32 protein-coding genes and 2 pseudogenes (1 of these 34 only partly in view) are annotated in these 42,783 nt (G+C 64.6%); 13 read left to right on the top strand and 21 right to left on the bottom strand.

What is annotated here, in order from left to right:
- Positions 1–115: 115 nt before the first annotated feature.
- The 3 genes and pseudogenes from IVB27_RS38520 to IVB27_RS38510 all read right to left on the bottom strand — a co-directional run bounded on the left by IVB27_RS38520 (position 116) and on the right by IVB27_RS38510 (position 4,518).
- A pseudogene (locus IVB27_RS38520) lies at positions 116–1,744 on the bottom strand (inorganic phosphate transporter).
- 96 nt (positions 1,745–1,840) lie between these two features.
- Positions 1,841–3,283, bottom strand: a complete 1,443-nt coding sequence (locus IVB27_RS38515) for a UdgX family uracil-DNA binding protein (protein WP_247447802.1) — start codon at positions 3,281–3,283, stop codon at positions 1,841–1,843.
- Positions 3,283–4,518 carry a putative DNA modification/repair radical SAM protein gene (locus tag IVB27_RS38510; protein ID WP_247447801.1) on the bottom strand — a complete coding sequence of 412 codons (1,236 nt, stop codon included), beginning with the start codon at positions 4,516–4,518 and terminating at the stop codon, positions 3,283–3,285. Before IVB27_RS38510 ends, IVB27_RS38515 begins: the two co-directional genes overlap by 1 nt.
- A 232-nt stretch (positions 4,519–4,750) precedes the next feature.
- Between IVB27_RS38510 and IVB27_RS38505 the strand changes: the two genes are divergently transcribed.
- Genes IVB27_RS38505 through IVB27_RS38495 form a run of 3 tightly spaced genes read left to right on the top strand, consistent with a single transcriptional unit; the run spans position 4,751 to position 10,435 of the window.
- The gene (locus IVB27_RS38505; RefSeq protein ID WP_247447800.1) at positions 4,751–5,578 is read left to right on the top strand and encodes an ImuA family protein; all 828 of its coding nucleotides are present in this window, start codon (positions 4,751–4,753) and stop codon (positions 5,576–5,578) included.
- The gene (locus tag IVB27_RS38500) at positions 5,475–7,067 is read left to right on the top strand and encodes a Y-family DNA polymerase (protein WP_247447799.1); all 1,593 of its coding nucleotides are present in this window, start codon (positions 5,475–5,477) and stop codon (positions 7,065–7,067) included. The genes IVB27_RS38505 and IVB27_RS38500 overlap by 104 nt, the downstream gene beginning before the upstream one ends.
- Complete coding sequence (locus IVB27_RS38495) at positions 7,064–10,435, top strand: error-prone DNA polymerase (RefSeq protein ID WP_247447798.1); 3,372 nt, start codon at positions 7,064–7,066, stop codon at positions 10,433–10,435. The genes IVB27_RS38500 and IVB27_RS38495 overlap by 4 nt, the downstream gene beginning before the upstream one ends.
- A gap of 265 nt (positions 10,436–10,700) precedes the next feature.
- Here IVB27_RS38495 and IVB27_RS38490 read toward each other — a convergent pair.
- Both IVB27_RS38490 and IVB27_RS38485 read right to left on the bottom strand, forming a co-directional pair.
- Positions 10,701–11,471: pseudogene (locus IVB27_RS38490) on the bottom strand (SDR family NAD(P)-dependent oxidoreductase).
- 176 nt (positions 11,472–11,647) lie between these two features.
- Positions 11,648–11,935, bottom strand: a complete 288-nt coding sequence (locus tag IVB27_RS38485; RefSeq protein WP_247349873.1) for a hypothetical protein — start codon at positions 11,933–11,935, stop codon at positions 11,648–11,650.
- A 56-nt stretch (positions 11,936–11,991) separates the two neighbouring features.
- Here IVB27_RS38485 and IVB27_RS38480 point away from each other — a divergent pair, with 56 nt between their 5' ends.
- The 3 genes from IVB27_RS38480 (at position 11,992) to IVB27_RS38470 (ending at position 17,951) form a co-directional block, all read left to right on the top strand.
- On the top strand, positions 11,992–13,404 hold the full coding sequence (locus IVB27_RS38480; protein ID WP_247349874.1) for a CoA transferase: 1,413 nt from the start codon (positions 11,992–11,994) through the stop codon (positions 13,402–13,404).
- A 156-nt stretch (positions 13,405–13,560) separates the two neighbouring features.
- Positions 13,561–14,805, top strand: a complete 1,245-nt coding sequence (locus tag IVB27_RS38475; protein WP_247447797.1) for an efflux RND transporter periplasmic adaptor subunit — start codon at positions 13,561–13,563, stop codon at positions 14,803–14,805.
- Positions 14,806–14,834: 29 nt separating this feature from the next.
- Positions 14,835–17,951, top strand: a complete 3,117-nt coding sequence (locus IVB27_RS38470) for an efflux RND transporter permease subunit (protein ID WP_247447796.1) — start codon at positions 14,835–14,837, stop codon at positions 17,949–17,951.
- 72 nt (positions 17,952–18,023) lie between these two features.
- On the opposite strand, the gene IVB27_RS38465 is transcribed toward IVB27_RS38470, so the two are convergent.
- The 4 genes from IVB27_RS38465 to IVB27_RS38450 all read right to left on the bottom strand — a co-directional run bounded on the left by IVB27_RS38465 (position 18,024) and on the right by IVB27_RS38450 (position 21,234).
- Positions 18,024–18,986, bottom strand: coding sequence for an amidohydrolase family protein (locus tag IVB27_RS38465; protein WP_247349878.1), 963 nt, complete (start codon positions 18,984–18,986; stop codon positions 18,024–18,026).
- Between the two features lie 64 nt (positions 18,987–19,050).
- Positions 19,051–19,404: an addiction module antidote protein gene (locus tag IVB27_RS38460; protein ID WP_247447795.1), complete on the bottom strand. Its 354-nt coding sequence runs from the start codon at positions 19,402–19,404 to the stop codon at positions 19,051–19,053.
- Positions 19,404–19,694, bottom strand: a complete 291-nt coding sequence (locus IVB27_RS38455) for a type II toxin-antitoxin system RelE/ParE family toxin (RefSeq protein ID WP_247447808.1) — start codon at positions 19,692–19,694, stop codon at positions 19,404–19,406. The genes IVB27_RS38460 and IVB27_RS38455 overlap by 1 nt, the downstream gene beginning before the upstream one ends.
- A gap of 109 nt (positions 19,695–19,803) precedes the next feature.
- Positions 19,804–21,234, bottom strand: a complete 1,431-nt coding sequence (locus IVB27_RS38450; RefSeq protein WP_247447794.1) for a TolC family outer membrane protein — start codon at positions 21,232–21,234, stop codon at positions 19,804–19,806.
- A gap of 221 nt (positions 21,235–21,455) precedes the next feature.
- Here IVB27_RS38450 and IVB27_RS38445 point away from each other — a divergent pair, with 221 nt between their 5' ends.
- Positions 21,456–23,315 (top strand): acetyl-CoA hydrolase/transferase C-terminal domain-containing protein, encoded by a 1,860-nt coding sequence (locus IVB27_RS38445; RefSeq protein ID WP_247447807.1) that lies wholly within the window; start codon positions 21,456–21,458, stop codon positions 23,313–23,315.
- A 5-nt stretch (positions 23,316–23,320) separates the two neighbouring features.
- On the opposite strand, the gene IVB27_RS38440 is transcribed toward IVB27_RS38445, so the two are convergent.
- Together IVB27_RS38440 and IVB27_RS38435 are read right to left on the bottom strand one after the other, a co-directional pair.
- Complete coding sequence (locus tag IVB27_RS38440; protein WP_247447793.1) at positions 23,321–24,100, bottom strand: enoyl-CoA hydratase; 780 nt, start codon at positions 24,098–24,100, stop codon at positions 23,321–23,323.
- A gap of 145 nt (positions 24,101–24,245) precedes the next feature.
- The gene (locus IVB27_RS38435) at positions 24,246–24,911 is read right to left on the bottom strand and encodes a hypothetical protein (protein WP_247447792.1); all 666 of its coding nucleotides are present in this window, start codon (positions 24,909–24,911) and stop codon (positions 24,246–24,248) included.
- Between the two features lie 291 nt (positions 24,912–25,202).
- Here IVB27_RS38435 and IVB27_RS38430 point away from each other — a divergent pair, with 291 nt between their 5' ends.
- The gene (locus IVB27_RS38430) at positions 25,203–25,748 is read left to right on the top strand and encodes a sigma-70 family RNA polymerase sigma factor (protein ID WP_247447791.1); all 546 of its coding nucleotides are present in this window, start codon (positions 25,203–25,205) and stop codon (positions 25,746–25,748) included.
- A 2-nt stretch (positions 25,749–25,750) separates the two neighbouring features.
- The gene (locus IVB27_RS38425) at positions 25,751–26,389 is read left to right on the top strand and encodes an NrsF family protein (RefSeq protein ID WP_247447790.1); all 639 of its coding nucleotides are present in this window, start codon (positions 25,751–25,753) and stop codon (positions 26,387–26,389) included.
- A gap of 10 nt (positions 26,390–26,399) precedes the next feature.
- On the opposite strand, the gene IVB27_RS38420 is transcribed toward IVB27_RS38425, so the two are convergent.
- On the bottom strand, positions 26,400–27,503 hold the full coding sequence (locus tag IVB27_RS38420) for a DUF2336 domain-containing protein (protein ID WP_247447789.1): 1,104 nt from the start codon (positions 27,501–27,503) through the stop codon (positions 26,400–26,402).
- 63 nt (positions 27,504–27,566) lie between these two features.
- Complete coding sequence (locus IVB27_RS38415; RefSeq protein WP_247447788.1) at positions 27,567–28,724, bottom strand: GGDEF domain-containing protein; 1,158 nt, start codon at positions 28,722–28,724, stop codon at positions 27,567–27,569.
- A gap of 436 nt (positions 28,725–29,160) precedes the next feature.
- Between IVB27_RS38415 and IVB27_RS38410 the strand changes: the two genes are divergently transcribed.
- The 4 genes from IVB27_RS38410 (at position 29,161) to IVB27_RS38395 (ending at position 33,301) form a co-directional block, all read left to right on the top strand.
- Positions 29,161–29,730: a sigma-70 family RNA polymerase sigma factor gene (locus IVB27_RS38410; protein WP_247349887.1), complete on the top strand. Its 570-nt coding sequence runs from the start codon at positions 29,161–29,163 to the stop codon at positions 29,728–29,730.
- On the top strand, positions 29,727–30,422 hold the full coding sequence (locus IVB27_RS38405; RefSeq protein WP_247447787.1) for a hypothetical protein: 696 nt from the start codon (positions 29,727–29,729) through the stop codon (positions 30,420–30,422). Before IVB27_RS38410 ends, IVB27_RS38405 begins: the two co-directional genes overlap by 4 nt.
- A 16-nt stretch (positions 30,423–30,438) precedes the next feature.
- Complete coding sequence (locus IVB27_RS38400; protein WP_247447785.1) at positions 30,439–32,151, top strand: S8 family serine peptidase; 1,713 nt, start codon at positions 30,439–30,441, stop codon at positions 32,149–32,151.
- A gap of 499 nt (positions 32,152–32,650) precedes the next feature.
- Complete coding sequence (locus tag IVB27_RS38395; RefSeq protein ID WP_247447806.1) at positions 32,651–33,301, top strand: TIGR03809 family protein; 651 nt, start codon at positions 32,651–32,653, stop codon at positions 33,299–33,301.
- A 119-nt stretch (positions 33,302–33,420) separates the two neighbouring features.
- Here the strand turns inward: IVB27_RS38395 and IVB27_RS38390 are convergent, their stop codons facing one another.
- The 8 genes from IVB27_RS38390 to scpA form a co-directional block, all read right to left on the bottom strand.
- Positions 33,421–34,791, bottom strand: coding sequence for a TIGR03808 family TAT-translocated repetitive protein (locus tag IVB27_RS38390; RefSeq protein ID WP_247447784.1), 1,371 nt, complete (start codon positions 34,789–34,791; stop codon positions 33,421–33,423).
- 92 nt (positions 34,792–34,883) lie between these two features.
- Positions 34,884–35,537, bottom strand: a complete 654-nt coding sequence (locus IVB27_RS38385) for a pyroglutamyl-peptidase I (RefSeq protein ID WP_247447783.1) — start codon at positions 35,535–35,537, stop codon at positions 34,884–34,886.
- Positions 35,534–36,523 carry a methylmalonyl Co-A mutase-associated GTPase MeaB gene (meaB, locus tag IVB27_RS38380; RefSeq protein ID WP_247447782.1) on the bottom strand — a complete coding sequence of 330 codons (990 nt, stop codon included), beginning with the start codon at positions 36,521–36,523 and terminating at the stop codon, positions 35,534–35,536. The genes IVB27_RS38385 and meaB overlap by 4 nt, the downstream gene beginning before the upstream one ends.
- A gap of 51 nt (positions 36,524–36,574) precedes the next feature.
- The gene (locus IVB27_RS38375) at positions 36,575–38,089 is read right to left on the bottom strand and encodes a tripartite tricarboxylate transporter permease (protein ID WP_247447781.1); all 1,515 of its coding nucleotides are present in this window, start codon (positions 38,087–38,089) and stop codon (positions 36,575–36,577) included.
- Positions 38,090–38,093: 4 nt separating this feature from the next.
- A complete protein-coding gene (locus IVB27_RS38370) occupies positions 38,094–38,588 on the bottom strand; it encodes a tripartite tricarboxylate transporter TctB family protein (RefSeq protein ID WP_247349896.1) in 495 nt (164 codons plus the stop codon).
- Positions 38,589–38,686: 98 nt separating this feature from the next.
- The gene (locus IVB27_RS38365) at positions 38,687–39,679 is read right to left on the bottom strand and encodes a tripartite tricarboxylate transporter substrate binding protein (protein ID WP_247447780.1); all 993 of its coding nucleotides are present in this window, start codon (positions 39,677–39,679) and stop codon (positions 38,687–38,689) included.
- A 133-nt stretch (positions 39,680–39,812) separates the two neighbouring features.
- Positions 39,813–40,607, bottom strand: coding sequence for an RsiV family protein (locus tag IVB27_RS38360; RefSeq protein ID WP_247447779.1), 795 nt, complete (start codon positions 40,605–40,607; stop codon positions 39,813–39,815).
- A 34-nt stretch (positions 40,608–40,641) separates the two neighbouring features.
- On the bottom strand, positions 40,642–42,783 hold the 3' portion of the coding sequence (scpA, locus tag IVB27_RS38355; RefSeq protein ID WP_247447804.1) for a methylmalonyl-CoA mutase. It continues 15 nt past the right edge of the window; the window shows 2,142 of its 2,157 coding nt (coding positions 16–2,157); its start codon lies off the right edge, out of view; it ends in the stop codon at positions 40,642–40,644.

Genomic DNA, 42,783 nt, shown 5'->3' with positions numbered 1-42,783 from the left:
CTCCGAGACCCGCATAATCCACCGAACCGCCGTATACGGACCCGTACGTACGGTGGTGTGGGAGGGGCGACGCCGCGAGGCGTCCCCCTATCCCGATTGAGTGACGTGATCAGCTTCAGAAGATCCGCGAGAAGATCACGTACAGCGTGCCCGACAACAGGATCGCGACGGGCAGGGTCAGCACCCATGCCATCAGCATGTTCCTGATGGTGGCGACCTGGAGACCCGACCCGTTCGCGGCCATGCTGCCGGCGACGCCGGACGACAGCACGTGGGTCGTCGATACCGGCAGGCCGAACATGTCGGCGGCGCCGATCGTGGCGGCGGCGACCAGCTCGGCAGAGGCGCCCTGCGCGTAGGTCAGGTGGGTCTTGCCGATCTTCTCGCCGACGGTGACGACGATGCGCTTCCAGCCGATCATGGTGCCGAGGCCGAGCGCGATCGCAACTGCAACCTTCACCCAGGTCGGGATGAACTTGGTCGCGCTGTCGAGGCCGCCCTTGTAGGCGTTCAAGGTCGCGACCTCGTCCTTGTTGAGGTCGTTTTCCTTGTCCTTCATCAGGAAGCGGATCGCTTCCGAAGTCAGGTACATGTCGTTGCGGGTGTTGCCGACGACTTCCGCCGGCACCTTGTTCAGCGAGCCATATTTCGCAACCTGATCGCCGACATCCTTCACCAGCACTGACAGCGAAGGGTAGGTGCCTTCGCTGATGTGATGCGAGGTGACGTACTGCGTCACCACAGGATGGGGGTCGCCGATGATGGCATGACCGGCGCCCTTGGCCGCAACCACCTTGGAGGCGGCATCCGAGACCTTCGCGAACTGGGCGACCTGCGACTCCGGCAATGCGCGGTTGAGCGCATAGGCGGTCGGCACGGTGCCGATCAGGATCAGCATGATCAGGCCCATGCCCTTCTGTCCGTCGTTCGAACCATGGGCGAAGCTGACGCCGGTGCAGGTCAGGATCAGCAGGCCGCGAATCCAGATCGGCGGGGCTTTGTTGCCCTCAGGGGCGGCATAGAGCGCCGGGTTCTTGATGATCATCTTGAGCAGTAGCAGCAGGCTTGCGGCGCAGACGAAGCCGACCAGCGGCGACAGCAGGAGCGCATAGCCGATCTACGTGGCCTTGCCCCAGTCCACGCCCGAGGTGCCGTCGCGGCCGCGCATCAGCGCGTTCGCCACGCCGACGCCGATGATCGACCCGATCAGCGTGTGCGAGGAGGAGGCCGGCAGGCCGAAATACCAGGTGCCGAGGTTCCAAAGGATCGCGGCGATCAGCAGCGCGAACACCATCGCGAAACCGGCGCTCGAGCCGACCTGCAGGATCAGCTCCACCGGCAGCAACGAGACGATGCCGAACGCGACAGCTCCGGTCGACGTCAGCACGCCGAGGAAGTTGAACAGGCCGGACCACATCACTGCGAATTCCGCCGGCAGCGAGTGGGTGTAGATCACGGTCGCAACCGCGTTGGCGGTGTCGTGGAAACCGTTGACGAATTCGAAGCCGAGCGCGATCAGGAGCGCAACGATAAGGAGGATATAGGGCAGATAGCTCGTGACCCGGGTACCGGTCGCATCGACATCGGAATAAATGCTGTAGGCCACATAGAGCAGGCCCACGGCAAGAATGCCGAAGAACAGGATCATCGTCAGCGGATTGAAGCCCTTGTCGAGATTTGGCCGCGAGGCCGGCTGGATCGGCGCGGGATCGGCTACCGCGTGGTCGAATGCAACATCGGTCATGTCTGGACGCCCCTTAGCTCTGTAAGGGCTATTGTCCCCGATGGATTTGAAGGCTGGATGACAACCAGGGCTTGAAAGCCGTTTTCCCGCCTGTATTTAGGCGGCGCGCGCCGCTTTCTTCTGCAGACTGGCGGCGATTTTGAGATCTTCGACAAAGCGCTGATATTCCAGCACCTTGGCTTCCGGATCGGGCAACCGCAGCAGATAGGACGGGTGCACTGTCACCAGCGCCTTGTGACCGTCGGGAAGGTCGATCAGCCGGCCGCGGGTCTTGCCGATCGGGGTGATCTTGCCGAACACGCTCTGCGCGGCAGTGGCGCCCATCGCGACGATGAGATCGGGCTGGATTACGGAGACTTCCCGCTCATACCACTGCCGGCAGGCCTTTATCTCCGGCGTATTCGGCTTCTGATGCAGGCGGATTTTGCCGCGCGGCACGAATTTGAAGTGTTTCACCGCGTTGGTGACATAGACCTTCTTGCGGTCGACGCCGGCTTCCGCCAGTGCCCGGTCCAGCATCTGGCCGGCCGGACCAACGAAGGGATGGCCGGCGAGATCTTCCTTGTCGCCGGGTTGCTCGCCGACCAGCACGATATTGGCGGACTTCGGGCCTTCGCCGAATACGGTCTGCGTCGCGTCCTTGTAGAGCGGGCAGGCGCGGCAATGCGCAGCCTCCTCGCGGAGCGCTTCGAGATCGTCGGTGGCGGACTTACGTTTCATCGGAGCCTCCGGTCGCTTCTGAGGCTTGTGTGGATCGGTTGCGGCATTGGCGATCATGGCGCCGATCATGCGTTCGGCGTCCTCGATCAGAGGCTTAATGATCGAAGCCTCGGGCAGGTTCCTCCAGTATTTCTTCGGCATCTCGGCCTGCATCGCCTTCACCTTGAGGCGGGCCGGATTGAAGATGCTGGCGTAGTAACGCCGCCAGGTTTCCTCCAGCCGATCTTCGCCCGGCGCCTCGCTCTTGCTGACGCCAGACGTGAACGAGAGCGCGTGGCCGTCCCAATGTGCGCAGAGATCCGGCGTCAGGATCGACCATGGCATGTCGGCAAAACGTTTGGCGAAGAACGGCGCGGCGAGCTCGACGATATGATGCTCCGGCTCGAACCAGGCGACGTAGTGTGCTTCGCGTTCCCGGCCGATCTCACGAAAGCGCACGAAGGCGTGCATCTTGTGCTCGTCGCGATAGACCGCCTTTGCCATGGCCGTGACTTGCGCGACATCTGCATCGGTCGCGACCTCGATGAGGTCGTGATTGCCCTTCACCCGAAACAGCAGGCGATAGAGGATCGAAAAACGCTCGCCGTCGTGATGGAGGATCGCGGCCTTGGCGAGTTCTACGAATTTTGCTGGGACGTTGAAGGTGCCATTGCCGGCCTCCGGCAGCCGAGACGGCGAGGGCGGCGCGAACAGCTCCGCTTCGCCGCCCTGCACGGCCCAGGTGATATCGGCCGGCTTCACCTGATGAAGCACGAGCGCACGTGCGGCTTTGCGCCAGCCGTCGAAATCGGTTTCGGTATTGAGAGTGATGTACTTCATCAGAAGCCAAACCCCAGTTGCGTTGCCTTCGGCTTGAACCGTTCGATCAGCCGTGCCTCGTCGAGGCGATGCGGCGTGGGCCGGTGATCGCTGAGGACGATGAACGGCAGCGCCTTGTTGCGGGGCACATGCAGCCGTGCGAGATCGGAGACGCGGATGGTGGTCGTGCGCCGCGTCGCGATGATGCGCTCGACCGTCTTGGTGCCGAAGCCCGGCACGCGCAACAATTCCTCGCGGCTGGCGCGGTTGACGTCGAGCGGGAAGCGGTCGCGGTGGCGCAGCGCCCAGGCGAGTTTTGGATCGATGTCGAGCGGCAGCATCGCGCTGTCGTCGACGATCTCGCCGACATGGAAGCCGTAGAACCGCATCAGCCAGTCGGCCTGGTAGAGTCGGTGCTCGCGCAGCAAGGGCGGCGCGCGCAGAGGCAGCGCGCGGCTGGCGTCGGGGATCGGGCTGAACGCGGAATAGTAGATGCGCCTCAGCCTGTATGAGCCGTAGAGATTGGCGCTGGTGTGGAGAATGGTGTGGTCGGAGGCCGCGTCGGCGCCGACGATCATCTGCGTGCTTTGGCCTGCCGGCGCGAAGCGCTGCGGCCTGGCTTTCGTTTTCGCGCTACGGTTTTCCTCGGCCTCGTCCAGCTTCAGCCGCAGCCGGCCCATGGTGCGGCGGATCGCGCGCACGTCTTTCTCGGGCGCGAATTGCTGCAGGCTCGCCTCTTCCGGCATCTCGATGTTGATGGAAAGACGATCGGCATATTTGCCGGCCTCGGAGATCAATGCATCGTCGGCCTCCGGGATTGTCTTGAGATGGATGTAGCCGCGGAAGTGATGCTCCTCGCGCAGTTTTCGCGCGACGCTCACCACTTGCTCCATGGTGTAGTCGGGGCTGCGGATGATGCCGGAGGAGAGAAACAGCCCCTCAATGTAATTGCGCCGGTAGAAGTCGAGCGTCAGCTTGACCACCTCGTCGACGGTGAAGCGGGCGCGCGGCACGTTGGAGGAGGCGCGGTTGACGCAATAGAGGCAATCGTAATTGCAAGCGTTGGTCAGCAGCACCTTGAGCAGCGAGATGCAGCGGCCGTCCGGGGCATAGGAATGGCAGATGCCCATGCCGGGCGCGGTCGAGCCCATGCCCTTGCCGTCGCTGGAATCCCGCCTTTCGGTGCCGCTGGAGGCGCAGGACGCGTCGTACTTGGCGGCGTCTGCCAGAATCTCCAGTTTGCGTTGCACGTCCATGTGTGAATCCCTTTGATTCTACTCATGAATCCCGAAGAGTCCCAATTCGATTGACTCCTGGGGCGCCGTTAGCTTTATATTAGAACATACCATGAACAATTGAGCCAGCCGTTGGTTCTCTTTTGAGAGCACCGGCAATCATCCCTGAAGGAGCGGCGAGCATGCAGAGCGCGATCAGCAAAAGTGGTCGCCGGTTTTGCGTCCGATCGCGCTCTTCTTTTTAAGAGGGCGCATGATCTTGTCGCCAAACCGCTCACACTTTGGCGGATCATGCGCCACCGCACGAACAAGCGCGCTTGCGACCTTGCGCGGCCAGATCGAGCGCATCGAGACGGCGGAGGTCGTGCATCAGCGCGATCGCGTCGCGCTTGGTCACGGCGCGGCCGACGGCGCGTTGAAGGGCGGGCTCGCGCGCGCGGCGATCCACGAGGTGTTTTGCGAAGGACGTCAGGGCGCGGCCGCGACGGGCTTTGTCACGGGACTTGCGGGGCGCGTGACGGCGCGCAAACCGCTGCTATGGGTGCGGCAGGATTTTTCAGACATTGAAACCGGCGCGCTGTCGATGAGCGGGCTCGCCGAGATCGGTCTCGATCCGCGCCGCATGGTGATGGTGCGCGCCGCCGATGTGGAGAGCGCGCTGCGCACCTCGGCCGATGCGCTCGCCTGCGATGCGCTGGGTGCGGTCGTGCTCGAGCTCTGGGGCGAAACCAGGCAGTTCGATCTCGTGGCGAGCCGCAAGCTGACGCTGGCCGCGCAATCTTCAGGCGTGACTGGCCTGTTGCTGCGGATGGCCGCGCAACCTTTGCCATCGACCGCGGAGACACGATGGATGCTGCGCGCGGCGCATTCGCCGCCGGGGTCGGTGTGGAGTGCCTGGGGCGCGCCGCGCTTCGATGCCGAGCTCCTGCGCAATCGTCATGGCCCGTGCGGCCGTTGGATCATGGAATGGAAATGTGATGAGTGCCAGTTCTCTGAACCGCCGGCGTATCCTCAGCCTGTGGCTGCCGCGCCTGCCCATCGACCGGATCCAGCGGTTCTTTGGCAACGCCGGACTGCATAAGAATAACGAGCCCAGCATCGTCGTTGCCAAGGACAACAGCGCGCTGGTGATCCATGCGCTGGACGAGGCCGCCGAGCGCCTCGGTCTGTATATCGGCCAGCCCCTGGCCAATGCCCGGGCGATGTGTCCGGATTTAAAGGTGTTCGACGCCGATGTCGTGACCGATGCGAAGACGCTCAGCGACATCGCCGACTGGTGCGATCGTTTCACGCCGCTGGTGGCGCTCGATCCGCCGCACGGGCTGTTTCTGGACATCACCGGCTGTGCGCATCTGTTCGGCGGTGAGACTGCGTTGTTGCAGACCCTCGTCCGTGCCCTCGATCGCCAGGGCTTTGCCGTCAGCGCGGCGATCGCCGGCACCTCGGTTTGCGCACGCACGCTGACGCGCCAGGTCACGGGCACCATCGTCGCCGATGGCAGGGAGGCGGCGGCGATCAGCCGGTTTCCGGTGTCCGCGCTTGGTGCGGGCGAGGCCATCACCACGGGCTTGCGTCGCGCCGGCCTGAAGACGATCGGCGATGTCGCTTCCCGCGAGCCACATGAAATCACGGCGCGGTTCGGTGCGCGGTTCTCCACGCTGCTCGCGCATGCGCTGGGGCAGGGCGATGCGCCGATCAGCCCGCGAAAGCCGCCGCCCGATTACATCGTGGAAAAACGCTTTGCCGAGCCGATCGCCACCGACACCATGATCGCGATGACGCTGTCGCGACTCGCCGACACGCTAATCGCGGCGATGGAGAAGCAAGGCAAGGGCGCGCGCCGCCTGGAAGCAGCCTTCTTCCGCACCGACGGCGCGGTGCGCGCGATCATGGTCGAGACCGGACGTCCCGTGACGCGAAGCGCCGTCGTCGACCGGCTGTTCCGCGAGCGCCTCGATGCGTTGGCCGATCCCCTCGATCCCGGCTTCGGCTTCGACATGGTGCGGCTGTCGGCGAGCCGCACCGAGATCGTGGTGCAGGAGCAGCGCGATCTCGATGCCCATGTCCACGACAATGACGAGCTTGCCGCGCTGATCGACCGCATCGCCGCGCGCATCGGCGGAAAGCGCGTCGTCGTGCACCTGCCGCAGGACACCCATATCCCCGAATGTGCGGTGCTGGCCGCACCCGCGCAGCACCATCTCGCCGTGGCCATGCAGGCCGAATGGCCAGCGCGCACCGAGAGTGAGCCGCCGCTGCGTCCCTTGCGGCTGTTCGACAAGCCCGAGCCGGTCGTGGTTCCGTTCGCGACCGTGCCCGACGGCCCGCCGCATCAATTCACCTGGCGCCGCGCGCAGCATGCGGTGGTGCGGGTCGAAGGGCCCGAACGCATCGCCATGGAATGGTGGCGGCAGGACGGCAAGCAACTGACGCGGGACTATTTCCGTATCGAGGATGCCGAGGGCCTGCGCTTCTGGATCTTTCGCGACGGTCTTTACGAAGGGGAGTGCTTCGATGACGACGGCAAGCCCGCTCCTCCCGGTTGGTATGTGCACGGTCTCTTCGCATGAATACACCAGCTTATGCCGAGATCGGCATCACCACGAATTTCTCCTTCCTGCGCGGCGGCTCGGATCCGCGCGCCTATGTGCATCAGGCCAGTATCCTCGGCATTCCCGTGATCGGCATCGCCGATCACAACACGCTGGCCGGTGTGGTGCGCGCCTACAAGGAACTCGACAATGACAAGGTGCTGCACAAGCCAAAGCTGCTGATCGGCACGCGCATCGTCTTTATCGACGGTACGCCCGATATTCTGGTCTATCCGCGCGACCGCGCCGCCTATGGCCGGCTGTGCCAGCTTCTCACCCGGGGCAAGCGCGGCGACGACATCACGCGGATCGAGAAGGGCGAGTGCCATCTCACCTTCGCCGATCTGCTTGCGTTTTCCGAAGGTCAGCTCCTGATCCTGACGCTGCCGCATCGCTTCGATGCGGCGCAAGCGCAGGACATTCTCGCCAAGCTGAAGGCGAGCCGCGCCGGGGGCGTGTGGCTGGCGGCGAGCCTGATCTATCGCGGCGACGACCGGCGCCGCCTCGCGCAGCTCGATGATCTCGCCGCAAAAGCAAAAGTGCCGCTGCTTGCGACCAACGAGGTGCTCTATCACGATGCCGGCCGCCGTCCTCTCCAGGACGTGCTGACCTGCATCCGGGAAAAAACCACGATCGAGGCGATCGGCCGGAGGCTGGAAGCCAATGCAGAGCGGTTTCTGAAGACACCCAGGGAGATGGCGCGGCTGTTCCGCGATTTCCCTGAGGTTATCGCGGAGACCATGCGCTTTGCGGACAAGATCACCTTCTCGCTCGACCAGCTCAAATACCAGTATCCGGACGAGCCGGTGCCGCCGGGGAAGTCCGCGCAAGGGCATCTGGAGGATATGACCTGGGCGGGTGTCGACAAATATTTCGATGGTGAGATCGACGACAAGCTGCGCGCCACCCTGAAGAAAGAGCTCGCGCTGATCGCCGAGCTGAAATACGCGCATTACTTCCTCACCGTCCACGACATCGTGCATTACGCGCGCAGCCAGAACATTTTGTGCCAGGGGCGGGGATCGGCGGCGAATTCGGCGGTCTGCTACGTGCTCGGCATCACCTCGGTCGACCCGACCAAGGTCGATCTGCTGTTCGAGCGCTTCATCTCCAAGGAGCGGCTGGAGCCGCCCGATATCGACGTCGATTTCGAGCATTCGCGGCGCGAGGAGGTGATGCAATATGTCTATCGCCGTTACGGCCGCCACCGCGCCGCGATCATCGCCACCGTCATTCACTATCGCCCCCGCAGCGCCATCCGCGACGTCGGCAAGGCGCTGGGCCTGACCGAGGACGTCACCGCCGCACTCGCCGACACCGTCTGGGGCAGCTGGGGCAAGGGCCTCAACGACATGCAGGTCAGGCAGGCCGGCCTCGATCCGCAAAACTCCATGATCAACCTCGCGGTCGAGCTCGCGACCGAGCTGATCGAATTTCCACGTCATCTGTCTCAGCATGTCGGCGGCTATGTGCTCACGCAAGACCGGCTCGACACCTATGTGCCGATCGGTAACGCCGTGATGGACGATCGCACCTTCATCGAATGGGACAAGGACGACGTCGATGCGCTCAACATGATGAAGGTCGACGTGCTCGCGCTGGGCATGTTGACCTGCATCCGCAAGTGTTTTGATCTGATCGACCAGCACAAGGGTGAGCGCTGGGTTCTGGCGAGCGTCCCGCAGGACGACCGCAAAGTCTACGACATGCTGTGCCTCGGAGAATCGCTCGGCGTGTTCCAGGTCGAAAGCCGCGCACAGATGAACATGCTGCCACGCCTGAAGCCACAGACCTTCTACGATCTCGTCATCGAAGTCGCGATCGTGCGGCCGGGACCGATCCAGGGCGACATGGTGCATCCGTATCTGCGGCGGCGGAAAATGCGGCCCGAGGATATCGAATATCCCTACCCTAAGGGTGGCAATAAAGATGAGCTTCGAGACGTTCTGTACAAGACGCTTGGTGTTCCTCTTTTCCAGGAGCAGGCCATGCGAATTGCGATCGTGGCCGCAGAATTTACCCCGGAAGAGGCGAACGGATTGCGTCGTGCCATGGCGACGTTTCGCAACGTTGGTACCATCGGAAATTTCGAAGAGAAAATGATCGGCAACATGATACGCAGAGGTTACGATCCGCAATTTGCAAAAAACTGCTTCGAGCAGATCAAGGGGTTTGGCTCCTATGGTTTCCCGGAAAGTCACGCGGCGAGCTTTGCGCAGCTTGTCTACGTCTCTTCATGGCTGAAGCTTCATCATCCCGATGCATTCTGCTGCGGTCTCCTGAACTCGCAGCCGATGGGCTTTTACGCCCCGGCGCAGATCGTCAGCGACGCCCGCAAGAACGGCGTCGAGGTGCGCGACATCGACGTGTCTCATAGTTCCGCACAAAACACGCTGGAAAATACAGAGGGCAAGTATTGTGCTGTCCGTCTCGGTTTCCGCCAGATCGACGGCTTTCACTGGCTCGATCCGGATGAGGACGCACTCAAAAAACAACAGGCAGAGCGGCAGGGCAAGGAATACGTCAGCCAGGAAGACTGGGCCGACCGCATCGTCGCCGCCCGCAACCGCCGGCCCTTTACCTCGCTGGAAGATTTCGCCCGCGACACCGGACTGCCCAAGCGCGCGCTGATCCTGCTTGCCGATGCCGACGCGTTCCGCTCGCTCGGGCTCGACCGCCGCGAGGCGCTGTGGCAGGTGCGGCGCCTGCCCGACGATGTGCCGCTGCCGCTGTTCGAAGCGGCCACCGCACGCGAGCAGCCGGACGAGCACGCCAAGCCGTTGCCGGTGATGCCGCGCGCCGAACAGGTGGTCGCGGACTACCAGACCATTCGCCTTTCACTCAAAGGCCATCCGATGGAATTCTTGCGCGAGATGTTTACGCGCGAGCGCATCGTCGCCTGCAAGGACATCAATCATGAGAACGAGCGGCGCCGCGTGCGCTGTGCCGGCGTCGTCCTGGTACGGCAGCGGCCGGGGAGCGCCAGCGGGGTCGTGTTCATGACGCTGGAGGACGAAACCGGCATCGCCAATGTCGTGGTATGGCCCAAGATCATGGAGCAGTACCGCAAAGAGGTGATGGGTGCGCGCCTCATCCTGGTCGAGGGCTACATCCAGAGCAGCCCCGAAAAGGTGACGCACCTCATCGCCCAGCGCATGATCGACCGTTCGCACGATCTGGTCGGCCTCGCCAACGACGTCCTGAGCCGCAAGCACCCGGTGCCGGCAGGCGCCGCCCTGATCGAGCCGCTCAACGACGATCCCCGCGCCCATGCGGATGCGCCCGCGCAAAAAATCCGCCACCCCCGTAACGTCCGCATCCTGCCGCCGTCCCGGGATTTTCATTGAGGTGATGGCGTTAAAATGCCGCCCCACCGTCATTGCGAGCGCAGCGAAGCAATCCAGACTGTCACCGCGGCAAGCCTCTGGATTGCTTCGCTGCGCTCGCAATGACGAATTTGTTGATCGATCGTCCGCCACACTATCGGTCATACCCGCGAAGGCGGGTATCCAGTACGCCGCGGCTTCTCGGTTCAATCACCGCCGTCTCCGGATACTGGATCGCCCGCCCCAGTGCGCAACAGCGCACAAGGCGGGCGATGACAGTGTGCTCCTAAAAATTCACCCGGTTCGAGATCGCGCCATCCACGACCAGATTGGAGCCCGTGGTGAACGACGAGACCGGGCTTGCCAGAAACACCGCCGCGTTCGCGATTTCCTGCGGCGTCGCCATCCGGCCGGTTGGATTGCGGCTCAGCGCATCCTCGTAGCGTTTTGGCATGTTCTGCTCGATCGTATTCCAGACGCCGCCCTTGAAATAGACCGTGCCGGGTGAGACCACGTTGACGCGGATCTTCTTCTTCGCCTACTGCCGCGCCAGCCCCTTGGCCATGTGGATCAGTGCCGCCTTGATCGGTCCGTAGGAGCTGGCGAGATCGGCCTGCGCCGCCGAGATCGAGGAGATGATGACGAAGGCGGCGTCGCCGCCTTTGTCGCCGCTGGCCTCGAGGAACGGCCGCGCGGCATCGAACGCATGCACGGCGCCGAGCAGGTCGAGCCGAAAATTCTGCTCCCACGATGCGGCATCATGGCCTTGCGCCATCGCCCCCGCGTTAGAGAACAGCATGTCGATGCCGCCAAGCTCCTTTGCAGCATTCTCAATCCAGGATTTCAGTGCCGCGCCGTCAGTGACGTCGACGGGGCCCCCGGTCGCGCGGATATCGCTGGCCTTCAACTCCTTAACGGTGGCGGCAACCTGATCGGCGTTGCGTGCACACACCGCGACATTGCTGCCTTCACCGGCCAGCGTCGCCGCAATCGCCCGCCCGATGCCGCGGGTGCCGCCGAGGACGACGGCGTTCTTGCCTTTGAGACCGAGATCCATTGTTTGGCTCCTTCTTGTTGATGCAGGGTATTGTAGCTGTTTCGGAGGATATGCTGAACTCTCCAATTCGTCATTGCGAGCGCAGCGAAGCAATCCAGAAATGCATCCGCGGAAACAGTCTGGATTGCTTCGTCGCAAGGGCTCCTCGCAATGACGAATTGGAGAGAGGCGGGCCCTCACTCCGGTGCCGCCCCCACCGGCGGGCCGCCGGGCGGCCGGTGCAGGTATGTCAGCGAAACGTAGGCGCCGGCCCAGGAGCCGATCGCCGCGAAAGCCACATAGAAAGCGTTTTCGGTGTAGCTGATCACGGCGTAGGAGGAGAGCATGTACCAGACCGCGCTCCAGTTCGCCGCGGGCACGCGCTTGCGCGCGATCACGGCCGAGGTGAACATGACATAGACCGCGTCGGTGGCGGCCGTTGCGATGAACACGGCTCCTGCGGTGAGGGGATCGATGGCGGCCATTGCATTTCCTTCCGGGATAGTGAGAAGTTCGCAAAACTAAAGGGAGAGAAGCGGCTATGCAAAGCCCCGCCAACATTCTCAGGGATATCTGGATCTCCGTCGGCGGCGATATGGCCGCGCTCGAACGCGTGCGGCTGACCGGCGAGGAGCCGCAAATCCCGTCCTCGTTTCGCGTCGCCGTCGCTGGACAAACCACGATCGCCGCCGCCGGCCTCGCCGCTGCCGAAATCTGGAGATTGCGCAGCGGCGAGGTGCAGGATGTCACCATCGACATGCGCCACGCTGTCGCCGAATGCCGCTCCGAGCGCTATTTACGCGTCGACGACAAGCCGCCGCCACCCGCCTGGGACGCCATTGCCGGCGTCTACAGGACCGGCGACAACCGCTTCGTTCGCTGTCACACCAATTTCCCGCATCATCGCGACGCCGTCTGCAAGGTGCTCGGCTGCGAACCCGAACGCGAGAAGGTGCAGGCCGCGCTGATGCAATGGAAGGGCGAGGATTTTGAAACTGCGGCCTATGCTGCGGGCGGCGTCGTTGCCCTCATGCGCTCCTACGACGAATGGTCGGCGCTGCCGCAGGCCCGCGCGCTCGCCGAATTGCCGCTGGTCTCGATCGAGAAGATCGGCGAGGCTCCGCCAAAGCCGTGGCCGCAAGGACAGTCGAACGGCGATCGTCCGCTCGCAGGCCTACGCGTGCTCGACCTCTCCCGCGTCATCGCGGGCCCCGTGGCCGGCCGCACGCTCGCCGCGCACGGCGCGGATGTTCTGCTCGTATCAGGCCCCGAGCTGCCGGCCATCCCGTGGCTCACCATCGACACCGGCCGCGGCAAGCTCACCACCTTCATCGAGTTGAAGAGCGAGACGGGCAGGGCGCAGATGCGCGCGCTGTTGAAGGACGCAGACATCTTCTCGCAAGGCTATCGCCCGCGCGCGCTTGCGGCTCTCGGCTTTACGCCGGAGGACGCAGCGAAAATCAATCCCGGCATCGTCTACGTGACGCTGTCGGCCTATGGCCATTCCGGTCCCTGGGCAGAGCGGCGCGGCTTCGATTCGCTGGTGCAGACCACGACCGGCTTCAACCATGCCGAGGGACAGGCCGCCGGCCTCGACGGGCCGAAGGAATTGCCGGCACAGATGCTCGATCACGCCACCGGTTATCTGATGGCGTTCGGCGCGATGATGGCTAGGGCGCGCCAGGCCCGCGAAGGCGGTAGCTGGCACGTGCGCGTGTCGCTGGCGCAGACCGGGCGCTGGCTGTGGAATCTCGGACGGCTCGAAGGCGGCCTGAACACCCCGGATATTTTGGGCGAGGCCGTACATGCTGCATTCATCGAGAGCATGCCATCTGGTTTCGGCACGTTGAAGGCGGTGCGTCATTCAGCACTGCTGTCGAAGACGCCCGCGCAATGGAGCCGTCCGGCGATGCCGCTTGGCAGTCATCCGGCACAATGGCCGGCACGAAACTGACACCGAGCTTACTTGGACCTGACGCGTTGCAGAATTTTAACGCAAACCGAAAGGCGCGCCGCGTTTTTTAGGTTGTTTGAAATCACAATTCGGCACTATTAGCGCGACCGATGAGGCAGGCATCCGCCGGTATCATCGCAGACATGACCGGGCCCCATGGTAGTTGGAAATACCAAGCGATTGCAGGTGCTTACAAAACAGCGGGTGATCGCATCCGTAGTTTTACTAGCCCTTGCCGGTGCCGGGGCCTACGGCTTCCTCTATGCGGGAGCCAAGGACAAGAGCCACTCCGAGATCTCCAGCCAGTCGCGCAGGAATGCGCAGAACTTCACACCGACGCCGTCGGAATGGGCGACGCTGACGATCGAGCCGGTCAAGGCCAAGACCTTCCGGGCCGAATATGTCACCGAGGGCAAGGTCGCGGTCAACGAGGACCGTTCGACGCCGGTGTTCTCGCCCTATGCGGGGCGGGTGACCAAGCTGCTCGCCAAACCGGGCGAGATGCTGAAGCAAGGTCAACCGCTGTTCACAATCGAAGCCGCCGACACCGTGCAGGCCCAGAACGATTTCATCGCGGCGATGACTTCGCAGAACAAGGCGAAGTCGGCGATCGATCTTGCCGACATCCAGTTCAAGCGCGCCAAGGACCTCTACGAGGGGCATGCCATCCCGCTGAAGGACTATCAGCAGGCTGAAGCGACCCAGGTTCAGGCGCAGAACGACATGCGCTCCTCGGCGACGGCGCTGGAGGCCGCGCGCAACAAGCTGCGCATCCTCGGCTTCACCGACGAGACCATCAAGACGTTCCAGGACAAGGGCGTCATCAATCCGGAAGTCACGATCCATTCGCCGATCGCGGGCACGGTCGTGCAGCGTAAGATCGGTCCCGGCCAGTACGTCAATTCCGGCGCCAGCGATCCGGTGTTCGTCGTCGGCGATCTCTCCACGGTCTGGCTCACCGCCTTCGTGCGCGAGAGTGACGCGGCTGCCGTGTGCATCGGGCAGGACATCACCGTCAACGTGATGGCGCTGCCGGGTCGTCCGCTGACTGCGAAAATCAACTACGTCGCCGCCGCGATCGACGCCAACACCCGCCGTCTGCTGGTCCGCGCCACCATCGACAACAAGGACGGCCTACTCAAGCCGGAGATGTTCGCCAACGTCACGATCTATTCGGCCGGCGACCGCGCCGCGCCGGCGGTACCGAAGCAGGCCTTGATCTATGAAGCCGACAAGGTCCGCCTCTGGGTTGCACGCGAGGACAAGTCGGTCGAGCTGCGTGAGATCAAGATCGGGCTCATTAATGGCAACCTCGTCGAGGTCACCAGCAATCTGAAGCCCGGCGAGCAGGTCGTCACCAAAGGCAGCCTGTTCATCGACCGCGCGGCGTCCGGCAGCTGATCGACGACCCAAGAAAATTGAAGACCTGAATGGATCGCCTCGTCGCCCTTGCCGTCAATCGACGCTTCCTGATGGTCGGCATGTTCGTCGCCGTGCTCTTCGGTGGCCTCATTGCGTTCAACCAGCTCAACATCGAGGCCTACCCCGATCCGACCCCGCCGATGGTCGACATCGTGACGCAGAGCCCGGGCCTGTCGGCGGAGGAGATCGAACGCTACATCACGATTCCGATCGAGACCCAGGTCGCCGGTCTGAAGAACCTGACGACCATTCGCACCATCTCGCTCTACGGCCTCTCCGACGTCAAACTGCAATTTTCCTTCGCCTACACCTATGACGAGGCGTTGCAGCAGGTCTTGAACCGCCTGGCGCAGCTCGCGCCACTACCCGGCAACGTGCAGCCGCAGATCTCGCCGCTCAGCCCAATTGGCGAAATCTTCCGCTACCGTCTCGTCGGTCCGCCGAATTACAGCGTGCTCGACCTCAAGACCATCCAGGACTGGATACTCCAGCGCCGCTTTCGTGCCGTGCCTGGTGTGATTGACGTCACCGGCTGGGGCGGCAAGAGCAAGACCTACGAGCTCCAGGTCGACTTCAACAAGCTGGTCGCCAACGGCCTGACGCTGCCGCAATTGCTTCAGGCGGTCGGCAATTCCAACGTCAATGTCGGCGGCAACACCGTCAATATCGGTCAGCAATCGGCCGTGGTGCGCGGCGTCGGCCTGATTCGCTCGATCGACGACCTCGCCAACACCATGGTGGCGCAGACCAACGGCAACCCGGTGCTGGTCAAGGACGTCGCCACCGTCACCGTCGGCCAGAAGCCTCGTCTCGGCATTGCCGGCCTCGACGATTCCGACGACATCGTGCAAGGCATCGTCCTGATGCGCCGCGGCGAGCAGAGCTCGCCAACCATCAAGCGCGTCCACCAGCTCGTTCAAACCATCAACGACTCCAGCATCCTGCCGCCGGGCGTGCGCATCGAGCGCATCTACGACCGCGGGGATCTGATTGAGCTCACCACCCACACCGTGCTGCACAACATGGTGGTCGGCATTCTGCTGATCGTGCTGCTGCAGTGGATCTTCCTCGGCGATCTCCGCAGTGCGCTGATCGTCGGCGCCACGATTCCGTTCGCGTTGTTCTTTGCCGTGATCATCCTGGTGCTGCGCGGGGAATCGGCGAACCTGCTGTCGGTCGGTGCGATCGATTTCGGCCTGATCGTCGATGCTACCGTCATCATGGTGGAGGCGATCTTCCGGCGCCTGACGCAGACGACACCGATGTCGGAATCCGAGCAGATGTCGTCCGAGACGCTGTTCGGCATGAAAAGCCACGCCATCCTCAGCGCGGCGGCCGACGTCTCACGTTCGATCTTCTTTGCCGCGGCGATCATCATCGCGGCCTTCCTGCCGCTGTTCACGCTCTCCGGCGTCGAGGGCAACATCTTCGGGCCGATGGCGCGCACCTATGCCTACGCGCTTGCAGGCGGCCTCCTTGCGACGTTCACGGTGACGCCAGCGCTGTCCGCGATCATCCTGCCGGCTCATGTCAGGGAGACCGAGACCAGGGTGATGCGGATCCTGCATCGGCTCTACATGCCATTGCTGAATTGGGCGGTCGCCAACCGCGGCATCATGCTCGGTGGCGCGCTCGGCCTCGTGCTGATGACGGTTGCGCTCAGCCGGTTGCTCGGCCTCGAATTCCTGCCCAAGCTGGAAGAGGGTAATCTCTGGATCCGTGCGACGCTGCCGCCGACCATCTCGCTCCAGGAAGGCAACTCCTACGTCAACGAGATGCGCAAGGTGATCCGCGCGCGGCCTGAAGTGGAATCCGTGGTGTCGCAGCACGGCCGCCCCGATGACGGCACCGATGCCGCCGGCTTCTTCAACGCCGAGTTCTTCGCGCCGCTCAAGCCGGCCAGCCAATGGCCCGGCACCCGCGACAAGGAAGAGCTGACCGCGCAACTGCTCAAGCAGCTCGACGATCGTTTCCCCGGCGTCGAGTTCAATTTCTCGCAATATCTCCAGGACAACGTCTCCGAAGCCGTCTCGGGCGTGAAGGGCGAGAACTCGATCAAGCTGTTCGGCAGCGATCTCCAGGCGCTGACCGACACCGCCAACAAGATCAAGTCGGTGCTGGCCACCGTGCAGGGGGTCACCGACCTTGCGGTGTTCACCTCACTCGGGCAGCCGACCATCCAGATCGACATCAACCGTGCCAAGGCTGCGCGCTATGGCCTTGCACCGGGCGACATCAACGCCACCATCAAGGTCGCGATCGGCGGCGACACCGCCGGCGACATCTACGAGGCCGGAAGCGACCGCCACTTTCCGATCATCGTTCGCCTTGCGCCGGAATTCCGCAGGAGCGCCGAAGCGATTCAGAATTTGCGGATCGGCGCCCCCGGGCCGAACGGCACCGTCACGCAGATACCCCTGAGCGAGGTCGCCACCATCAGCCTCGTCTCGGGCGCGGCCTACATTTATCGCGAACAGCAGGAACGCTATCTGCCGATCAAGTTCTCGGTGCGTGAGCGCGACCTCGGCAGCGCGATCCGCGAGGCGCAGCAGAAGATCGCCGATCAGGTGCAGCTGCCGCCCGGCGCGCACATGGACTGGGTCGGCGAATTCGGCAATCTCCAGGACGCGATCCGGCGATTGTCGATCGTGGTGCCGATCTCGCTCGCGCTGATCGGCGTCCTGCTTTGGTTCAATTTCGGCTCGATGACCGACACGCTACTCGCCATGAGCGTGATCCCGATGGCGATCTTCGGCGGCGTGCTCGGTCTCTTGATCACCGGCACCGCCTTCAGTGTCTCCGCGGCGATCGGCTTCATCGCGCTGTTCGGCATCGCCGTGATGGACGGCATCATCATCCTGTCGCAGTTCAACCAATTGATCGACGAAGGCATGGACCGCATGAGCGCGGTGATCCGCACCGGCGAATTGCAGCTCCGACCCGTGCTGATGACCTGCGTGGTCGCGGGCGTCGGTCTGCTGCCGGCTGCGCTGTCTGGAGGCATCGGCTCGCAGGTGCAGAAGCCGCTCGCGGTCGTCGTCGTCACTGGCATGATGCTGGCGCCGATCGTGATCCTGGTGACGCTGCCGGTGCTGATCTCCTTCTTCTCCCGCCGCGCACGCTGACCTGTTCGAGCTGGAATCGCGTTCCGCTTCGCGGCCATGTCCGCGCGGCGAAGTCTCAACCAGTCTGGCGAATCAAAATCCGTAGAGCCGCGCCGGATTGTCGACCAGGATTTTCTTGCGCACATCCGCATCCGGTGCCCACACCGGAAGCTGATTGAGGAGACGCCCGTCGTCGATCTGGTAGAGCGGCGCGACGTCGGTTGGCTTGCGTCCCTCGACGCGGCTCGAATCCGGATGCGGCCAGTCGGTGCCCCAGACGATGCGGTCCGCGTTCGCGGTGATCAGCGCCTGCGCGAACGGCACAATGTCCTTGTAATCCGGCGCGAGCGTTGACGAGCGATAGGCGCCCGAAATCTTGACATAGGCCTTCCCCGACTTCACCAGCGCGACGAGATCGGAGAAGCCCGGCTGGCCCAGGCCGCGCGAGGCTTCGAGGCCGCCGAAATGGTCGAACACGACAGGTACCGGCGCCGTCTCGACGAGGTCCTTGATCGCCGAGATCATCGGCAGCGTGGTGTAAAGCTGCACGTGCCAGCCGCGCGCCTTCATGCGCTCGACTGCGGCGGTGAAGCGCGGTCGGCCGACATTGGGGTCGTTGACGCCGCCGGTCGCGAGATTGAGGCGGACGCCGCGGAAGCCGTCCTGATGCATCGCGTCCAGCGCGCTCTCCGGCGTCTTGTCGTCGATCACGGCCACGCCGCGAGCATTGACGCCGCGTGCTTTCATGCCGAACAGGGTCGACGAATTGTCGGTTCCGTAGACACTTGGAGTGACAATCACCACGCGTTCCATATTCAGCGACTTGTGCAGCGCGGCCATCTCCTCCGGAGATGCCAGCTCGGGCGTGTAGACACGCCCAGCGAAGAACGGAAACGTTTCGGGATCGCCGTGGATATGGGTGTGGCAGTCGCAGGCATGCAGCGGAACGTCGAAGTTGACCGGCGTCGCGGGCTGTGCCGCACGGGCGTGGGCTTTGTTGGACATGGCAACTCCGGCGGCAAGGGAGGCAAGCAGGACGCTACGTCGGCTGAGCATGGTTTCTCTCCCGCATTATCGTTCCCGGATGAATACCATAATTCGCCCGGGAGCAGAGCGCCCCTTACGCAACCCGGCGTCGCTTCGATGGCCGCCCGCTTGTCGCGGGCTGCGCGGACAATGTCAGGCCCAATGCTCCAACGATGCGCATGACAGTGCCGAACTCGGGATTGCCGGCTTCTCCAAGAGCCTTGTAGAGACTTTCGCGATTCAAGCCGGCCTTCCTGGCGATCTCGCTCATGCCGCGTGCACGTGCGACGAGGCCAAGCGCATCCCGCACGAAATCCGCATCGCCGGTTTCCAGCGCGACCGCGATATAGGCGGCCTGACGCTCTTCAGTGTCGAGATAGTCGGCGGCATCAAATCGTGTTGTCTTGGTAGCCGTTTTGGCTGCGGCTTTGGACGTGGCCCTGGGCATCACACTGTCTCCGCCAGCTTCTGGGCTTGCTCGATGTCTTGCTGTTGTGTGCGCTTGTCGCCACCACACAATAGGATCACGACCTGCGCTCCGCGCTGCACATAATAGATCCGGTAGCCCGGGCCATAGTCGATGCGCATTTCCCGGACATTCCGGCCGACGCTCTTGCTGTCGCCGGGATTGCCCATCTCCATGCGGCGAATGCGGACGGCGATACGGGCGACCGCGTTCGCGTCCTTGAGACGGTCCAACCACTCCGAAAAGCGCTCAGTTTGCCTCACCTCGATCATAGGGGTGGGACTGTAGTCCATGGGCGACAGAATGTCAAAGGAGCCGGCGTGGCGCGTCGAAACGGCGACCAGGCCTTTTACTTCTGCGCCCAGCCCGCGTCGCGAGCGTCTACTGCCCAGACGGCGTGCGCAGGCCGTGCCAGGCGTCGCGGACCTGCTGGTAGTGCACCTCGGGCAGATAGTCCGGCGTGTTCAGGCTCAAGGTCTTGACATCGAGATGGCCGACGGCGCTGAGCAGCGTGTAGGAGGCGATCACGCGGTCGCGGCTGGCGCCGATCAGGCGGGCCTTGGCCTGGATCAAATCGGCCTGCGAGTTCAGCACGTCGACCGTCGTGCGCTGTCCGCCGGCGGCCTCGCGCTGCACGCCCTGGAGTGCGACGGTTGCCGCCTTCACCTCGGACTCGGAAGCGGACACCGCGATCTTGGCGCCTTCGTTGGCAACCCAGGCGCTGGTCGCCGCGGTGCGCGCCTGGTTGCGCACCTGATCGAGCACGAGCCGGCTCTGCGCCGTGATCTCCTTGGCCTGCCGGGTCTGCGCAGCAGCCTGGCCGCCGTCGTAGATCGGCGCAGTGACGTTGGCGACGATCGAGGCCTGGTCCTCGGCGAAGGTGCCGAGCGTCGGGTCGTTGTTGCGGCTCCGGCTGGCGCTGCCCTGGATGCTCGCGCTCGGCAGCAGCGCGCCTTCTGCGACGCGGATGTTGGTGGAGGCGACATCGACGTCGAAGCCCGCCGCCATCACCGCCGGGTGCTGACGGATAGCCATCATCAGCGAGTCTTCGCGGCTCTTCGGCAGATAGCGGTCGACGACTTCGGCGGCTCGAAGCTGCGACGGTGCATTGCCGATCACCTGCGCGTAGATCGCCTGGCTCACCGCCAGCGCGACTTCGGCGGCGTTGAGATCGGAAAGCCCGCGGTTGAGCCGCGCCTCGGCCTGGGCGCTGTCGGTCGGCGTGACGTCGCCGGCGTTGAGGCGGCGCTGGGTGACGGCGAGCGTTTCGCGCAGGAAGGAGACGTTGGAGCGCTGCGCCTCGACCAGCGACTGGTTGGCGAGCACGTTGGTGTAGGCGGTAACCGCGTCGAGCAGCACGCCCTGGCCGACATTGCGCAGCGCCTCGCGGCCCGACTGCACCTGGAGTTCTGCGGCGCGCACGTTGTTGGCGGTGCGGAAACCGTTGAACAGGGTCTGCGTCACAGTGACGCCGATGATCCACGGCTTCAGATTGGCGGTCTGGATGGTGTTGTCGGGCAGCAGATTGCGCACCGATTGCAGCCCGGCGCTGAGGCTTGCCACGATCTGCGGCCGATAGCCGGCGAGCGCCTGCGGCACGTTCTCGTCGGTGGCGCGCTGACGCGCGCGCTCGGCATTGAGCTGCGGGTTGGTCTGGTAGGCCTTGGCGAGCGCCTCCGGCAGGGCTTCCGCCCATGCGGCGGAGGGCAGGGCGCAACAGAGCGCCAGCGTGGTCCATGTCGCGAGCACAGGAGCCACGCCCGATCGATGCCGCGTCATCACGCGACCAACTCTGGCGGCACGCCCAATCATGTAATCCCGCAAATCCCGGCTGTCCGCCCCCGCCGACGGCGGCTCTCTTAACTGTTTAACCAGCCGACGTCCCGCAGGCAAACTGCCGCGGGGAAAACCCCCATGTATTCCGTGCTTGTTGCAGGTGCGTCACACACCAATCCCCTCCAGGATGCGTTATAGGGAGCTTGGCGGCTTCCAATCCGTCAGGTGCCTGTCATGTAGTCCGGACCCCACGGATGATGCCGAAGCTCTTCTCCGATTCCGATGCTCTCGCGGAGGAGATCGTTCGCGCTGTCGGAACCGATTTGGTGGTCGGACTGCCGCTCGGCCTCGGCAAGGCCAATCATGTGGTCAACGCTCTCTATGCGCGTGCCTGTGCCGATCCTGACGTCAAGCTGACACTGCTCTCGGCGCTGACGTTGGAAAAGCCGAGACCGAAAGGCTTGATCGAGCACCGGTTCATCGCGCCCGTGATCGACCGATTGTTCGGCGGCTATCCCGATCTTGCCTATGCCGATGCGCTGCGCGAAAGCCGGTTGCCGCCCAACGTCGAAGTCGTTGAATTCTTCTTTCTGGCGGGACGCTGGCTGCACGTGCCGGCCGCGCAGCAGAATTACATCTCGGCCAACTATACCCACGCGGCAAGCTATCTGCTGGCGCGCGGGCTCAATGTGGTGACGCAACTGGTGGCCAAGCGCGTCGTCGACGGAGTGCCGCGCTACAGCCTGTCTTGCAACACTGACACGACACTGGACGTGCTGCGTGAACGCCGCGCCGGGCGTGCATCGTTCAAGCTGATCGCACAGGTGAATTCCGAACTGCCGTTCATGCCGGGCGCGGGCGACCTTCCGGCCGATGAATTCAGCGCCGTGCTGGAGAGCGCTGCGACCGACTTTCCGCTCTTTGCGCCGCCGTCGGAGCCGATCTCCAACGTCAAGTACGCGATCGGACTGAATGCGGCATCGCTGGTACGCGATGGTGGCACGCTTCAGATCGGCATCGGACAGATCGGCGATGCGCTGGCGCAGGGTCTGATCCTGCGCCATCGCGACAGCGCTGCCTTTCAAAAAATCGTGGCTCGGCTGTCACCCGCACGACTGTCTGTTCCGCAGGAAACCGGAGCCTTCGAGGTAGGGCTTTATGGCGTCAGCGAAATGCTGACCGAAGCCTTCATCGGCTTGATCGACGCCGGCATCCTCAAGCGTGCCGTCGACGGGGTGGTGCTGCACGGCGCCTTCTTCCTCGGACCGAAATCTTTCTATCGTGCGTTGCGCGAGATGTCGCCTGACCAGATCGCGCGCATCCAGATGATGCCGGTGTCGTTCACCAACGAACTCTACGGCGAGGAGGAACGGAAGCGCCGGGCGCGGATCGATGCGCGCTTCATCAACAACACGATGATGGCCACGCTCTTAGGCGCGGCCGTCTCCGACGGCCTCGACAACGGGCAGGTGGTGAGCGGCGTCGGTGGGCAATACAATTTTGTGGCGCAGGCTTTTGCGCTCGAAGGGGCGCGATCGGTCCTGACGCTCGAGGCGACGCGCCAGGCGGGCCGTTCGCTCAAATCCAACATTCTCTGGCGCTATGGGCACGAGACCATTCCCCGGCACCTGCGGGATATCTTCGTCACCGAATACGGCGTTGCCGATCTCAGGGGGAAGTCGGATGCCGATGTCATCGCGGGGATGCTGGCGATCACGGATTCGCGCTTCCAGGGCGAGTTGGTGCGGGTCGCGAAGGACGCCGGCAAATTGCCGCGCGGCTATGAGATACCGGCGGGCCACCGCGAAAACCATCCAGAACGGATCACGAGCGCGCTCAAGCCCGCGCGCGATGCCGGCCTGCTGCCGTCGTTCCCGTTCGGCTGTGATTTCACTGAGGTGGAACAGCGACTCATCCCGGCGTTGGAGATGCTGCAAGGCGCGCAACGCTCGCCGCAGGCGTTGGCGAGCTTGCTGTGGCAGGGATTGATACGAACGCCCGACGGTGCCGATGAGGCGTGTCTCGCACGCCTCGGTCTTGATCGCCCCGCGACCTGGGCCGAGCGTGGATATCGCGCGCTCGTCAGCGCGGCCCTCGCACAGAGCCGCGAGACGTAGCCGTTTTACCGGTTCTTGTTCACCGGCTTGCGCTTCTCGATGAACGCCGCCATGCCCTCGGAGCGGTCCTCCAGCGCGAAGGTCGAGTGGAACAGGTTGCGCTCCACGCTCATGCCCTCGGCGAGCGTGGTCTCGAAGGCGCGGTTGACCGCTTCCTTGGCCATCGCGACCGCGGGGCGCGACATCGCGGCGATCTTCTCGGCCGCAGCCATCACCTCGTCCATCAGCTTGTCGGCCGGCACGATGCGGCTGACGAGGCCGCTGCGCTCGGCTTCGGCTGCATCCATCATGCGGCCGGTGAGGCAAAGGTCCATCGCCTTGGACTTGCCGATCGCACGGGTCAGGCGCTGGGTGCCGCCGATGCCGGGGATGGTGCCGAGCGTGATTTCGGGCTGGCCAAATTTCGCGGTGTCGGCGGCGATGATGAAGTCGCACATCATGGCGAGCTCGCAGCCGCCGCCGAGCGCATAGCCCGCGACCGCGGCGATCGTCGGCTTGCGGCAGCGTGCGAGGCGGTCGCCGCCGATCGCGGCAAAATCCTCGGAAAACATGTCGATGAAGCCTTTCGGCTGCATCTCCTTGATGTCTGCGCCGGCGGCAAACGCCTTCTCGCTGCCGGTCACGACGATACAGGCGATGGCGTCATCGGTTTCGAGGTCGTCGACTGCCGCGGCAATCTCGCGGAAGACGCCGAAGGAGAGCGCGTTGAGCAGCTTCGGCCGGTTCAGCTTGACGATGCCGACCGCGCCTTTGCTTTCGACGATGATGTGTTCGAACGTGCTCATGCTCCACCCACGCTTTTTGATTGAGCGGGCAATGTGCCCGCTGGCGCGGTGGGTTTCAAGGGCCAAAGATGTCGGAAAAGTCGTCCGGAACACGCCGAGGTGCGCGTTCCGGACGAGGTCCCGCGGGCCGGCAATCAGGCTGGATTCAAGCCATGAACATGCGCGCGGCGGAAGCCAGCGTCAGCAGCGTGCCGACGCCGATGAAGATCTTGCCGATCAGGGAGCTCTGGTCCCAGGCCGAGCTCTGCTGGCTGCTTGCCATCACCGGCGCCGGCCGCGGCTGCGCATCGGTTGCGGCAATCACCGCCTTTTGCGCCGGCGGGTTGTCCTGTTGCAAGGCGCGGTCGATGTCGTTGAGCTGATCGGGTGCGACGACCTGGCTCTCGGCGTTCGGGGTGGCGGTATTATCGGCCGCTGCCTGGACGTTGTCGTTGGCGCGGCCCGTCATCGCGGAGGCGGCAGCCGCGGTCGGCGTATCGGCGGCGGCGAGCTGCGCATTGGCGTTGGCGACTTCCGGCGACATCTGCCGCGAGGCCGGAACGTTGCTATTGTCGGCCTTCGCATCGCCGGCCGTTGCCGCGGCGTCCTTGTTGTCGGTTTTGTCGCCGGATTTCTGCGCCGTCTTGGTGCTGTCGCGATGGCGCGACGTGTGGCGCCGCTGCTTGCTCGGCTTGACTGCGTCGGCCTGGTTGCCTGCGCTGTCCGGTTTGCTGCTTGCGGCTGAAGTCGGTGCCGCCTGTGCAATGCCCCCGAACAGCAAGAAAAGCCCGGCCAGGAGAATCAGGGCCGCGCGCCCGCTGGCTTTCTTCATGTTGACGATCTCCCCAATTTCGCCCGTCCCGGAAGCGAACAGAGACCCCGGGGCGTGACGACAGCGCGGCAAAAAATGGGAATCTTCGGGCTACACGGGGCAAAAGCGGGGCAAACTAGGCCCCTCGCGGCCGGCCGCCGGGTGCGGACAGCACCGATCGGTGTTATGAGCCGTCCCAGATCTTTACGGCCGTATCGGTCGCGTGGCCCGGCACGGATCACGAGATCGTGATCTTGAAGGTGCCGCCGTAACAAATTGAAAGAACGGCCGAATTGCATGGTGAGGGCGCACGTGCGCGGACGTGAGGACGAGTGGACCGGCCTGATGCGGTCGGCCATGGCAGGCGATGACGCGGCGTATCATCGCCTGTTGAGGGCGGTCACGCCTGTACTGCGCGCTGCCGCCAGGCGCGGCCTGGCGCGGGCTGGGCAGCCTCCCGACCAGGCCGAGGATATCGTGCAGGAGATTTTGTTGGCGGTGCATTTGAAGCGGCACACCTGGGACAGCGAAGCCCCCTTCGCCCCGTGGCTGTTTGCGATCGGCCGCAACAAGCTGATCGACATGCTGCGGCGGCGGGGCAGGCGGATCTTCGTCAACATCGACGATTTCGCCGAGACTCTGCCGGGCGAGGCGCCGCAGGAGACGGCCTCGGCGGGCGAGGTCGCCAGCCAGCTCAACACGCTGCCGCAACGCCAGCGCGACGTGTTGCAGTCGATCGCGGTCGACAGCACCTCGATCAAGGATACGGCGGCGAAATATTCGATGAGCGAGGGCGCGGTGCGGGTCGCGCTGCATCGCGGCCTTGCGGCGCTGACTGCCAAACTGCGGGACCACTAGTCATGGATACCGATCAACTCATTCGCTCGCTCGCGGCCGACAACGCCCATCGCGCGCCGCGCGTCGGCGCGATGCTGACCATGGCGCTGCTGGTCGCGGCGCCTCTGTCGATCCTGATCTTCGCGACATTTCTCGGCGTGCGTCACGACGTGATGAGCGCGATGCACAATCCGTTCTTCGACATGAAGTTCGCGGTCACGCTGTCACTCGCGATCCCCGCGATCATCGTCAGCCTGCATCTGTCGCGCCCCGAAGCGTTGCTGCGTGGTTGGGGCTGGTTGCTGCTGCTTCCCGTCGGCCTGCTTGCGGTGGCGATCGGCAGTGAGGCGATGATGGCGCCGGCCATGCCGATGACGATGCGATTGATGGGCAAGAACTCCAGGGTATGTCTGTTCGCAATCCCAGCGATGTCGCTGCCGTTGCTTGCCGGGGCGCTGTTCGGCCTGCGCCACGGCGCGCCGTCGCATCCCGCGCTCGCCGGTGCGCTCGCCGGCCTGGTGTCGGCCGGGCTCGCCGCGACGCTGTACGCCTCGCACTGCACCGACGATTCCCCGCTCTTCGTCGCGATCTGGTACACGCTCGCGACCGCGCTGGTGACCGCGATCGGTGCGCTGGTGGGGGCGAGGGTTCTGCGCTACTAGCTCGCCGGCCTCAGGCCGCCGGCGTCGGGCCCTGCTGCATGCGGTGGAAGCGCAGCACCTGCTGCGCGGTCGAGCCGCGCAGGGCTTCGTAAGCGTCGCGCAGCGTCAGCATGTCGGTCTGCGAGCCGCCTGAGAGCTTCTCGCGCAGGGCGATGATCGCGCGCACGCTCGACCATTGCATGGCCGCGACCTTGGCGAGGATCATCACGCCCTCGGTCCGGCTTTCGATCATCATGGTCTCGGCGGTCTCGACCGCGACGCCCGCAAGCGCCGCGAGCCCCGCATTGGTCTCGTCGAACTTGCCTTGCTCTGCGAAGGCGGCGACCTGGAATTCGGTGAGGCGGCCGTCCTCGTGCAGCGACTTCACCAGCGCGCGCGCCATTTCGGTCTGTCGGGTCATGGCGGCGGCGCGGACCCGCTGGGCCGCTTCCTGGACCACGCTGGAGACTTCGTCTGCGAGATCCGGATGCGCGGCCTCCAGCTTCCTGCGCACGCTCAAGGAGGCCTTCGCAATCAGCTTCAGATAGTGATGGCGCGGCAAATCGGGCCGCAAGCCGATGCAAGTGGCGAGATCATCGTCGCGTTCGGCGCGGGTGACGAGGTCGGTGAAACTTCCCTCGGAGAGCCGCGCGCCCGGATTGCTGACGGTCGATTGCACCACGCCCTCGTCGCCGCGGGTCACCAGCACGTCGGTCAGTGCTTCCGACAGCACCCGCCGCAGCGAGATCGCCTTGAGATGCGCCTGCCCTCTGGTGCGCGCGATCTCGATCAGGGTCGCTTCGTCCAGCCGTTCCGATTTCGACAGCACGGGGCCGGAGACCTCGATCACCTCGTCGAGCGCGAGCGTGCGGATGATCTTCGGCGGCGCAGTCGCGATCGGTGCGAGGCGGTCGGCGAGCAGCGCCCTGGCAGACGTCTCGATCTGCTCGATCAGGCATTGGAATATATCGTCGAACACGCGGACGTGGTCGTCTGAATAGTCCACCGCATTACCGATGAAGAGATCAGTGACGCGGCGCAGCGTCTCGACCCGGCGCGCAACTGTGCCGTGCGAGAGCGCAGCTTGCAGTTCCTCGAGCAAATTCTCGGATGATTTTGGGGATTTCGATCTCATTGCCCTGTCCTGGAGCGTTCGGCCCGGCGGTTGCTTCTGTCGCGCCGGGAAAAAATGGATTGGTCAGCTCGTTGCGATGCGGTTGCGCCCTTGTGCCTTGGCGGAATAGAGCGCGCTGTCGGCGCGCACGAGAAACGTGTCGGCAGTATCAACGTCGCGGAGCGTCACGACGCCCGCGGAAATGGTCACGCGCATGCCCAGGGAGAATGCGCTCCAGTCCAGATCTGCGACGATGCCGCGCAGCCGATCGAGCATGCGCGACGCCGCCGCGCCATCCGTTCCCGGCAGCAGCAGCAAAAATTCCTCGCCGCCGTATCGGCCGAAGCAGTCGGCCGGGCGGATATTGGCGAAAATGGTGATCGCGAAGGTGCGCAGCACCTCGTCGCCGACGGGATGGCCGTGGGCGTCGTTGATGCGCTTGAACCAGTCGAGATCAATCAGTGCGATCGCGCAAGGGGTCGACGTCTGCCGCGATTTTTCGATCTCGGCGTCGAGAAGCCGCATGATGCAGCGGCGGTTGTAGGAGCCGGTGAGCTCGTCGAGCTCGGCCAGTTCCTCGATACGCTGATAGGCGGCCTTCAGCTCGATGCTGCGCCGGTACAGGATCTTGCGGAGCGTGGCGCCGAACAGGCCGAGGAAGGCGCACTGGCCGATCACCAGCACGAAGCAGAGCATCGAGGCGGTCCGCTGGAGCCGCGTAGCAACGGGCATGCCGATCGGCAGATCGGAGGCGAGGAAGACGGCGGCGAGGCCGGCGGTCGCGATTGCCCAGGTCAGCATCGCCTGGGCCGAGGTCATGCGCAGCGTGCCGAAGGCGAAAATCAGGAACAGCACGCTGAGGAAGGCGACGCCAATGGTCGGCACCGACAGCAGGAACACGAATTGCAGCGCCATATGCGCCGAGATCTGGAACACGGTGAGATAGTGGTCGGTTTGCCTGTCGCCCACGCCCGCTTCCGACATGACGACGAAGATGCCGATGATCGAGAGACCGCCGACCCAGAACAACGATGGAACGTTCATCGCAACGGCGCCGTCGTAGCCGTAGAGCAGCAGGACGAAGGCGCCGAGCGAGTAGCTGGCGACTTGGCCGATATACATCTGGCGGCGCTGCCGCGTCCGGCGCGCCCGCACCTGGGGCGCAGCTGCATCGGGCACGAGGACGAGATCCGCGACCTCAGCGGCATTCCTCTCGGGAAAGGACGTCGCGGCCGTGCTCATGGTCCCGCCAATGGTAGTTGTCAGACCAAAAATCTACATGGCAAGCCTTTAGGTTTGGTATCCTCCGAAACCGAATCCGCACTGTCCAGCGCGGGAGCGGAGGACGGTCGCGACCGGCCGAGGATTTGTCGTCGGTTAGGGATCGTGTGCGATGCGGTCGAGCCAAAGCATGGCTTCGGAAGACATACGTCGTGCAAGGCTGCTATGGTTCCATGCATGTCGGGCTGTCCAAGTTGGGACGGCATTGCGCAGGAAAGTGCTTCATTACTATGTTACCGTTATTGAGCGAGGCGGCCAGCCGCGGGTGGCAAAAGGAAATTTCGCGTATGTGGGGTAGATCACACAGCCCCCCGTGTGACTGCGGTAGACTGAAGAATTTCGCCCCTCCCGTCGAACCGTCTGCCGCATCGACCCGACCAACCTTGCGAGACGGCCATTGAGCGTGACACAGGCGGCTTCGGACGAGGTCCTAATCGCCAGGATCGCTCAAGGCGACCGGCTCGCCATGCAGGTGCTGTACGGGCGGCACCATGTCAGGGTGTATCGTTTCGGCCTCCGGCTTGTGCGGGACGAGCAGGCGGCGGAAGACCTCATCAGTGAGGTGTTTCTCGACGTCTGGCGTCAAGCCGGCAAGTTCGAGGGCCGATCCGCCGTTTCCACCTGGCTGCTGGCAATCACCCGATTCAAGGCCCTGTCTGCGCTCCGGCGCAGGAAGGATTTTGAGTTGGACGACGACGCCGCGAACGCGATCGAGGACACGTCCGACAATCCGGAAACTGTGGTGCAGAAGAAGGATACCAGTGAAGCGTTGCGGGAGTGTCTGACGGGCCTCTCGCCGGACCATCGGGAAATCGTCGATCTCGTCTACTACCACGAGAAGTCCGTGGAAGAGGTGGCCGAAATCGTTGGCATCCCGGAGAACACTGTGAAGACGCGCTTGTTCTATGCGCGCAAGAAATTGGCCGAACTGCTGAAGGCAGCCGGCATTGAGCGAGGCTGGCCATGATGGCATTGAGCAAGAAGATGCTGGAGCGAGAACCCAGTGAGATCGAGATGCTGCTGCCGTGGCACGCCGCCGGCACGCTGAACGCGCGCGACGCCCGCCGCGTCGAGGAAGCGCTTGCGAGCGATCCCGACCTCGCCAGGCAATATGCCGCGATCCGCGGCGAGTACGAAGAGACCATTCATCTGAACGAGAGCCTGGGTGCTCCGTCGGCGCGCGCGATGCAGAAGCTGTTCGCCGCCATCGACGCCGAGCCGGCGCGGGCCGCCGGTTCGCTGCCGCTGTCGGCGCGCATCGCCACCTTCTTTGCGAGCCTGTCGCCGCGCACGCTGGCCTGGTCGGCGAGCCTGGGCGCCATGGCGCTGGTGCTGCAAGCCGGAATCATCGGCGCCGTGCTGACGAGGACCCAGACTGCGACCTTCCAGACCGCTTCGCTCTCGACCAGCGCGCCGATCACGCGCGAACTCGGTGCGACTGCCGCGCCGTCGCGCGCGCTGGTGCGCTTCACACCCGAGGCGCGCGTCGCCGACATCACGACATTGCTCGACAGCTACCAGGCTTCGATCATCGGTGATGCCAAGGGCGGCATGTTCCGTCTCCAGTTCGACAAGGCGATGAGCCAGGACGAACTCACCTCGCTGCTCGGCAAGATGCAGCGCGAGAAGTTCGTCAATTTGGCCGTCGCGGCACCCTAGACGCGCCGCTGAACCGATGATGCGTAAGTCCGAGAGCAGGTTACGCGCCGGGGCCTACGCTTCGTCGGTCGGAGCTACGCTGCTGCTCGCCGCCTGTCTCGGCGTCGGGGTTGCGCAGGCGCAGGCGATCATGCGCACGCCGACGATCAGCGTCCCCTCGCGCATGCCGACCATTTCTCCCGGCATCGCCGCGCGGGTCGGTCCGGGTGTTGCCGCCCGAGCGGTGGCCGTCGGCCGCGGTCCCGGGCCCGGCCCGATTGTGACATCGAGGATTTCGGCGCGGATGGTACCGACGCCGGTGCTGCCTTATGCGCGCTACTCCCCGAACCTCTATCCCGCCTGTACCGCGCCCTATCGCGACGCCGGCGGCGAATGCCTGGCGCAGCCGAGCGCGGGTGGCGACGGCGCGGGCAAATCGGGCAAGAAGACCGCCGGCAAGGGGCGCGGCAACAACACGCCGGCCGCCGTGGACTTGCGCACCTTCGCCGACCAATTCGTCGCCGAGATCGACGGGGCGCTGTCGTTGGCCGAGGCCGACGAGCTCGCGCGCCGCCATGGCCTGACACGCGTGTCCTCCGAGAATTTTCCGCTGATCGGGGCAACCTTCGGACTGTTCCGCATCACCGACCGCCGCGCTTACGAGACCGTGCGGCGCGAATTCGCCGCCGACGGCAGCGTGCGCTCGGTCCAGCCGAACTTCCGCTACGGACTCCAGGACCAGAAATCGTCGGTGCCGAGCGAGGGAGATCCCGCGCAATATGCGCTGGCCAAGCTCCGCCTGCCGCAGGCACATGCGCTGGCGCATGGCGCCAACGTGACTGTTGCCGTGATCGATTCGGGCATCGACGCCCAACATCCGGAACTTGCCAATTCCATTGCCGAAAATTTCGATGCGCTCGGCAGCGCCGAGGGCCCGCATGTTCACGGCACCGGCGTTGCCGGCGCCATCGTGGCGCATGCCAAGCTGATGGGCAGCGCGCCCGAGGCGCGCATCATCGCCATCCGCGCCTTCGGCGGCACCACCGGCGGGGCCGAGAGCTCGTCCTACATCATCCTGCGCTCGCTGAACTATGCCGCCGAGCACGGCGCGCAGATCGTCAACATGAGCTTTGCCGGTCCCAAAGACGCGGTGATCGAGCGGGCCATCGCGGCGACCGCCGCGCGTGGCCTGGTGCTGATCGCAGCCGCCGGCAATGCCGGCGCAAAGTCGCCGCCGCTTTATCCGGCCGCCAATCCCAACGTGATCGCGGTCAGCGCAACCGACCAGCAGGACCGGCTGTTCACCGCCTCCAACCGTGGCAATTACATCGCGGTCGCGGCACCCGGCGTCGACATCTTCCTGCCGGCGCCTGGCGGCAAATACCAGATGACGTCGGGCACCTCGTTCTCGGCTGCCTATGTCTCCGGCGTCGCGGCGCTGCTGCTCGAGCGCAACTACGCCTTGAAGCCGGAAGCGCTGCGTATGACGCTGGCGAAGACAGCGCGCGACCTCGGCGCACCCGGGCGCGACGATCTCTTCGGCGATGGCGAGGCCGATGCGTTTGCCGCGGTCATGACCGTTCCCGCCAACGGCGCGACGCCGGTTGCGGCTGCGTCCGGTACAACAAAACGTGAAGATATCGAGAAGCGTCGCGACGAGCCTGGCCTCCGCGCAATAGAGCAACCCTCGTTGTCGAGCACCGGCGATAAAGCCACGGTTTCTCAGGCGGATAGGCCGGCGACGCGATAGCGGCTGCGACAACTTTGCGCGCGGTGCGAAGGTCGAAAAATCAAACGCCGCATTGAACGTTCGGCCCGCTGCCACGACCAAATTATGTGGGAGCGGTCATCCCTCCCCATAAGTCATATTAGGCGCGAGCGCCCATCCACCCCAAGCGCCCATATGGCTCGACCCGTCCGGTTGTCCCCCCGGACGGGTCTTTTCTTTTGGGGCATCCGATTTCTTGAAGCCCTGCGCGAGACCAGCTTCTGGTTCAGAGATCGCGACTCGGTCATCGGCATCGCACCGCAGGCGCGCCATGCTTGTGCGAAGCTTGACTCCAAAACCCCTTGAATCTCCGCACGACTACGGAGTTTGACGACGAAAAGGCTGTCGTTGCTGGACAAGTCGGAACTTTTCCACAAAATATTCATGTCGCGTCTAAATTGATTCGTCTGCGTTGCGTCGCGTCCGTATTTTTCTCCTGACGGGCTGGGTTATGACACATCGCCAAGAGGCTGTTCGCGACGTGGCTATTGGCCGCGACATTGCGGCACGCTGGTGCACTCTCGCCGAGCAGCGGCTGGTGCATCTCTCCGAAATGTTCGAGACCGGGCGCTGGCGCCGCTATCACTCCGAGATCGCATTTCTCGAAAACATCCAGGAGGCCAAGCGCGCCGTTCAGACCTGGCGCGCGCTTGCCACCGGCGCTGATGTCGCCACGGCGGCCGCCAGCGTGTCGCCCGCATTCGGCTGGTCGCCCGCGACGATGCCCCGCATGCTCCCGCGCGAGCTACAGGCGCAGGTCATGCAGCCGAAGGCCGTGCACATCGCTCCCGAGACCGCCGTGCCGGTAGGGCTCGATCCGACACCGGACGTTCTCGCCGAAATCACCGAAGCCCCGATCGTGCCGCTTGCCGCGCTTGCCGCGCCTGCAGCGATGGCACCGCTCAAACTGCCCGCTGCCATGGCGCCGCCTACCGCGCCCGTCGCGATGACAGGACCCAAGATACCGGCCGCGATGGCAGCGCCCAGGGCGCCTGCTGCGATGGCGGCGCTTCTGCCGCAGTTCTCTCCGCCCGCCACCGAAATTGTCGCAGCCCCCGAGCGCCTCGTTGAGTTCACCTTCAGCCTCGACGGCCTGGAGGCGAAGTATCCGCTGCTGCGGAACGCGTTCTAAGGCGAACGTTCAAGAGTGCCGCCGCAATGTCTCCCGTCATCCTGAGGCGCGAGGCATGGGACGCAACGCGGCCCATGGAGAGCCTCGAAGGATGCATGGCCCGTCTGCCGACTGCGCGCCTACCGCCGCACCGCATTCCCGCCGACCACCAATTGCGCAAACCGCTGGGCGCCGTCCGCCGACAGATCGGACGTCACGGCGCGCGCGTGATCGAGGCCGACCACGGCGCCGCGCGGGGCTTCCGAGATCATGTTGTTGTTGACGAGCGCGGTGCCGGCGCCCGGCACGACGGATACGCCGACGCCAGCCAGCGCCTTGCGGATCACGTTGCCCGTGATCGCGACGTCGCGGAGATATTTGCCCCAGCCGGCGACGATACCGTAGGACGGCGCATTCTCGATCACGTTGCCGGTAACGGACGCATCCGCCTCGATGTAGATGCCGACGCCGGCATCGTCGTCCGGCGCGGTGCCGATTGGGCGTTTCGGGATCAGATTGCGGATGATGTTGCCCTGGACCACGGAGATGCGGCCGCCTTCGTTGAAATTGCAGACGGAGACGCCGACGGCGGCGCCGTCGACAATGTTGTTGGCGATTACAGCGGCCTCGAACGCGAACTCCGAATAGAGCGCGACCTCGCGCACGTCGCTGACGCTGTTGCCGGTGATATGGATGTTCGATGCCGAATTGCCGCGCACGGCGGAGTAATCGCAGTTTTTGATGCGATTGCCGCGCACGATGACGTTTCCGGCGCGGAAGGCGTTGATGGCGTTGCCGTACTGGCCGGAGCCGCCGGGGCCGGCCTTAATATCCTCGATACGGTTATCGGTGACCAGCGTGCCGTCGTCGCCGATGGCGGTGCGCAGGATCTCGATGCCGTTGTCATTGGTGCCGGTGATGGTGTTGCGGGAGACGCTGAGACCCCTGGCGTCGAACGACACCACCGCCGTCACCGCGATGTTGGTAAAAAGGTTGCCGGAGATGTCGCCCGAGACCTGCTCGAGCCAGACGCCGCTGCCGCCGGAGCCCGTGATCTCGCAATCGGCGATGCGGACGTCGCGCCCCCCGAGCACGTGGATCAGCCCACGTCGTGCCGGCAGCGGAATGCCGCCGCCATCGAAGGTGATGCCGGTGAGGCCGATCGAATCGGAGCGGTCGCTCTGGATCGCCGAGGCTCCGCCAGTGAAGATGAGCTTGGTCGCGCCGCGCACGCCGATCAGTTGCGCGCCATTCGGCAAGCGCAACAGTCCCGTGCGGTAGACGCCGGGTGGCAGCGCCAGCGGCGTCTGAGCCCGCGCGGCCTCATCGATCGCACGCTGGAGCGCACGGGTCTGATCCTCGCTGCTGCCGGGTCGCACACCATACTGCGTGGCATCGCGGCCGAGCAGCGACGTCACCGGCGCCGCGCGCGCAGCATCGGCCGGCATGGCCAGCGCGCCGGCGATGCCTGCGGTCGAAGCTCCGATGAGATGGCGGCGATTGAGGTCCATGACGCGTCCTCCGGCGGACGCGGGGGTCCGCGATGGTTAGGTAGCGCAGGGCGGCTGGTGGCGTGAGGATTGTTCGCGGTAGGGTTAAATGTTTACGCAGTCGTGTTCCGCCCCTTTCGTACCAACTGCACCATCTCCATCAGCATCGCCTCGCCGGCATCGACCAGTTCCTCCAGCGTGATCCGCGGCGCGCCCTTGCGGCGCACGGCGCCACTGCGCGCCAGCAGGGGAATATGGACGAATGCTGCCAGCCGCGGCCCGCCGCCCTTGACGTTCTCGATCGCGCGCCAGCTCAGATAGTTGCAGAGATAGGCGCCGGCATCGCGCGAGGGGCGGGCGTCGATGCCGGTGAGGCGCGCGGCGCGCAGCAGCCTTGCCGTGTGTGGACCGAAACTCATCGCGTCCGCATTGGCGGCGATGCCGCGCTTGCTCGATCGGGTGTTGGCGGCGTCGGGCCAGAGCATGGTGACGGCGTTGCGCGCACGGCTCTCGATGCGCAGATAGGGCGTACGTGCGGCGAGGCCGAACATCAGCATCGCATCCGGCTTCTCTTTCGCTAAAACCTCCGGCAATTGCCGGTCCACCGCGGCATAGGTGACCGGGAAGACGTGGCTGGAGATCGCGGCATCGTCGAGTGCGGGACGGCGCAATTGCGCCAGCCGGGCGACCAGCGGCTGCGTCGGGTTGTAGGGCGCGCCGGGGAAGGGGCCGAAGCCGGTGAGGAGAATGCGGAGCTTGTCGCTCATTGCAGCAACTCCAAAATCTGCTCGGCGGCGAGCGCCGGCGTGAGATGGCCATTGGCCACCTCGGTCTCAACCTTCCGAACCTTCGTCCGCACCGACGCTTCGCTGCGCAGCCGTGCCAGCATACGCTGCTCCAGCATCGACCACATCCATTTCACCTGCTGCTCGCGCCGTCGCGCGGCGAACTCGCCGGATGCGTTCATCGCCTTGCGGTGATCGAGGACCTTCTGCCAGAGTTTTGCAATGCCGTCTCCGGTCAGTGCCGAATAGGTTTCGACCGGCGGATGCCAGTGCTCGGAGCGCGGCGTCAGGATATGCAGCGCGCCGCGATAATCGGCGGCGGTGATGTTGGCGCGCTTGAGATTGTCGCCGTCGGCCTTGTTGATCGCGATCATGTCGGCGAGCTCGACCAGGCCTTTCTTGATGCCTTGCAACTCATCGCCGCCGCCGGGCAGCATCAAAGCGAGGAAGAAATCGGTCATGTCGCAGACCGCGGTCTCGGATTGGCCGATGCCGACGGTCTCGACCAGCACGACGTCGAAGCCGGCTGCCTCGCACAGCAGCATCGCCTCACGCGTCTTGGCGGCGACGCCGCCGAGGGTACCCGAGGATGGCGAGGGCCGGATGAAGGCGTGGTCGGAGGCCGAGAGCTGCGCCATCCGCGTTTTGTCGCCGAGGATCGAGCCGCCGCTGCGCGCCGAGGACGGATCGACAGCGAGCACCGCAACTTTGTGGCCCTGTTCGATCAGATGGGTTCCGAGCGCATCGATGGTCGTGGACTTGCCGACCCCGGGCGAGCCGGTGATGCCGACGCGGACCGCCTTGCCGGTGTCGGGCAGGAGCATCTGCACCAGCTCACGCGCCAGCGCCTGATGGTCGCCGCGCCGGCTCTCGACCAGCGTGATGGCCCGCGCTAGCGCCGCGCGGCTGCCGACGCGGAGGTCTTGGGCGAGGGATTTGATGTCCAGTGAAGGCTTTTTCTCAACCATGCCCTGCTTTACAACGCCCGCGCGGGGCAGGCGAGGGTTGCTCGCCCGATATCACCGGGATGTCGCCGCCACTCCCGTCCGTACTGGTTTCAGCTTCCGCCACGCCCAGACCATCACCGGCCACAGCAGCGCCCCGATCGCCATGGCGGCGAGGATGGCGGCGACGGGGCGCTCGAAGAACGGCAGGATGCTGCCGTCGGACTTGATCAGCGAGGTCACGAAAGCCTGCTCGACCATGGTGCCCATGACGATGCCGAGCACCATCGCGGCGACGGGATAGCCGTTGGCCTCCATCACATAACCGATGATGCCGAAGGCGGCGACGGTGACGACGCCGAACATGTTGTTGCCGATCGCGAACGAGCCGACAGCGCAGCACAGCATGATGATCGGCATGATTGCGGAGCGCGGTGCCAGCAGGATGTAGGCGGCGATCCGGATCATGGCGATGCCCAGCGGGATCATCAAAATGTTCGCGATGATGAACATCAGGTAGATCGCGTACATGCTCGACGCTTTCTCCGTGAAAAGCGTCGGCCCGGGGTTGAGCCCCTTCATATAGAGCACGCCGATCGCGATCGCGGCGATGGTGTCACCGGGGATGCCGAACAGCAGCGACGGCACCCAGCCCGAGGCGATGCTGGCATTGTTGCTGGCGCCGGCCTCGACCAAGCCTTCGACATGGCCGGTGCCGAATTTTTCCGGCTCCTTGGAGAAGCGCTTTGACATCGCATAGGAGACCCAGGCGGCCATGTCGGCGCCGGCGCCGGGCAGCACGCCGATGATGATGCCGACGATGTTTCCGCGCGTCATCTGCCAATGGTATTTCTTCGTCAGCATCCACTGGCCGGCCATGATGCTTCCGAATTTGCGCCGCGGCAGCGGCGGCGGCTCCGGCGTCAGCATCGCGCGCATCACCTGCGCCACCGCGAACACGCCGACCAGTGCCGGGATCGGCTCGATGCCGCCGAACAGGTCCGTGAGGCCGAAAGTGAAGCGCGGCACGCCGCCGGGATTTTCGATGCCGATGCAGGAAACCAGCAGGCCGAGGAACATGCCCGCGATCGCCTTGACCGGCGAGGAGCGCGCCACCAGCGTCGCGCACATCAGGCCGAGCAACGCCAGCCAGAAATATTCGAAGGTCGAGAACGACAGCGCGATCTCGGCCAGTGGCGGCGCCAGGATCATCAGCGACAGCACGCCGGCGATGCCGCCGACGGCCGAGAACCAGACGCCGGCCCCGAGCGCCAGCTCGGCCTGCCCCTTGCGGGTCATAGCGTAAGCCTCGTCCGCATAGGCGGCGGAGGCTGGCGTGCCGGGGATGCGCAGCAGCGCACCCGGGATATCGCCGGAGAAGATCGCCATCGAGGACGCTGCGACGATGGTCGCGATCGCCGCGATCGGCGAGAGATAGAAGGTGACGGGGACGAGCAGGGCGGTTGCCATCGTCGCCGACAGGCCCGGCAGCGAGCCGATCACGAGCCCGTACACGGAGGCTGCGAACATCGCGATGATGACCTCCCAGGTGGAGATCAGTGCGAACGCTTCAATCAGGGTTTTCAGCATGGGATCACCAGGGCGTCGGCAGCAGGCCGGCGGGAAGCGGCACGCGCAGCAGCTTGCCGAAGATGAGATGGATGGCGAAGGGCGACAGCGCGGCGAGCGGCAGCGCCAGCTTCCACTTCGCCCCTAACGCGGTCGAGGTGACATAGACCATGATCGCCGCGGTGATGATGAAGCCGAGCCGGTCGGCCGCGACCACGTAGAACAGCAGCAGCGCCGGCGGCAGCAGCGCGCGCAGGCTGTAGAACTTGCCCTGCGGCGGCGCTGCGGCGGCGGCTTGGCCGTCCTCGAGCGGGATCAGCTCTTCCTCCTCCTCGAAGGTGTGACCGATGCCGAACACGATCGCGAGCCCGCACAGCGCAAGGCCGATGCCGATCACGAGCGGAAACACGTTGGGGCCGACCGGCTGCCCCGGCACCGGCGGCAGCAGCCAGCCGCCATAGGCAGAAGCTGCGCCGAGCACGACGAGAAACGATCCCGTGACCGAGTCGGGAAGACGCATGGGAGGAGTCCTATGAAAGAGGTTCTCCCTCTTCCCGCGCGCGGGGAGAGGCGATCAGCGCGTACAATCCCGGCATCATCCCGGTGCCGGATGCCGGATCACGCCTTGCTCAGACCCGCCGCCTTCATCGCCTCGCCCATCTGGGCGTCGCCCTTGTCCATGAAGCTGCCGAACTGGCCGGCATCGCCCCACACCGTGCCGAAGCCGCGATTGCTCATGAAGTCCTTGAACTCGGCGGAGTCATAAACCTTCTTCAGCGCCGCGGTGAGCTTCGTCGCAATCTCCGGCGGCAGGTTCTTTGGCGCGCCGATCCCGCGCCAGGCGCCGGTCGCGTAGTCGATGCCCATCGCCTCCTTCAGCGTCGGCACGTCCTTGAAGATCGGATTGCGCGCTGGCGCCATGATGGCAAGGCTCCTGGCCTTGCCGGCCTCGATGATGGCGCGGGCTTCCGGCACCGAGCAGGTGGTGAGGTCGAGGCCGCCGGCGGCGAGATCCTGCATTGCGGGCGCGGCACCGTTCGACGGCACCCAGGCGACCTGGTTGGCGGGCAGGCCCATCGCTTGCATCCAGCCGACCAGCGCGAGATGCCAGATGCCGCCCTGGCCGGTGCCCGAGGCCTTGAACTTGCCGGGAGGGGCCGCCTTGATCGCCTCGGCGAGCTCCTTCACCGTCTTGTAGGGCGAGGAGGAGGAGACCTGGATACCCGGCGGGTCCTCGTTCATCAGCGCCAGCGGGGTGTAGCTCTTCGGCGCCAGCTCGGTCAGCCCCTGCCAGTGCATCATCGAGATTTCGACCGTGAGCATGCCGATGGTGTAGCCATCGGGCTGCGCGGTCGCGATCGCGGTATGGCCGACGACACCGGACCCGCCGGTGCGATTGACCACGTTGAAGGGTTGGCCGAGATCCTTTTCCAGAAGGGCTGCGACAATCCGCGCAGTCGCGTCGGTGCCGCCGCCCGCGCCCCAGGGCACGATCACGGTGACGGGCCGCGCCGGGTAGGCTTGCGCAAATGCGGGAGTGAGGCCGAAAGCGGCGGATGCCGCGACCGCGGCAGTTGAGGCCGCAAAGGTGCGGCGCGTAATCTTGGACATGAATGCCTCCCAGCGGCGCCCGTGATACCGGGCGCTCTTGTCAATGGCGGCATTCTAGTCGGCTTTGCAGCGCCGCTGCAAGGTAGCGCTACCAGCGCATTTTGTGAGCAATGCGGCGCTGCTCAAACGATGGTCACTGCGGCTCTTCGGCGTCGGCCTTCGGGCGCGCGCCGCCGAACATGCGGGTGCCTTCCGCGCTGAGATAAGGCTTCAGCGTTTCCCACGGCGCGAATGCGACATATTCGCCCTCGGCGTAGGGTCCGACTGCATAGGGCGGGTAGTGGAAAGTGAGCCCGGAACTCTTGCCCGCATCGGTCGAAGGCGCGAGCGTCACAGCGCCGATCTTGAGCAGGCTCGGCTCCACGCTTTTGAACCATTCATCGGTCGCGGTCTCGCTGGTATCGCGCTTCTTCTTCTCGAACTTCAGCGAGGCGATCACGGCCTTTACCATCGCCTTCATGGTTGGGCCGTTGTCGGCGGTCTCGGTGAAGAACGGGCGGATCGAGATGCGCTTGTTCTCTGCCTTGTCCCACAGGATCGTGTTCACGTCCGAATTGGGATGGGCGCCGTGGGTATCCATGTAGTCGTTGCGGAGAATGCTGACATAGCGCTCCGCGACGACGGAGCGGATCGCATATTTGCGATCAAAGTCCCAGCCGCCGTCCCTGAAGAACTGCGGATCCTCTTTGCGCGAGGCGGCAGCTTCAGCCGCGTTCTTGTCGAGCCACTTTTTGCCCTCAGCGAGACAATCCGCCGCCAGCGTCGGGGCAGCCTTGATCTTGTCGTCGAGGAAGACGCGCGCCTCGATGCTCTTGTTTTTGATGACGGCGTCGGGTTTGGGGTCGGCGGCGAGAGAGGGACCCAACAACGCGCCGCAAGCTGCGATCACAGCCAGTGTGTGCGTGAACGTTGGCGCGGAAAATATCACGCAATGCCCTTCTTGCCTGAGATCGACGGCGACACTACTCCGCCGCCTCGCTATGTCCGAGCCGGGCGTTCAGCTTGCGGATCAGCTCCTCGGCCGCGTCCGCGATCACCGTGCCCGGCGGGAAGATCGCTTCGGCGCCGGCCGCATAGAGCGCGTCGTAATCCTGTGGCGGCACCACGCCGCCGACGATGATCATGATGTCGTCGCGGCCCTGCTTCTTCAGCGCGGCCTTCAATTCCGGTACCGCCGTGAGGTGGGCGGCGGCGAGGGAGGAGACGCCGAGGATGTGCACGTCGTTCTCGACTGCCTGCCGCGCGGCTTCGTCGGCGGTCGCAAACAGCGGCCCGATGTCGACGTCGAAGCCGATGTCGGCGAAGGCTGACGCGATCACCTTCTGGCCGCGGTCGTGACCGTCCTGGCCGATTTTTGCGACCAGGATGCGTGGGCGGCGGCCTTCGGCTTCCTCGAAGGCGTCGATCAGCGCCTGAACCTTCTCGACCCGGTTACCCATGCTGGACGCCTCCCGCTTGTAGACGCCGGTGATCGACTTGATCTCGGCGCGGTGCCGGCCGAACACCTTTTCCATCGCGTCCGAAATCTCGCCGACGGTCGCCTTCGCGCGCGCGGCGTCGATGGCGAGCGCGAGCAGATTGCCGTTGCCTTCGCCGGCCGAGCGCGTGAGTGCTGCGAGGGCGGCGTCGACGTCCTTCTGGTCGCGTTCGGATTTCAGCCGCGTCAGCTTGTCGATCTGGAGCCGGCGGACATTGGTGTTGTCGACCTTGAGAATGTCGATCGGGGCTTCGTCCGTCGGCTTGTACTTGTTGACGCCGATCACGGCCTGCTTGCCGGCATCGATCCGGGCCTGGGTCTTGGCCGAAGCTTCCTCGATGCGTAGTTTCGGCACGCCGGCCTCGATCGCCTTCGCCATGCCGCCGAGCTCCTCGACCTCCTGGATGTGGCTCCACGCCTTGGCAGCGAGGTCGCGCGTGAGGCGCTCGACGTAATACGAGCCGCCCCAGGGGTCGATGATGCGAGTGGTGCCGCTCTCCTGCTGGAGGAAGAGCTGGGTGTTGCGGGCAATGCGCGCGGAGAAATCGGTCGGCAGCGCCAGCGCCTCGTCGAGTGCGTTGGTGTGCAGCGACTGGGTATGGCCCTGCGTCGCCGCCATCGCCTCCACGGTGGTGCGCATCACGTTGTTGAAGACATCCTGCGCGGTCAGGGACCAGCCCGATGTCTGGCAATGCGTGCGCAGCGAGAGCGAACGCGGGTCTTTCGGATTGAACGGCTTGAGCAGCTTCGCCCAGAGCAGCCGCGCGGCGCGCATCTTGGCGACTTCCATGAAGAAGTTCATGCCGGTCGCCCAGAAGAACGACAGCCGCGGCGCGAAGCGGTCGACGTCGAGGCCCGCCGCCAGGCCGGCGCGAAGATATTCGACGCCGTCGGCCAGCGTATAGGCGAGCTCGAGGTCCTGCGTCGCGCCGGCCTCCTGCATGTGATAACCGGAGATCGAGATCGAATTGTATTTCGGCATTTTCTGCGAGGTGTATGCAAAAATGTCCGAGATGATCCGCATCGAAGGCGCGGGCGGATAGATATAGGTGTTGCGCACCATGAACTCTTTCAGAATGTCGTTCTGAATTGTCCCTGAGAGCTTTTCCGGCGCCACGCCCTGTTCGCCCGCGGCGGCGACATAGAGCGCGAGGATCGGCAGCACCGCGCCGTTCATGGTCATGGACACGCTCATCTGGTCGAGCGGAATTCCCGCAAACAGCGTGCGCACGTCGTAAATGGAATCGATCGCAACGCCGGCCATGCCGACGTCGCCGCCGACGCGCGGATGGTCGCTGTCATAGCCGCGATGGGTGGCGAGGTCGAAGGCGACCGAGAGCCCCTTCTGTCCGGCTGCGAGGTTGCGGCGGTAGAATGCGTTGGAATCCTCCGCCGTGGAGAAGCCGGCATATTGCCTGACGGTCCAGGGCTGGTTGACATACATGGTCGGGTAAGGGCCGCGCAGATAGGGCGCGATGCCCGGATAGGTATCGAGGAAATCAAGCCCGGCGAGATCGGCCTCGCCATAGGCGGGTTTCACCAGAATGCCCTCGGGCGTCAGCCAGGGCTCGGCGCTGCCTGATGGCGCGGCGCATGTGGTCCGCTCGAAGGCGATGTCTGCGAAGTT

Source organism: Bradyrhizobium sp. 197, from assembly GCF_023073375.1.
Lineage (GTDB): Bacteria > Pseudomonadota > Alphaproteobacteria > Rhizobiales > Xanthobacteraceae > Bradyrhizobium.
The sequence above is the reverse complement of the archived record's forward strand: the minus strand, read 5'-3'. Positions and strand labels throughout refer to the sequence as shown.

Excerpts from the sequence above, each read along its gene's own strand:
- IVB27_RS38515 (WP_247447802.1), bottom strand. The coding sequence starts at position 3,283 with ATGAAGTACATCACTCTCAATACCGAAACCGATTTCGACGGCTGGCGC.
- IVB27_RS38510 (WP_247447801.1), bottom strand. The coding sequence starts at position 4,518 with ATGGACGTGCAACGCAAACTGGAGATTCTGGCAGACGCCGCCAAGTAC.
- IVB27_RS38505 (WP_247447800.1), top strand. The coding sequence starts at position 4,751 with ATGATCTTGTCGCCAAACCGCTCACACTTTGGCGGATCATGCGCCACC.
- IVB27_RS38500 (WP_247447799.1), top strand. The coding sequence starts at position 5,475 with ATGAGTGCCAGTTCTCTGAACCGCCGGCGTATCCTCAGCCTGTGGCTG.
- IVB27_RS38495 (WP_247447798.1), top strand. The coding sequence starts at position 7,064 with ATGAATACACCAGCTTATGCCGAGATCGGCATCACCACGAATTTCTCC.
- IVB27_RS38485 (WP_247349873.1), bottom strand. The coding sequence starts at position 11,935 with ATGGCCGCCATCGATCCCCTCACCGCAGGAGCCGTGTTCATCGCAACG.
- IVB27_RS38480 (WP_247349874.1), top strand. The coding sequence starts at position 11,992 with ATGCAAAGCCCCGCCAACATTCTCAGGGATATCTGGATCTCCGTCGGC.
- IVB27_RS38475 (WP_247447797.1), top strand. The coding sequence starts at position 13,561 with ATGGTAGTTGGAAATACCAAGCGATTGCAGGTGCTTACAAAACAGCGG.
- IVB27_RS38470 (WP_247447796.1), top strand. The coding sequence starts at position 14,835 with ATGGATCGCCTCGTCGCCCTTGCCGTCAATCGACGCTTCCTGATGGTC.
- IVB27_RS38465 (WP_247349878.1), bottom strand. The coding sequence starts at position 18,986 with ATGCTCAGCCGACGTAGCGTCCTGCTTGCCTCCCTTGCCGCCGGAGTT.
- IVB27_RS38460 (WP_247447795.1), bottom strand. The coding sequence starts at position 19,404 with ATGCCCAGGGCCACGTCCAAAGCCGCAGCCAAAACGGCTACCAAGACA.
- IVB27_RS38455 (WP_247447808.1), bottom strand. The coding sequence starts at position 19,694 with ATGATCGAGGTGAGGCAAACTGAGCGCTTTTCGGAGTGGTTGGACCGT.
- IVB27_RS38450 (WP_247447794.1), bottom strand. The coding sequence starts at position 21,234 with ATGATTGGGCGTGCCGCCAGAGTTGGTCGCGTGATGACGCGGCATCGA.
- IVB27_RS38445 (WP_247447807.1), top strand. The coding sequence starts at position 21,456 with ATGCCGAAGCTCTTCTCCGATTCCGATGCTCTCGCGGAGGAGATCGTT.
- IVB27_RS38440 (WP_247447793.1), bottom strand. The coding sequence starts at position 24,100 with ATGAGCACGTTCGAACACATCATCGTCGAAAGCAAAGGCGCGGTCGGC.
- IVB27_RS38435 (WP_247447792.1), bottom strand. The coding sequence starts at position 24,911 with ATGAAGAAAGCCAGCGGGCGCGCGGCCCTGATTCTCCTGGCCGGGCTT.
- IVB27_RS38425 (WP_247447790.1), top strand. The coding sequence starts at position 25,751 with ATGGATACCGATCAACTCATTCGCTCGCTCGCGGCCGACAACGCCCAT.
- IVB27_RS38420 (WP_247447789.1), bottom strand. The coding sequence starts at position 27,503 with ATGAGATCGAAATCCCCAAAATCATCCGAGAATTTGCTCGAGGAACTG.
- IVB27_RS38415 (WP_247447788.1), bottom strand. The coding sequence starts at position 28,724 with ATGAGCACGGCCGCGACGTCCTTTCCCGAGAGGAATGCCGCTGAGGTC.
- IVB27_RS38405 (WP_247447787.1), top strand. The coding sequence starts at position 29,727 with ATGATGGCATTGAGCAAGAAGATGCTGGAGCGAGAACCCAGTGAGATC.
- IVB27_RS38400 (WP_247447785.1), top strand. The coding sequence starts at position 30,439 with ATGATGCGTAAGTCCGAGAGCAGGTTACGCGCCGGGGCCTACGCTTCG.
- IVB27_RS38390 (WP_247447784.1), bottom strand. The coding sequence starts at position 34,791 with ATGGACCTCAATCGCCGCCATCTCATCGGAGCTTCGACCGCAGGCATC.
- IVB27_RS38385 (WP_247447783.1), bottom strand. The coding sequence starts at position 35,537 with ATGAGCGACAAGCTCCGCATTCTCCTCACCGGCTTCGGCCCCTTCCCC.
- meaB (WP_247447782.1), bottom strand. The coding sequence starts at position 36,523 with ATGGTTGAGAAAAAGCCTTCACTGGACATCAAATCCCTCGCCCAAGAC.
- IVB27_RS38375 (WP_247447781.1), bottom strand. The coding sequence starts at position 38,089 with ATGCTGAAAACCCTGATTGAAGCGTTCGCACTGATCTCCACCTGGGAG.
- IVB27_RS38370 (WP_247349896.1), bottom strand. The coding sequence starts at position 38,588 with ATGCGTCTTCCCGACTCGGTCACGGGATCGTTTCTCGTCGTGCTCGGC.
- IVB27_RS38365 (WP_247447780.1), bottom strand. The coding sequence starts at position 39,679 with ATGTCCAAGATTACGCGCCGCACCTTTGCGGCCTCAACTGCCGCGGTC.